A 57,671-nucleotide genomic window follows, 5' to 3' on the forward strand; every position below is an offset into this window, starting at 1 on the left:
AGAATGCTAATATGCCAAAAGGAAGAGGAATGGTAAAATGGCAACCGTTTGCTAGTATGCCAGAGCAGTTTGCCTGCATTAAAGAAATGATCCAGGAGCAAACGGAAGTCCCACGTCCAATCTTAACGCAAGATGCGAAAGAAATGATTGAAAATAAGCTGTTAATTTCATTTTTAAGTGAGGAAGAGGTTTTACTTACATATTATAAAAGTGGCTATCTATATAAAAATTACATAACAGTAATAAATATAAATCCATTAAATGAGACGATTATATGTACTGATGCTTTTTGTAATAAGAGAATGTTTAAGTTTGGTGATGTAATTGAAGTGAATTAGGGGGGGAGAAATAAAAATATTATCTCTTCCTAACTTAATTATACCACGTAAATAAAGTTCGAAATAGACTGTTTCTTCTCATTTACTACTGCTACAATCAAGAACACATGCATAGTAAGGAGAGATGTTAAATGAGTTCTTTCGTTCTCGATTTTCAGGAAATAGAAAAAACGCAGCTTTCGCTCGTTGGTGGAAAAGGATTGAATTTAGGAGAGTTATCTAACATTCAAGGTATACAAGTGCCAGAAGGTTTTTGTGTTACAACGGTAGGATATGAAAAGGCCATCGAACAAAATGAAGCGTTTCAAGCTTTGTTGAATCAATTAACAATGCTAAAAATTGAGGACCGAAATCAAATCGGTGAAATCAGTAAGAAGATTAGAGAAATCGTTATGGCAGTAGAAATTACTTCCGATGTTGAGAAAGCAGTTACTCATTATCTCTCATGTTTTGGAAATGAGCATGCTTATGCAGTGCGTTCTAGCGCTACTGCTGAAGATTTACCACATGCCTCGTTTGCAGGTCAACAAGATACGTATTTAAATATTATTGGAAAAGAAGCTATCTTGCAGCATATTAAAAAATGCTGGGCATCCTTATTTACAGATCGAGCGGTTATATACCGAATGCAAAACGGTTTTGAACATAGCCAAGTTTCTATATGTGTTGTCGTTCAAAGAATGGTTTTCCCGCAGGCTTCAGGAATTTTATTTACTGCTGATCCAATTACTTCTAATCGAAAGGTGTTATCAATCGATGCAAGTTTTGGGCTTGGTGAGGCGTTAGTATCAGGCTTAGTATCTGCTGATAATTATAAAGTAAAAGAAGGCGAAATTGCGGGAAAGATGATAGCAACTAAAAAATTAGCTATCTATGGACGAAAAGAAGGCGGAACAGAAACAAAACAAATTGCTCCTAATCAGCAAAAGGTTCAAACACTTACTGAACAACAAATATTACAGCTAGCACAGATAGGAAGACAAATCGAAGCTTATTTTGCTTGTCCGCAAGATATTGAATGGTGTTTAGTTGATGATACATTTTATATAGTTCAAAGTCGTCCGATTACGACTTTATATCCAATTCCAGAAGCAAATGATCAAGAAAATCATGTATATATATCGGTTGGTCACCAACAAATGATGACCGATGCGATGAAACCACTAGGGTTATCTTTTTTTCTGTTAACGACTAGTGCGCCTATGCGCAAAGCGGGAGGAAGGCTGTTTGTTGATGCTACACAAAAATTAGCTTCACCTGCTAGCAGAGATTACTTAATAAACACTTTAGGAAAATCAGATCCGCTCATACGAGATGCATTAACGACTGTAATCGAGCGAGAGAATTTTATCAAATTGTTACCGGATGATGAAAAAGAAAAAAGTGTTAGTAAAAGTGCGCCGCCTGCAAGTTCGCAACCAGAAACCGAAAACGATCCGGCAATCGTTACGGATTTAATAAAGAATAGTCAAGCATCGATCGAAGAGTTAAAACGAAACATACAAACGAAATCAGGATCAGATGTACTTAATTTTATTTTGGAAGATATTAAGCAATTAAGGAAAGTATTATTTAGCCCGCAAAGTATATCTGTCATTATGGCAGGTATGAATGCTTCCTCATGGGTCAATGAAAAGATGGAGCAATGGCTAGGGGAAAAGAATGCTGCAGACATACTTTCACAATCTGTACAACATAATGTTACGTCAGAAATGGGGCTAGCGTTATTGGATGTGGCAGATGTGATTCGGTCGTATCCAGAAGTTATTGCGTATTTACAACATGTAGAAGATGATAGCTTGTTAGATGAACTAATCCAGTTTAAAGGCGGGGAAAAAGTTCGGGATGCAATCCAAGCTTTTCTGAATAAATACGGAATGAGATGCAGCGGAGAAATCGACGTCACGAAAACGCGCTGGAGTGAACAGCCAGCTACAATTATCCCGATGATTTTAAATCATATAAGAGACTTTGAAGTTGGTGCGAGTAAGCGAAAGTTTGAAGAAGGGCTGCAGGAAGCTTTGAACAAAGAAGAAGAGTTATTACATCGATTGCAGCATTTGTCGGATGGGGAACAAAAAGTAGAAGAAACGAAGCGAATGATTCGTAACATCCGAAATTTCATCGGTTATCGTGAATACCCGAAATACGGCATGATTCATCGTTATTTCATATATAAGCAGGCGTTATTGAAAGAAGCAGAGCAACTTGTGCAGAGCGGTGTCATTCATGAAGTTGATGATATATACTACCTAACTTTTGAAGAGCTTCACGAAGTCGTTCGCACAAATAAACTAGATTATGAGGTTATTCATAAACAAAAAAATGATTACAAATTATATGAAAAACTAACGCCTCCGCGTGTTATTACGTCTGATGGAGAAATCATTACTGGGAAGTACAAACGAGAAAATCTCCCGGCTGAAGCAATCGTAGGTCTGCCTGTTTCTTCAGGAGTGATTGAGGGGAGAGCACGCGTTATTTTAAATATGGAAGATGCGAATTTAGAAGATGGAGATATATTAGTTACTGCCTTTACTGACCCTGGATGGACCCCATTGTTTGTGTCTATAAAAGGGTTAGTCACCGAAGTTGGCGGACTGATGACACATGGAGCAGTTATCGCACGTGAGTATGGATTACCAGCAGTCGTAGGGGTAGAGAATGCTACAAAACTAATAAAAGACGGGCAACGAATTCGGGTACATGGAACAGAGGGATATATTGAGATACTGTAGTTGCACTTTAAATGAAAGATCATCCGCTATAAGTAGTGGATGGTCTTTTTATTTTTTTAGCCAGTTGCTATCACCTGAAACATCGATGAATCAGAATGTATATCAATCTAAAAAAAAGAATATTTTCAAAAATATTACAAATCAAGACAATATATTGCGAATTATTAGAATGTTCTTTATTATATAAACGTTGGAACGTATTTAATATTGGGGAGGAATAGGGATGAAGAAAAAGCCTTTTAAAGTGCTGTCTACGCTTGCGGCAGCAGCTGTGCTTAGTTGCACATTTGGGTATGGGGGTCAATCTGTTTATGCGGCAACGCCGTCTAATGCAGGAACTTTAAGTCCAATTGATGAAAATTTAATTCAAGAGGAGCGTTTAGCAGATGCGCTCAAGAAACGCGGTGTAATTAGTGAATCTACGTCGAAAGAAGACACATTAAAAGCTGTTGAAAAATACGTAGAGAAGAAAAAAGGCGAAAATGCTGGAAAAGAACCCGCAGCGGGGGACAGTGTTACGAGAGAAGCTGCTGATTTTTTGAAAAAAGTTAAAGATGCAAAAGCAGATGAGAAAGAAAAAGTAAATCAACCTGCTAGTGGCCCGGTAGTTGGACAAGAGCCGGTTAAAGGCGGATTAAACGGTAAAGTACCAACTACTTCAGCGAAGCAAAAACAATATAACGGTGATGTTCGTAAAGATAAAGTTCTTGTATTGCTAGTAGAGTTTGATGACTTTAAGCATAACAATATTGATCAAGTACCAGGTTATATGTATTCAAACGATTTTAATCCAGAACATTATCAAAAAATGTTATTTGGTGATGAGCCGTTTACACTCTTTGATGGTTCAAAAATCCCAACATTTAAACAATATTATGAAGAGCAATCTGGTGGCAGCTATTCAGTCGATGGGACAGTGACAAAGTGGTTGACAGTTCCTGGTAAAGCAGCGGATTATGGTGCAGATGCTGGTGATGGCGGTCATGATAATAAAGGCCCAAAAGGACCTCGTGATTTTGTAAAAGAGGCATTAAATGCAGCTGTAGAAAGTGGTATTGATTTATCTGAATTTGACCAATACGATCAATATGACAATAATGGTGATGGTAATAAAAATGAACCAGATGGTCTGATTGATCACTTAATGGTCATTCACGCTGGAGTTGGGCAAGATGGAGGCGGCGGTAGACTAGGTGATGACGCAATTTGGTCACATCGCTGGAATCTTGGAGCACCATATCCAATTGAAGGAACAAAAGCAAAGGTTGATAACTGGGGCGGTAAAATGGCAGCATACGATTACACAATTGAGCCAGAAGACGGAGCAGTTGGTGTATTCGCGCATGAATTTGGTCATGATTTAGGTCTTCCAGATGAGTATGATACGAAGTACTCAGGAGCAGGTGAGCCAATTAACTCTTGGTCTGTTATGAGTGGCGGCAGCTGGGCTGGTAAAATTGCAGGAACAACGCCACCGAGTTTCTCTCCGCAAAACAAAGAGTTCTTTCAAAAGAACATGGGTGGAAACTGGGCAAATATTGTAGAGGCTGACTATGATAAATTAAACCGTGGTATCGGTCTTGCGACGTACTTAGATCAAAGTGTAACGAAATCAAATCGTCCTGGTCTGATTCGGGTTAACTTACCAGACAAAGATGTAAAAGGTATTCAGCCTGCATTTGGTAAGAAATATTACTATAGTACAAAAGGCGATGATCTTCATACAACATTAGAAACGCCAGTGTTTGATTTAACAAATGCAGCAAATGCGAAGTTCGATTACAAATCATTATATGAAATTGAAACAGGGTATGACTTCCTTGAAGTACATGCAGTGACAGAAGATGGTACGAAAACGTTAGTGGATCGAATTGGTGAAAAGAATGTGAAAAATGGTCTAGACACAACAGATGGTAAATGGGTAGATAAGTCATATGACTTAAGCAAATTTAAAGGTCAAAAAGTAAAATTAGTATTCGAATACATTACAGATGGTGGTTTAGCACCGAACGGCTTTACTTTTGATAATGCTACATTAACTGTAGATGGAAATGTTGTATTCTCTGATGATGCAGAAGGCGAAACGAAATTAAAATTAAATGGTTTCGTTGTAGCAAACGGTTTTGATAAGAAGAAGCATAACTACTATTTAGAGTGGAGAAACTATGCTGGTGCTGATCAAGCGTTAAAATATAGCAGTGGTGTACCGTATAATACAGGTCTTCTAGTATGGTATGCAGACTCTAGCTTTACAGATAATTGGGTTGGTATGCATCCAGGCGAAGGTTTCTTAGGAGTTGTTGACTCTCATCCAGAGGCAATTGTTGGAACGCTAAATGGCAAACCAACTGTTAAAAATAGTACAAGATTCCAAATCGCAGATGCTGCGTTCTCCTTTAACCAAACGCCAGCATGGAAAGTTGTATCTCCAACACGCGGAACATATGATTACAAAGGGTTACCAGGTGTAACGAAGTTTGATGATTCTAAATCGTATATGAATGATTTGATCCCAGATGCAGGACGTAAATTACCGAAGTTTGGATTGAAATTTGAAGTAGTTGGACAAGCAGATGATAATTCTGCAGGTGCAGTTCGTTTATATCGTTAATAATGGAGAAGCTGTTGAAGGGGATTCCTTTCAACAGCTTTTTTTTCATAGGAACATAAATTTCTAGCTATTAATAAATACACAGCTATAGGGTATTACTCTAATGAAAATTACATAATAGTAGTTGATATAAAACCATTAAATGAGATGATTACTTTTACAGAGACAGAGATGTTTTTCGTAATAAATGCATCTGTAAGGTTATTGATGTAATTGAGGTTGATAAAAACATAGTTCAATGCGACTGACTTATTTTTTTAAACCTGCTGCATAAAAAGGTCCATGAACTGCGATTGTTGATAAAATATGAGCAATTTCCTCCGGTGTTTCTTTTTGCCCATTATTTAACCATTGCTGAATGACACCTATATGAGCAGATGCCATATAAGAAGCTAAGTATTGGCTTGGGACAAGTAAATTCTCTTTCTTAATAAGAGCATCATTCGTATCTTCAAACAGTGTTTTCCACATAAAGTCTTTCAGTTTTGTTTGGAATGATAAATCTCCTTTTGGACTAAGTACAGCTTTTATAAAATCACTATTTTCATTTAGGAATTCAAGTATAGAAGCGATAAGTACAAATGGAGTCGTTGGGGAAGGATTTGATCCAAGATCCGCAATAACTTCTGGAAATTTCTTTTTGCAATGCTAGACATCTCGTACATAATTTCTTCTTGGCATCTCGTCATTAAATCAAATTTATCTAGATAATGTGTATAAAACGTGCCACGGTTTATGTTCGCTTTCGTTGTAATATCTTTTACTGTAATGGCGTCAAAGCCTTTTTCTTCAATTAATTCCACAAATGCATTTCGTATTGCCGTTTTCGTACGAATCACGCGTAAATCTAAATTACTATCTCGCAAAGTATGTCCCTCCTAAATTTTCTTCAACATATTTATCAAATGTGTCTTATAACCGACACATTTGCGTTTTTTGATTATTGTATAAGGTTCAATGCAAACATATAATTCAAAATATAAATAAACAACACGTTGTTCACTTATTGTAACTGAAATTAAAGGAGGGGAAAAGAACGTGTTTAAAAATAAACTTTTATTATTATCACCAGTCATTGCACTACTTATTGTCTTTATTTTTTCATTAACATTATTTCCAACTGTTCAACCAAAGCCAAAAAACATGCCAATAGCAATTGTAAATGAGGATCAAGGAGTAGAAATTCCGAATCAGCCTAAAATGAATATGGGGCAAACAATTGTTGATATGATGAAAAAATCATCGAAATCAGATGAAGAACCTGCGGTGAAGTGGGTAGAAGTAAAAAATAAAGAAGCCGTTCAAAAAGGTTTAAACAATCAAGAGTATTATGCAGCATTAGTTATTCCGAAAGAATTTAGCGCAAAACAAGCATCATTACGAACGCCACAACCATCTTCGCCAGAGGTAGAAATATTCATAAATCAAGGAATGAATACAGCGGCATCAACTATGGCAGGGCAAATATTAAATGGTGTAGTTGATAATATGAACAATACTGTTCGTACTGAGCTATTAGACGGATTGAAAGCAAAAGGAGCTACTTTAACAGCTGATCAAGCTTCAAATTTAGTAACACCTATTGCGAAGAAAGTAACAAATGTGAATGAAATTGGCAAAAATAGTGCGAACGGTAACTCACCAATATCATTATTCCAACCGCTATGGATTGCCAGTTTAGCGAGTGCAGCAATCATCTTTATTGCGATTAGTAAAATGCCAGTAGGTTCACGAAAAGAAAACTTTGTATTGAAAGTAAAACAAATAGTAACAGGGGCTATCGCCGCGCTTGTAATCGGATTTGGTCTTACATGGATTGTAGATGGAATGGTAGGATTAAATATTTCGAATGTAACGGATACGGCGTTGTTCTTATCTATTACAGCGTTTAGTTTCTTCTTAATGATTACAGCGGTGCTCTCATTAGTTGGACTAAATGGGATCGGATTATTCGCTTTATTGCTGTTCTTCGGAGCACCATTATTATCGCTAGCGCCTGAGATGTTGCCCTCGTTTTATCAAGACTGGGTTTACTCATGGTTACCAATGAAATTTATGATCGAAGGACTTAGAGAAATCTTCTTCTTCGGAAAAGGTTTAAGTTGGAGTACACCAGTTACTGTCCTCGTTTGGATTGGTGTAGTAAGTATGGTTACTATACTAGCAACTGCTTTCAAACGTAATGCAGTAAAAGGGCATAAAACAGAATTGAATGTTTAAAAAAAGCCGTTTCACTATTTAGTGAAACGGCTTTTTGTGGTGAAATCTATAAACTGAAGAATTCGTATTTGCTGTTGTAGCCTTGGAATAAATTTTGATAATTTTTGTGATTTTTTCTCAATTTAAACGCCTGATTGTTAAACAGTGTTTTGTTTGGAATTAAGGCGGGATCTCTAAAGATCACGTACGTTCCAAACAATCTCACCACGCTCGTCCTCCCATGTACTGTGATGCCGCTTAAATCCTATCTTTTCTAGCACCCGGAGGGAAGCAACATTCCAAGCGCCTACAGTCGACCAAAGTCTATGGCGCCCAGTAGCAATCGCAGCGTCCAGCACAACGGATGCTGCCTCAGTCGCATAGCCTTTACCATGAGTACTGCGGAACAACTCGTATGCAATCTCCGGCTCTTCAAGTGTGGAACGTCCGATAATCAGGCCGCAGTATCCGATGAAATCGCCTTCGTCTCTCCTTCGAATAGTGAGAAGGGAAATGCCATTTTCGTCTGCCTTCTTGCGCATCTCAATAAGCCGGCTACGAACGGAGTCGAGGGTCGGCATGTCCACACCACGTTCGCCAATTAATTTTCTCATCCAAACGGAATCGGATTCCTCCCACATACTCAGATCAAGTCGTTCGGTTTTTAGCTGGAACTCCATAGTTTTAAATAAAGATGGCATAGTGGAACCTCCTAGTTATGTCACTGAACTCATAATAGCTTCGCACCGCATCATGTTGAACCTCTCGTTGATTCGCGAATGTATTTTCCAACTCCCGCGAGAGTTATAGCAACAGTATACAAAAAATTAGTGTTATTGTATGCATAAGCAATTACCCTACAAAATAGACCTTGTTATCAAACTTTACTTTCAATTTAAAGCCGTCCCGTTATATACACATGCTCCTACTATTTCAAAATGCATAAAATGTTATGCGAAAGTATGGAGGGGATACGATGTATAATTCGAATTATTATGATTGGTATAGGCAAAATGATAAGTTAATTAGCGATATTGAAAAAGCAATTGATGGAGAGTTTACGGCTATAAATTGCTATGCAAAATTAGCTAATATGGCTCCAAATCAAGTAGAGAAAAAACAAATTCTTGAAATCCGTAATGATGAAATCAGACATTTTCATCACTTTGTACAAATCTATACGAATTTAACTGGTAGGCAACCTAAACCAAAGCTTAATGAAGGATGTCCTAATACGTACTTACAAGGATTAGAATTTGCTATACAAGATGAACAAAAGACAGTAGATTTTTATTTGGAAATTTCAGATGAGACATCAGATGCATCTATGAAAGATTTGTTGCGGAGAATAGCTGCAGATGAACAAAATCATGCGGTATGGTTTTTATATTACTTTGTGAAGTCGAAGTGAATTACTTAAAAATAAATAGAAGAAAAAGCACCTTAGTTATGTGTAACAATTGAGGTGCTTTTTTATATTTAATTTAAAACTGAAGCGAGCTATTGTGAAGTACTTGCTTTCCAAAGAATAATATGTTTGATTAGGTAATAATTACCGTTTTTAAAAAGGAATAGAGATGATTATTCATGGTCTATAAAGAAGGGATAAACAAATGAAAAGAGGAATTTTTGTAGATATTCCAAATGAATATGATAATTTACTTTGGAAAGTGTTAAAGCCGGTTAATATTTCTTCATTCGATTGGTGGGTGGGTAGTGAGGAGTCATACTTAGTAGCACGTGGTGGGTTGGATGAGGCATTATTTCCAGAAGAACCGAGTATAGTGGAAGGATCAGATTTGAAAAGATTATTTAAAGACAATATATATTATGTTATTTTTGCAGATTTAAAAGCGTATCCAAAAGGAGAGGAAGTAGTAGATATTGAAACATATGAAGAATTTAAAGAGAGTAAGTGTGGATTAGTTTTACTAGTTGCGGATTGTACATACGTCACAGTTTACGCTAAAGACCAAAAAGAAATTAAATTGATGTATGAAAACGCAATTGATCAAGGGTTTTATGTTGAGTATGTTACAGATGAAAATGATGGAAGAACTCGTTTATCCGTGTGATAGGTATATAAAGGGGGAAGTAAATGAATCATATTACTGCTGATTTAGTTAAAAAGTTAATAGGGGCACAATTTCCAGAATGGGCACATTTAGAAGTGAAGCCTGTAAAGCTTAGCGGGCATGATAATAGAACGTTTCATTTAGGAGATCAGATGAGTATGAGATTACCAAGTGATGCAGCATATGCACCGCAAGTAGAGAAAGAAAATATTTGGCTTCCTATATTAAGTAAGGGACTTTCTTTACAAATTTCTGCACCAATTGCGAAAGGAAAGCCATCTGAAGAATGTCCGTGGCCTTGGTCTATTAATAAGTGGATAGAAGGGGAGACCGTTACGAAAGAAAATGTTCGTGACTTAGATGAGTTTGCGGCGGACTTAGGTTCATTTCTAGTAGAATTACAATCAATTGATACGAGTAACGGACCAATAGCTGGAGCGCATAATTTTTACCGGGGCGGGCTTATATCTGTATACGATAAAGAGGCAAGGGTAGCCATTGTAAATAATAAGGATGTTTTTGATGAGACATTATTAAAGCACCTTTGAGATTTAGCACTTCGGTCAACATGGAACCGCAAACCAGTTTGGGTCCATGGAGATGTAGCGCCGGGTAACTTACTTGTTAAAGATAGAAAGCTTTGTGCTGTAATTGATTTTGGTATTTTAGGAGTAGGAGACCCTGCTTGTGATGCAGCGATGGCATGGATATTTTTTGATAAGAATAGTAGAAAGGTATTTAAAGAAGCGTTACGTATGGATGAAGAAACATGGAATAGAGCGAGAGGATGGGCGCTTTGGAAGGCGCTAATTACATATGATGCGAATAGGGATAGTAATGAGAAAGTAGCCGAAGAATCGTATCGTGTGATTCAAGTGATTGTGGATGATTATGAGAGGTAATAGAAAAAGCCTATTTTGAATCATACGATCAAATGATATTATCCCCTTTAAGTAGACAGTGTAAAAAGACCATGTACATACATGGTCTTTTTACACTATTACTTGGAGGGGATTTTTCATGACTAAAAAAGGTTCAACATTTATTACATATTCAGAAGAATTAAAGTTAGCGGCTGTTCAAAGTTATTTAAACGGAGAAGGAAGTTACAATATAATAAAGGAAAAATATCAGATTAGAAGCTCTACACAACTAAAAAATTGGGTAAAAAAATATAAAGAATTTGGTGAAATTACAGATACTCGTGGAAAAAATGGTGGAATGAACGGTATATCAAATCCTCTAAAAGGCAAACGCGTTCATTTTAAGACGATTGAAGAGAAACGTGATTACTATAAGGAACAGGTTGAATATTTAAAAAAGCAGTATCCGAATCTGTAAATGGAGGTGCACTAAAATATACGGTGAGATATCATATCATCGAATCATTAAAGGGGAAATATCCAGTTATATGGCTTACGAAATTTGCGGGTGTACATCGTTCAAGTTACTATAAGTGGATTCATACAAAAAGTATGAAAAACATGCGACTAGAATCCGAGAAACGATTAAAAAAAGTAATACAATCTATTCACGTAAGGCACAAGGAATATGGTTATCCACGTATGAAAATCGCTTTACAGGAAGAGGGATTTCGGTATCTTTCTGTTGTACAAGATATTTATAATAACGAAGTTGTTTCTTGGAAAATATCCAAGCGCAACGATAATGAACTTGTATTAGATACAATTGAAATGTTGGCACAAAAAAGAGATGTGCGTGGAACCATTCTCCATTCAAATCAGGGATTCCAGTACACATCTCACGCCTACAACAAACGACTTTTAGGTTTAGGTATCATTGGCAGCCACTCTCGCAAAGGAAACTGCCATGATAATGCCTGTATTGAGTCATTTTTCTCCCATTTTAAATCGGAAATGTTGTATTTGAATCATTTTAAAACAGAAGCAGATTTAATACAAGCAATTGAAGAGTATATTTATTTTTATAACTATAAACGGTTCCAAAAACGACTCAACCACCGAGCTCCGATAGAATATCGAATCTCGATGGCTGCTTAGTCTTTTTAATATTGTCTACTTGACAGGGATAAGACCAGGATAGGGCTTATTTGTATATAAGTCTTATGTAAGTAGTAGGTACAGTAAGTAAAATTTATTTCTTATAATGGATATCTAATTGCTGGTTACAGTGAACACAATTCCACTGATAATCAATTGGGTAATCAAGTTCCTTTTTCGTATTTGCCACAGTAACCCATAAGCTATTTTTACAATTAGGACAATTGAAGTAAGCTTTATAACTAATAATTGCATTTGGGCTATTTCGATCCCAAAGTAAACCTATTATAGTTGTTAAGATAACAGCAATGATAAAAGCCATTAGACCAAATATCATAAATATAATGCCATGTATACCACATATAACCCAATACGTTTTTTGATCACAAAAAGGTGTCCTAAGTGAATTTGAATTAAGCAATACTTGGCTCTTTGCTAATTCATCATTAAAAATTTTTTCTCTTTCTTCATCTGTCAAGGCGCCAAGTTTCACTTTCATTTCTTCTTCTTTTTTCATTTTTTCTTGTTCGAAGACCATTTTTCGTTCTTCTGGTGTAAGGTTCATGAAATCACCTCATATATTTTTGTTGGAATTAATAATATGACAGGGTAATTATACCATATAGATACAAGTAGTACTTAAATTATTACACCGCCCTTAAATCAAGTTTTGAATTTTTACGTGAATAGGAACCTTTACCTTTTTTAGCTTTGTCAGCTTTTGCTGGTGGTGGCATAGTTCCTCGGTTTTGTGTCATAACACCAATACGTTTATCCTTATTCTTTTTTTCTTCATAGCAAATTCCTTCTTTCTATTATAATGGTTAAAAGAAAAAGACAGCCGGGGATGGCTGCCTTAATCCTTTAGGGAGGAAATTAAATGATAATTAGGTAAAGTAGATAGGCTCTAACAAGTTCGGATTCATGGGAGGTGTGAAAGTATAATAGCTTGTGAGGTAACTTACTTTCTTAATACAACCTTTTCAACTGGCACTTTCATTATTTACAAAACGTTGTATTAGAGGGTGAGTGGGGGATAACCCCGCACTCATTCGTTTTACACACTAACATTATTGGCTTTTAAAAATGTTTTAAATTTCACTCCTAGATCCTCTAAATTATCAAGAACAAATGCAATTTCATTAATTGACCAAAAATAAACGTTTCCATCGATAAAAGGATTAAAAACAACAGGAGCGTTACCATCAGCATCTAATAATGGCTTTATGTTAGCAAAGAAGGCACCCAATAGTTTTGTTTCTTCTTCCACACTCGTTATTAGAAATTGCCAGTGACTATTCAAATCGCTTTTCGTATCTTCCGCTTCAAAGCTATGCGGATAAATTCTGCCAATAAGAAAGGATATTTGAAAGGCTAGTTGCACAAAAAGTGTTTTATATTCCTGCTTCACATATCTCGATTCATCTCCACCTGCTAATACGAAGGTATCAAGGAATAAAGAAGATAACTCTGCTGCCGTTAAGTCTTTATAAGAACTTGGGTTCATACGAGGAAGAAGATTTTTTCTGCCATTTGCAAAATCAGTGGCGACGATATTGCAGCGTCTAAATTGTTCCTTATCATTTTCTTCAAGATGGGACATGTGTTTCTGATTAAAAAATGTGTTGTAAGACATATAAAAACCTCCAATAATAGTCAGTATAGTGAAATTATACAGTATAAATAGATAAAGAGGGGGGAATGAATTTCTCACACCCTTAAAATAATATCAACTTTAACTCTTTCAACATAATACCAATTTAGTTGAAAGACCGCGCCTGAAAATAAAAACCAGGGAAAACCCCTGGCTTAACATATTAATAGTGGTTTCTAGTAATCATTTCAAAATCGTCAGCATTTAAAAATAAGCCTTTTGGAAAAGATGACCCTGAAGTGTAAACAGTTACTACGTTGTCTGCATCTTTAATTCCTTTTTTAATAGCAAAGGTTGTTGGTAGATGGCTGTTACCTAAGCCATGAACCATAATGTTTTTAATGATTTTTTCTTTGAAATCAAGAGCTTCATCATGTTGATTGAATAAAGAGTCCTTAAATGATACATACGGGTCGATTTGAATATAACAGTCTTGGTCATTGTATTTAAAATAAGCCTTATTGTTTTTTGTCTGTAAATCATATTCAATACGAGCAATTTCATATTTTGATAAATTTAATCCGAAATTCATATGTGATTTCCTCCTAAGCTTGAGTGTGCAGAACATAAATATATTCTACATAAAACAACAAAAACCCTTTTATTTTTTAATGGCCGACATCTCCTTTTCCATAATATTATTATGTTAACTCTCTCTACTAAATACTAATTTAGTTGAAAGAGGGCGCCTGAAAATAAAACCAGGGAGAACCACCCTGATTCTCATGCACAATATGGATTGTACCGTCCTCAAAACTTTCAATACTTTGAGGACTGCCTAAGTAATATACATGTGTTATATAAATGTAGGAACAGTTACTTCAAAGTTTTAAAAAGATAAAGCTAAACAAAAGAACCTTCCATAAAGGTTGGGTTCTTTTGTTTGTTATTTTTATTAAAAGCAGGATGTTCCCACATCGCTATCAAGCTAAGAAAGCAAATACCCCAAAACGAGAAAATTGACATCTCCAGGTGAAAATGTACAATTTTTTGTTTTTTTTGAACTTTTATTCATCTTTCGTATATGACTTAATACTTCTTAAGAAGATTCCTAACCCTGCAAAAAAGAATCCTAAGCATAATAAGCTGGCTGGCGTTCCCCAAGTGATTTGATCTAGCATTTTTATCCCCTCCCATTTATTATTATATAGTATATATTTGGGTTTATCCATATTTTCCCTTGAATAGGTACCGCAATTAATAATACTCGAAGGTAAGTACGAGCAGCACCCCAATGGAGCACTCTTTCAGGATTAGCAAGACCTACCACTAAAGCTACTATTTAAAGTTTCACTTTATCGTAAAACATAGGTTTGTGCGATGTTTCTAATCCATTTTTATTTTTAAGTAACGACTACGTTTTGTATCAATTTAGATTTAGAATATTCCTTGACAGGAATATTCCCATTTGGATATAATCAATTCAACAAGACGATAATATTAGTGATGATATTGATGTGTTATAACCGGAGACCATCACTTAACGAGGTGAGTGATATGTCGGAGGAAATTTCGGGCGTGAACGTGGCGACGCTGAATGCCTTATCTGAACCGAATCGTATGAATATCGTTGAACTGTTGCGTGACGGTCCTCTAACTGTTGGGGAAATTGCCGATCATCTGGGATTAAGGCAGCCACAAACTTCGAAACACTTAAAGGTGCTAAGTGATACTGGAATTGTGGAAGTGCAAGCTGAAGCTAATCGCCGGATTTATAAGTTACGACCTGAACCTTTCCAAGCGCTTGATTGTTGGGTACAGTCATTTAAGCATGTGATGGAAGAGAGATTCGATAATCTAGATAAGTATTTGAAGGAATTGCAAAACAAGGAAAAGTCATAAAATCAGTTCATATTTAAGGAGGAATTGAAATGTCAAACAATACAATGGTATCGAGAGTAGAGAATGAGCGAGTATTAGTGCTGGAGCGCGTTTTCGATGCGCCGCGCGATTTAGTATTCAGTATGTTTAAAGAACCAGAGCATTTGAAACAATGGTGGGGGCCAAGGGGCTGGGAAATTCCCGCATGCACTGTCGACTTCCGTCCGGGAGGCGTTTGGCACTACTGTATGAAGTGTGTCGATCAGAACCTGGGGCAATTCTTTGGTATGGAATCATGGGGCAAAGGAGTCTATAAAGAGATTATTGAGCCAGAGAAAATCGTCTATACCGATTATTTTTCAGATGCTGAAGGTAATGTAAATGATTCTATGCCGTCAACCGAGATGACATTGGAGTTTATCGATTTAGGTGGAAAGACAAAGCTAATAAACCGTGCTGAATATGTTTCCAAAGAGGCCCTTAAGACTGTTATGGATATGGGTATGCTACAAGGTATCACCGAAACTTGGAATCGTTTGAGTGAGCGATTGGAATCGCTGAAATAGATTTTTGAACAGTAACTTTATTTTCGGTGGTAAGTAGGTTTAAGCGCATTGAGTTTAATAAAAAAGTTTATAAGGGAGGGTTAAAATATATGATTAATAATGTTGGCCAAATTATGTTGTATGTGAATAACCAAGATGAAGTGAAGGAATTTTGGACAGAAAAATTAGGATTTAGTGTTATTTCGGAGGAAGATAACGGTCAAGGAATGCGATGGATTGAAATTGCTCCAACTAAAGAAGCTGAAACAAGTATTATTCTCCATAATAAAGAGTTAATTGCTAAAATGCAGCCTGAGTTAAATCTTGGCACACCTTCTTTAATGTTCTTCTCAAAAGAATTCGATCGTTTATATAGTGATTTAGTAAACAAAAAAGTTACAGTTGGGGAAATTGTAACTATGCCTACAGGTAGAATATTTAATTTTGCGGATAGCGAAAATAATTACTTTGCTGTAATGGAAAAGAAGTAAATTTCAATTCAAATTATGAGTGCGATGCTTGAATACAGGCATCGCATTTTTTATTTTTAAGATATATTATATTTCTGTGAGGGTGAATTTTATTTGTATATCATAATAAAATGATATACAATAATATGATATAGTAACAACAAAAGAAGGGGGCTTGCAAATGGAAATTATTCACGAAAGAGCAAAATTACGGTTAATGGATAGCAATGATGTCGAAAAAATGTTTTCAATCGTAGAAGGAAATCGAGATATTTGGGCGTATTTAATCTCTAAAATGGATACTGTTCAAGATATGCAGCAATATGTTCAAAAGGCGATAAAAGCTTATGGGGCAGGTAAGGATTTACCATTTGTAGTTGTTGATCAAAAAACAAATGAAATTGCAGGAAGTACACGCTTATATAACATTTCAGTTGAAGATAAGATAGTTGAATTAGGACAAACGTGGTATGACCCGAGTGTACAACGTACAAGTATAAATACAGAGTGTAAGTATATGTTACTTGAGTACGCTTTTGAAAAATTACATATGCTGAGGGTGCAAATTAAGACTGATGTAAGAAATGAAAAAGCACAAAGAGCAATTGAAAGACTTGGCGCAGTAAAAGAAGGTGTACTTAGAAACGAAAGAAAATTACCGAGCGGGCATGTTAGAGATGCAGTTGTATACAGTGTTATTGCAAGTGAATGGCCAGCTGTAAAGGAACGGTTATTAGAAAGATTAGAGTCGTATAAAGAAAAACGATAATTCATATTAAAAAAGGTGTATGGATCGTCTAGATGAAAAATATACCTTTTTTCTTACAAAACTGTTACTTCTTTTATTTACTTTTGTTTCATCATTCCATTATGAGAAAAAATTCGTTACAATGTAGTTGTATGGTAATAAACTTATAAATTACACAAACGTAATGAAAACCGCAAACGAAAAATGAATTGATAATCCTCAATTTTAAATGAAAACCCTTTAATACATATATATAACAAGAAAAATTCCTTCTTTTAAACAAATTCAAACAAAATGATTTGATATATACGTTTTTATATAGAAGTATGGATGATGTACGGAGGCAGTTATAAATGAAAGAAAATAAGAAAAGTAAGAAAAGAAGAATCTTGCAAGTATTCTTGCTTATGATTTGTTCTATTATTTTATATGTAAGTTATGCAGCTTACGATATTTGGAGTTATCGCTTTAAAACAGATGATGGAGTGAAGACAGATGCTGGTATCGTACTTGGAGCAGCATCATGGAACGGAAAACCATCTCCCGTATTTAAAGAAAGAATTAATCATGCAATTTCTTTATATAAGAACGGTAATATTAAAAAAATTATTTTCACAGGTGGTACAAAGTTTGAGGCAGAGCTTGAAGAAGCGCGTACTGCTAGAGTGTATGCACTGAAACATGGTGTAAAAGAAGAGGATATTTTAATTGAAACAAAATCCCTTTTCACTGAAGAAAATTTAAAGAATGCGAAGCAAGTGGGATTAGAGAATGGAATACGCACCTATACAATCGTAAGTGATCCACTTCATATGAAACGTGCGATGAGAATAGCAAAACATATTAAGATTGAAGCATATGCATCACCAACTCCAACGTCGGCATATAAAACATTAGATACAGAAATCCCATTCTTTTTTAAAGAATTATTCTCGTATATCGGATATGTAACTTCCTTGCCGTTAAAGGCATTGAAAGGAGATTAATATAAGAAAAGAACCTATCTTTATATAGGAACTTCTCTTATTGTTCGAAAACATTGTATTTTTATCGGAATAGTGAAACAATAGAGAGGTAACTTCATATAATCATAATGACAAAATGAACGGTTTATGAATCGAACATAAAGGAGATTATAGTATGGCACTCTCATTTGTTGAAACAGAAGAACAAACTTTAGTTATTGAGCAAATAAATAAGTTGATTCCGAAGTTCGTGGAAAGGGAGCATCAACTAAGTGAATTAGGTTCTTTTCCATATGAAAATATTAATGATTTGAAAGATATCGGATATACGAAATTAACGTTGCCAAAAGAATTAGGAGGCAATGCGATTTCTTTATATGATTTTGTTTTATTTCAAGAGAAAATAGCAGAAGGCTGTGGAGCTACTGCGTTATCCATTGGATGGCATATTGGTATTGTGAAAGAGCTAGCGGAAAATCGTTCTTGGAATGCAGAGATGTTCCAATGGTTTTGTGAGGAAGTACGTAATGGTGCGCTCTTTAATAGGGCAGCGACAGAACCGAGAACAGGGAGTCCGACGCGAGGCGGAAAACCAGAGACATTAGCAGTTCAAAAAGGTGATAAATGGATTATAAATGGAAGGAAAACTTTTACGACGATGGCACCAGTACTTGATTATTTTATCATTTCAGCAAGTATTGAGGGCAGGGAAGAAATCGGGGAGTTTGTCATTCCAAAGAATACGCTAGGTGTATCAATTGAAGAAACTTGGGATAGCGTTTCAATGCGAGGAACTGCTAGCCACGATCTTATTTTACAAAATGTAGAGATAGAGAATCGCCTTTTTACTGATGTAAAAGGTTCGAAAGTGAAACAAAAGGGGATTGGCTGGTTATTGCATATACCAGCGTGTTATTTAGGGATTGCACAATCGGCAAGAAATTATGCAGTTCAGTTTGCGGAATCATACAAGCCAAATAGTTTAAATCATTCAATTAGTTTATTACCGAATGTTAGAAGGTTAGTCGGAGAATTAGAACTTGAGCTTATGCAAGCTCGCGTCTTTTTATATCAAATTGCGAAAAAGTACGATGAAGCAGAAGATAAGCTTTCACTACAAGCAGAGCTAGCAGCAGTGAAATACGCCGTAACAAATGCGGCGATAGCCATTGTAGATAAAGCAATGCGTATCGTAGGGGCAAAAAGTTTATCAGAAAAAAATCCGCTTCATCGTTACTATTTAAACGTCAGAGCAGGATTACACAATCCGCCGATGGATGATGCAACACTATCTATGCTGGCGGATGCGGCGTTTCGGTCGTAATGAAGAAATATAAAGTCTGTTCCATTCTGGAGCAGACTTTTTGTTGTCGGTGAATTGGTATGCTATGTTGAATCGTTGATATAATTCCGTGTATTATGTCATTGTTCAAAGGAGAGGAAGTTCTCGTTTTACAAATTAAAAAGGCTATCCTTTTGATGAGAGGATAGCCTTTTTAATTTGTTCTATTGTGGCTGTACTTCAAGACTCATACTACTTTCAGAACCGTCTTGATTATGTGCAAATAATGAATAATACCCTGGTAAAGGGTTGGCGATGAGTGAACGTAAAGTGAAGGATTTACTTTCACTTGGCTGTAACGTGTGTTTGACTAAACGATCTTCTTTGAATTTAATTGAATAAGTAAAACTGTTTGTACTAGTGTTTTTAATCGTAATATTTAAGTCACCTAGGCCGCTAAATTCAAATCCTGTGCCTGTGTCACCTTTGAATATATGTGAATTATTAAATGAAGATGAATGAAATGTTCGGATTTCTTCTTTATTGCTTGAAGAAAGGGTAATAGTTTCTGATTCTATACTTGAAGTCGAGGAATCTAGTTTTGTATTTGGTTTTGTTAAAAAAGTAATCGCGCAAAGTAATGCAATTACAATAAATGAACTAGAGATAACGAACCGTTTTTTTGTAAGAAGTAAATATTTATTTTTTTTATAAGGATGTAATAATGTATAGTTACGAGCAAAACATAACATATATGAAAATTATTATCAATTCAAAAAATCTTTCTTTTCATTCTTCTTTTTGTAGTTTTATAGTGGAATGCTATGTTTCTTATTTCACCTACTGTATAATAAGAAAAAAGCACGAAAAGAGGGTAACTCATGCTAGAGGTTATTGCAACTTGTTTAGAAGATGTGAAGCGAATTGAAAAGGCTGGTGGAAATCGAATTGAACTCATTTCATCGTATACAGAAGGTGGTTTAACACCGAGTTATGCTTTTATAAAAAAAGCAGTAGAAGCAGTGCAAATACCAGTTCATGTTATGATTCGTCCGCATGCAAAGTCTTTTATATATACGGAAGAAGAAATTGAAATGATGAAAGAAGATATTATAGTTGCTCAAAATCTAGGGGCTGCTGGTGTTGTATTAGGTGTGTTAAATGAACAAAATGAAGTTGATGAAGAGGAACTAGCAGATTTATTATCTGTTGTAGATGGAATAAATGTAACGTATCATCGTGCGATAGATGATACAGAAAATCCAGTAGAAGCGATGAAAGTTTTGAAGAAATTCAATAAAGTTTCTCACGTGTTAACTTCAGGTGGACAAGGAAATATAGTTGATAATATTCCGGTGCTTACAGATATGCAAAAGGTAAGCGATGGTCAAATTCAGCTTGTAGCTGGAGCTGGCGTGACGAAAGAAAATATAAAGCAGTTACTAGATGAAACTGGAATCACGCAAGCCCATGTCGGTACAGCGGTAAGAGAAGGAAAATCATGTTTTTCTGAAATTGATCTTAATTTAGTACAAGAATTGGTTCAAATCATAAAATAAACACTTAAGAAAGAGGAGAAACGATGAAGGAAAATACGAAGAAAGAATTATTCTCATGGGCTAAAACGATAGGATTTACCCTTGTATTAATCGCTATTATTCGCGGTGTTTTATTTACACCTTCATTAGTACAAGGTGAATCGATGATGCCCACTTTAGAAAATAACGAACGAGTTCTTGTGAATAAGATCGGTTATAGTATAAGTGGATTAGATCGCTTTGATATTATCGTCTTCCACGGAAAAGAAGGGTACGATTTAGTAAAACGAGTAATTGGTTTACCAGGTGATACAGTTGAGTATAAAGATGATATTTTATATGTAAACGGAAAAGCGATGGAAGAACCGTATTTAAAAGAATTTAAAGAAAAGGCGTCTGGTCGTGTATTAACTCCTGATTTTACGTTAGAACAAATCACAGGGAAAACAAAAGTACCAGAAGGCCAAGTATTTGTTTTAGGAGATAATCGTGAAGTGTCTAAAGACGGTCGTATGTTTGGATTTATTTCAGAAGATGAAATTGTCGGAAAAGGACAAGCTGTTTTCTGGCCGTTGAAACAAGTAAGAGCGTTATAAAGCAAAAAGTATGGGAGAAATATTCTTCCATACTTTTTTTGTTTGTGAAAAATATATTGATAGAATTGAAAGAATATTTTATAATTTTAAATTATATGTTTGTTTCGAAAAACGGAATTGAAGTTCCGAAATTCGGAACGAAAAGGAGATAGGATGAGTATAAATAAAACGGCAGTTAAGACAATGGATATTTTAGAGTTGTTTTATGAGCATGAGGAGCTAAGTTTGACAGAGATGGTTCAGCTTACGAACATGCCGAAAACATCTGTTTATCGTTTAATTGGTTCGTTAGAAGAAATGGACTTTTTACAAAAAACAGAAAAGGGAAAGTATCGTCTCGGAGTCGTTTTTTTACGATTTGGTCAACTTGTTTCACAAAGGTTATCCGTAAGAAATATTGCGATTCCTTATATGAAAGAGCTTAGAGATAGTTTAGGGCAGGCAGTAAATTTAATTATTCAAGATGGTAATGATGCAATTTACGTTGAGAAGATGGAAGGAGTTCAGCCAGTACGTGTTTATACGGCGGTTGGAAGAAGAGCACCGCTTTATGCGGGTGCATGTCCGAGAATTTTACTATCGTATTTTTCTGAGGAAGAGAAAAGAAAGTACGTAGAAGAAACGGATTTAAAGCAGTTTGCAGATGGAACGATTGTGAATAAGGAACATTTACTAGAAGTGTTACATATGGCAAAACAAGCTGGATATACAATTAGTTATTCTGAATTAGAAAATCATACAGCGGCTATAGCGGCTCCAATTTTTGCAAGTGATGGAACGGTTGTAGCAGGCATTAGTATTTCGGGATTGGCAATTGAGTATAGCGAAAGTAACATTGCGTATTTTACTGCGAAAGTGAAAGAAACAGCGAACCGCATTTCGAAAGAACTCGGCTGTTTGGCATAGAAAGAGGGAGTGGGATGAAATTTTCTGCGTTAGGGGATCAAGCAATTATTGTTACATTTGGTGAAGAAATTGGGATGGATATATACGAAAAAGTACAACGATTATTTCAAGCACTGCAGCAATATCCGTTTGCAGGAATAGTTGAATGCGTTCCGTCGTTTACTTCATTAGCGGTTTATTACAATTTGTACGAAGTATGGAAGGAAAATGATAGAAATATAAGACCATATGATTACGTTTGCCAGTATATACGGGAGCTGTCTGATTCTTATAAAGAAGAAGTGAACCGAGATGTGAAACATATTTCTATACCAGTGTGTTACGGGGGAGAATATGGACCTGATTTAGAAGAAGTTGCACATTATCAAGGATTACAAGTAGAGGATGTTATTCGAATACATAGTGAAACAACATATTTCGTGTATATGTTAGGCTTTACGCCTGGATTCCCTTATTTAGGGGGATTATCAAAAGAACTAGAAACACCTAGAAAAGAAACACCACGGTTACAAATCGCTCCTGGCTCAGTAGGGATTGGCGGAAATCAAACGGGTATTTATCCGCTTGAAACACCAGGAGGCTGGAATATTATCGGTCGAACACCTATTTCTCTATTTAATCCAAAAGAAGAAACACCAACATATATTCAAAGTGGTATGTATTTGCGATTTAAACCAATAACAAAGGAAGAGTACGTATCGCTTGAGGGGGCTAAAGAATGGATGTAGAGGTTTTGCATGCGGGAATGTTTACAACAGTCCAAGATTTAGGAAGATTTCATTATCAGCAATACGGTGTGCCTGTTGGCGGTGCTATGGATAAAAGTGCGCTCAGGATGATTAATATGTTAGTAGGTAATGAGGAGAATGAGGCTGGACTCGAAATTACAATAATGGGACCTAAATTGTTAATCAAGAAAACGACATTGCTTGCGATTGGTGGAGCAGATATGGAACCGTTATTAAATGGAGAGCGCATTCCATTATGGCGCCCTATATTAGCTGAAGAAGGAAGCATGCTTTGCCTCGGAAAAGCGAAAAGCGGTTGCAGAGCATATGTGACTTTTGCGGGCGGTATAAATATTGATCGTACGATGGGAAGTAAAAGTACTTACATACGTGCTGCTCTTGGCGGTATTGAAGGGAGAATGCTGAAAAAAGGAGATTATTTTCAAATTGGTACAGGGGCAGAAGTTGGGAGTCGTTTCATTCGAAATTTACAAGAAGAAGAGCGCATAAAAACGAAGTGGGCAATTTGTAACAATACTTTACCAAAATATAAGAAGCAGCCTATTCTTCGCGTCATAACAGACTTTGAATATGATCAATTTACAGAAGAAAGTATAAAGTCGTTTTTTTCGAAAGAGTATAAAGTATCCAATTATGCTGATCGCATGGGATATAGGCTTGACGGAGATGTTTTAAATAGAGTGGAAGAGGTAGAAATTTTATCGAGTCCCGTTACATTCGGAACAATTCAAGTACCGAATGGTGGACAGCCTATTATATTAATGGCGGATAGACAAACGACAGGTGGTTATCCGAGAATTGGAAATGTAGTTTCAGTAGATTTACCTCTTCTAGCGCAGCTGAAACCAGGAGACTATGTAACTTTTGAAAAAATAACTATGGAAGAAGCTGCGCAATTATATATAAAGCAGGAAACAAGTATGAGTCTATTAAAGAAATTCATCGCTTTACGAAGCTGAGATTAGGAGGAAAACATCGTGACTACAATCGATTTAAACTGTGATTTAGGAGAAAGTTTTGGAGCTTATAAAATGGGAAATGATGATGAAATTCTTCCGTTCGTTTCCTCTATAAACGTTGCTTGTGGTTTTCATGCTGGTGATCCGTCTGTTATGCGGCAAACGGTTGAAAAAGCTCTGCAGCAAAACGTAGCAATAGGGGCACACCCTGGATTTCCTGATTTAATTGGATTTGGAAGAAGGAACATGCATGTTTCAGCAAGTGAAGTATACGATTATGTTTTATATCAAATTGGCGCATTAGACGGATTTGTTAAAGCGGCAGGCGGGAAAATGCAACATGTAAAACCGCACGGTGCCTTATATAATATGGCGGCAACTGATTCGGAAATTGCAGATGCAATCGCAAAGGCAATTTATCATATTAATCCAAATCTATTACTTTACGGATTAGCAAATAGTGAGGCTTTTATAAGGGCAACAGAAAAATATAATATAACGCTCGTACAAGAAGCTTTTGCAGATCGTACGTATAAGCAAGATGGAACGTTAACAAGCCGGACAGAAGAAAATGCACTTATAAAAAATGAAGACGAAGCGATAAAGCAAGTGCTTCAAATGGTGAAAGAAGGCTATGTAAACGCGGTGAGCGGAGAGAAAGTAACAGTTCAGGCGAAAACGATCTGTTTACACGGTGATGGGGAGAAAGCAGTCCAATTTGCGAAAAAAATATACAGAACATTCGAACTTAATGGTGTTTCTATTTGTGCACCGAAATAAAAAATGGGGGAAGTGCTGGAATGATTAAATTAATCGGGATACTACTTGTTGCAGTTGGTTTTTTATTTAGATTAAATACACTTTTAGTAGTTATGGTTGCAGGTATTGTTACTGGTATGGTTTCAGGATTAAGCTTTTATGATGTCATCAGCATGTTCGGTAAATTTTTCATAGAAAATAGATATATGTCTATGCCTATTATACTAACTTTACCGGTAATCGGAATTTTAGAGCGTTACGGTTTAAAAGAAAGAGCAGAAGCACTTATAACGAAATCAAAAGGCGCTACAACTGGAAAAGTATTAATGTCATATTTTACGATAAGAGAATCATCAGCAGCACTTGGACTAAATATTGGTGGTCATGCGCAAACAGTAAGACCGCTTGTTGCGCCAATGGCAGAAGGAGCTGCGCAGGGTAAATACGGTAAACTCCCTGAAAAATTAAGAGAAAAGATTAAAGCAAACGCAGCAGCTGCGGAAAATACAGCTTGGTTTTTCGGAGAGGATATTTTCATCGCAACTGGTGCCATTTTATTAATGAAAGGGTTCTTCGATTCAGTAGGTATGCATGTCGGTGTATGGGATATGGCGCTTTGGGGTATTCCAACTGCGATATCTGCCCTTATTGTGAGCTGGATTAGGTTTAGAAGGTTTGATAAGTATATAGAGAAAACAATGAAGGCAGAAGAAAAACAAGAGAAGGAGGCTATATAAGATGAACATCATAACAATGGATACAATTTATTATGTATTAGGAATAATCGTTGCATTTATCGCTGTTCGTATTGCATTTGATCGTGAACATCCAAACCGATTCGGTTCTAGCTTATTTTGGGCATTGTTTGCAGTTACATTCCTATTCGGAAATGTAATACCTTCATTTTATGTTGGCTGTATTGTGCTCGCTATGGTCGTTTTAGCTTCATTAAATAAAGTAACAAAATCTGAGGAGAAAGAAGTACCAGTGCAAGAACGTGTGAAACATGCTGAGAAATTAAAGAATAAAATTTTCATGCCTGCACTATTAATACCTATTTTTACAATTATCGGTACATTAACGTTAGGAAAAATCAAATGGGGAAATGTCGCACTTGTTGATCCAGATAAAGTAACATTAGTTGCATTAGCGTTAGGAGCACTACTCGCATTCATTGCGGCAATGCGTATTACAAAATCAAAAATAACAACGCCTGTTCAAGAAGGGAGTAGGTTATTACAAGCTGTTGGTTGGGCAGTTATTTTACCACAAATGTTAGCAGCGCTTGGTGGTATTTTCGCGAAGTCTGGCGTTGGCCAAGTCGTTTCCGATTTAGTCGGACAAGTGTTACCGACAGAGTATCCATTCGTTGCTGTTATGGCGTACTGTTTAGGAATGATGCTATTCACAGTCGTAATGGGAAATGCTTTCGCTGCGTTTGCGGTTATTACTGGCGGAATTGGCTTGCCTTTAATTGTTCAAATGCACGGCGGGAACCCAGCAATTATGGCAGCACTCGGTATGTTTGCTGGATATTGCGGAACGCTCATTACGCCAATGGCAGCAAACTTTAATATTGTTCCAGCGATGCTTTTAGAATTGAAAGATAAGAATGCTGTTATTAAGGCGCAAGTACCAATTGCTCTGTCCATTTTCATTATCAATATGTTTATCATGTACGGCCTTGTATATCGTTTCTAATTAGGAGAGTGAAACTATGAAAACAGTATTAGTAACAGGATTTGATCCGTTTGGTGGAGAAAGAATCAACCCAGCTTGGGAAGTCGCAAAAAGTTTACATGAAAAAACAATTGGAGAATACAAGATTATAAGTAAACAAGTTCCAACGATATTTCATAAATCGATACAAGTATTAAAAGCGTATATAGAAGAGTTGTCGCCTGACATTATTATATGTATTGGACAAGCTGGGGGCAGACCAGATGTTACGATAGAGCGAATAGCAATTAATGTTGATGATGCAAGAATTGCTGATAATGAAGGAAATCAGCCAGTGGATATGCCGGTTGTAGAAGAGGGTCCTATTGCGTATTGGTCTACACTTCCGATGAAAGCAATCGTGAAAAAACTTCACGAAGAAGGTATACCAGCTTCTGTTTCACAAACGGCAGGTACATTTGTTTGTAATCACTTATTCTATGGTCTCATGCATGAACTGCGGAAGCATGATCAAAAAATAAAAGGCGGATTTGTTCATATTCCGTTCTTACCAGAACAAGCTACTAACTATCCAGGTCAACCGAGTATGTCACTTTCTACAATTAGTAAAGGGATAGAATTGGCAATTGAGGTAACGACGGAAGTGGAAGTAGATATTGTAGCGTGCGGCGGTGCGACGCATTAAGTAAAAAGCATGTTAATTAAAGAGGGCTGATGCAGCCCTCTTTGTGTGTTTGTATTTTGTAATTGAAGATGCAGTATAGAATATAAAGGGAAAGGTTGCAATGGGAGTATTCTAACAAATATGGAATTGTTCCAAATAAAAGGAAACTTTTTAAATAGTTTCTTAATGATGTAGAATTTTCGTCTATATGAATGGATAAAAAGTTAAGTTCTGATAAACTCAAAGACATACAAAGTAAAGGGATTCCAACTTAGATGAAATTATTAGAATAATTGGATATATAGTATTTCAGTAGCCCTCTACATGACTTCATTTACTGCAACAACAAAAAAACTATTTCTTTTATTGAAATCCTCCAAAAGAAATAGTTTTTTCACATATAGCCCTTTAGTAATCTTTATTTTATTTGTATATATAGCAATAAGAAAACTCCAGCTCATCAGTATTTTAAACCATGAATGAGTTGGAGTTTTGGTCTTTTATTCGCAAATTTCCCGTTCATCGAGTAAATCGATGACGCAGTCTTTATGTTTAAGAAGCTTCTCTTTAGATAAATAGTCAGCTCTCTTACAAAGTTGCATTAGTCTATTAGGTATGTTTTGTTTTCCTATAAATATCATTGCTCCAGCATACATTATATTGCGTTTGTGTGGAGATTGCTATGGTTATACAAAAAAAGAGTAACCCGTTTGGCTACTCTTCACATAGAAACTTGTATTTGTTCATTTCAATAAGAGACCGTTATTGAAGTCCCTTCATGAAATTTTGGATTTTTGATGATAATGCAAACAGCAGGATGCTAACTAAAATAGAGATAGCGCCAATAACACCAAAGTAAATTGCTTCTGTTGCAGGATTATACAGTTTAACAACTTGGGCATTTATTGCTTGCGCAGACGCAGTTGATAAGAACCATAAGCTCATGGTTTGCGAAGAGAAAGCAGCTGGAGCCAGCTTCGTCGTTATTGATAACCCTGAAGGAGATAAACAAACTTCTCCAATTACAATTAAAAAGAAACTAAGGACTAACCACATAGGATTCACTAAAGAGTGAGTACCGTTGATTAAAGCCGGAATAATCATAACTAAGAATGAGAAACCTGCAAATAGCAATCCAATAGCGAATTTTTTTGCCGTTGAAGGCTGCTTCTTGCCTAACTTTATCCAAACCCATGCAAAAATCGGGGCAAGCGTTACGATAAAGATTGGACTTAATGATTGGAACCAAGCGGAATGCAATGTAATTCCATTGAACTGTAATTGAGTTCGTTGATCCGCGTATGTCGCTAAGATAATAGCACCTTGTTCTTGTATAGACCAAAATATTGTAGCTGCAATAAAGAGTGGTATATACGCAAGAAGACGAGATTGCTCTACTTTTGTTGTTTTAGGACTACGATACATATAAATAAAATAATAGGCTGGAATAACAATCCCTAAGATACTAATCAGGAATGTAAAACGATTTATAGTTAACAACCCAGTTGGAATTGTAACCACACCTAGCAATGCTAATACAACCAGACCAACACTGAAATACTTAATAGTCTTTTTTCTTTCCGAATCTGATAATGGATTAGGTACTTGTGTACCGACTAGACCAAGGTTTTTCTGTTTTGTTCCAACAAATACCCCTAACCCAATTGCCATACCAATTGCCGCAACTCCAAAACCAAGGTGGAAATTATATTGCTGACCTAATGTTCCGACAACTAAAGGTGCAAGTAAGGCACCTAAGTTAATACCCATGTAGAATATACTGAACCCTGAGTCACGACGCGCATCTGTTTCACTGTATAAACTTCCTACGATGTTCGATATGTTAGGCTTTAACAACCCTGTTCCTAGAACTAAGAAGACCATAGAGATAAATAACGCACTTTTACTACCCGGTAAAGCTAAAATAAGATGGCCAATCATAATTAAAACGCCACCAAAGAATACGGTTTTACTTGGACCAAATAAACGATCCGATATCCATCCACCGATAATACTAGACATGAACAGTAAGGAACCGTAAATTGCCATTATCGAGGTTGCGGTAGATTGATCGATTCCTAATCCACCTTTTGCGACCGAATAGTACATATAATACAGTAAAATAGCTCTCATTCCGTAATGAGAGAACCTTTCCCAAAACTCAGTGAAGAATAAAGAGAATAATCCTTTTGGATGCCCAAAAAATCCCGTTTGAGGAATACTTTGAACAAGTTCGTTTTTTTCTTTCATAATGTTAATATTACCCCTTATTAATTTTTAATATTATACAAGTATAACTTAAGAGGCTCCCAGTAGTCCATAACTATCTAAGCCCATCGATGAAGAAAAGCAGCCTTCTGGCTGCTTTCTAAATGAATTGAAAAATCGTCATTTGCTCATTAGACACACCTTTCACTGAATCTACCTCTAAACAATCCAGAATTGATTGTGAGAGTGCTTTAGTTACTAAGAATGCTACGCCATTACCAACAAGTGTATCTTTGTGTTTCCTAGCAAGGCCGACTACATTCTCCATAACATAATCAGTTGTGAATTCATAAGATAAACAATTATTCTTAAAGCTGGTTTGAATTTTCGAAAGGTTTTATGCCAGTTTGCGGAATTAAAATTAAATAACTGTATTTTAATTGAACAGTAGTTATCTTGGAGACTTTAATTACGCCCAAAAAAGTTTGGGTTTAGATAATGCAACGTAGTAAGTAAACCGAATTGTACAACACCTACTGTAAACAACTGGTATAATAAGTATAGGAATATACATAGAGGTGATTTTTGTGCAGCAATATGAGGAAGTACGTTCAATATTAGAAAAGGCGAAGAAAATTACAGTGTTAACAGGTGCTGGTGCAAGCACAGAAAGTGGTATCCCTGATTTTCGTTCAGCAAATGGATTGTATGCTGATGCGAATGTAGAGATGTACTTGTCGAGAGGCTATTATAATAGAAATCCGAAAGAGTTTTGGAAGCATTATAAAGAAATCTTTCAAATTAATACGTTTCATCAATATAAACCAAATCGTGGGCATCGTTTTTTAGCTGAGCTAGAAGAACGAGGGAAAGACATAAAGATTTTAACGCAAAATATTGATGGTTTGCATCAAGTAGGTGGTAGTAAGCGTGTCATTGATTTACATGGAACACTTCAAACAGCGCATTGTCCGAAGTGTAAAGCGGGATATGATTTACAATATATGATTGATCATGAAGTACCGCGCTGCGGGAAGTGTAATTTCATTTTAAATCCAGATGTTGTTTTATATGGAGATACGTTACCTCAATATCAAAATGCGATAAAACGTTTATATGAAACAGATGTACTTCTCGTAATGGGAACGTCATTAAAAGTACAGCCTGTCGCTTCATTCCCAGAAATCGCAAAGAGAGAAGTGGGCGCAACAACAATTTTAGTAAATGAAGAATTAACGGGACAAGAATACAATTTTGATTTTATTTTTCAAAATAAGATTGGTGAATTTGCCCAAGGGTTATCTTCGATTAAATAAGTTTTTGTTTTCGTAAAGAAACTGAGGTGAATGATGTCCACCTCAGTTTTTTTGTATGCATTATGTTCATGTTATTACGTATTAAGGGGAATGGTAATAAATAGGGTGTAAAATACAAAAACTGAAAATTAAATCTTTTCTTTCTTTTGTAACTAATATAAAATTCTATATATATCATATAAATAAATTTAATACATAATGATTTTTGCACAGAAATGTTAAAAGAATGAAGCGAGGGAGCAAAATGAGACAAAAAAAGGAGAAGCAGAAACAGTCGAAAAAGAAAAAGACTCATATTCCGTTTCGGTTAAATGTACTATTTTTTATCGTTTTTCTTTTATTTTCAGCTATTATTATTCAATTAGGTAAAGTACAAATTATTGACGGAGAAACGTATCGAAATGAAGTGAATAAAAAGGAAGATGTAACGGTGAGTACTCCAGTTCCGAGAGGGAAGATGTTTGACCGGGAAGGAAAAGTTATTGTAAATAATAAACCGTTACGAACTGTTACATATACGAAAATGAAAGGAGTGGACTCAAAAGAGGTTTTAATAGTGGCAAGAAATTTAGCAAAGCTAATTGAAATGCCGCAAGAAGATATGGACAAGTTAACAGAGACAGATAAAAAAGATTTTTGGATGCAGTTAAACGAAAAGCGTGCAGCAACAAAAGTAACGAAAGAAGATGAGAGTAAATTTAGGAAACAGGAGATTGAAGGAAAAGAATTAGATAAAAAAGTAGAAGAGTTGAGACGAGAAAGAATTACACAAGAAGAACTAAACGAGCTTTCGAAAGAGGATATAGAAGTACTAGCAATTAAAAGCAAAATGAATGCGGGATATAAAATGACGCCACAAATTGTCAAAAAAGATGTAAGTCAAAATGAATATGCAGTAGTGAGTGAAAGACTATCGATTTTGCCAGGCGTAGATACGACTGTGGATTGGGAGCGCGAATACCCAAATGACAAAATACTACGTTCTGTACTTGGTAGTGTTTCTAGTGAGAATGAAGGATTACCAAGGGAACAATTAGACTACTATTTAGTACGAGATTATAACCGAAATGATCGTATTGGTAAGAGTTACATCGAAAAACAATACGAAGATGTGTTACATGGAACGAAAGAACAGTCTAAAAATATTACTGATAGGGCTGGAAATATTATTCGGACTGAAAAAGTGACACAAGGAAAAAGTGGAAATAATTTAATGTTAACAGTTGATATGGATTTACAGAAAAAGGTGGAGGAAAGTCTTGAAAGGAATTTAAGGGCATTCCATTCTTCTGAACCGATGATGGATCGTGCATTCGTCGTTATGATGAATCCGAAAAATGGTCAAATTCTATCATTAGCAGGAAAGAAAATTGTAAATAAAGATGGCGGTATGCAAATAGAAGACTACGCTTTAGGAACGATGACAAGTTCTTATGAATTAGGATCTACTGTGAAAGGCGCTACGTTATTAACCGGATACCAAACAGAGGCGATTAAACCGTTTACGCATTTCTTTGATGCACCAATGTACTTTAAAGGTAGCCCTAAGCCGAAAAAATCGTGGAAAGACTTTGGTGATATTGATGATTTAAGAGCTTTACAAGTTTCATCTAACGTGTATATGTTTAATACCGCATTGAAAATAGCAGGGATAAATTACGTGCCAAATAGTCCATTAGACATTAAACAAGAAACTTTTAATAAAATGCGTTATTATTTTAGACAATTTGGTTTAGGAGTGCCGACGGGGATTGATTTACCAAATGAATCGCGTGGCCAAGTTGGTAGAAATGATGGTAAGCCTGGTTTGTTACTCGATTATGCGATTGGACAATACGATACATATACGCCGCTTCAACTGGCTCAATATATTTCAACGATCGCAAATGGCGGTTACCGAATGAAACCACAAATTGTGCAAGAAATTAGAGAACAACCAAATAAACCAGAGGATGTAGGAAAGGTCATTCAGTCGATTGAACCGGTTGTTTTAAATCGAGTGGATATGGACACTTCATACATTAATCATGTAAAAGAAGGATTTAGAAGAGTTTTTCAAGAAGGTGATGGAACAGGTACTGCAACATTTAAAGGATTACCGTATAAACCGGCTGGAAAAACGGGAACAGCTGAAGCATTTTATGGTGGAGAAAGTGATGTTGGAAAAGATGAAAACAACTATCGAAAAAAATGTTATAATTTAACTCTCGCCGGGTATGCGCCATATGACGCTGATCCGGAAGTCGCTTTTTCTGTTGTTGTGCCATGGGTGAATAATGATAAATCAGGTATTAATTCTGCAATTGGTAAAGAGATTTTGGATGCGTATTTTGATTTGAAAGCGCAGCGATCGGGTGTAAGTCTAGTCCCAGTAACACAACAGCCGAGTATGGCACAGTAAAATGAAATTCAAAAATATATCACTGCGCAAATGAACAGGTGCAGTGATATATTTTTGAATTGAAAAGTGTTTTGATAAGGTGGGAATAGATATGAAAGAGGAGATTAAGAGAGGTTGGGGAAAATACATACTATTTATATTTGTCATGGTAGTAACGTACCAGTCTTTTACTTTATGTAAGGTGGAAGGAAAATCGATGCAGCCGACTTTACATGAAGAAGACTACGTATTTGTAAATAAAGCTGCTGTACATTTTTCTAGCTTACAGCACGGAGAAATTGTCATTATTAAGGAAGAGGATGAGTCAAAATATTATGTGAAACGCATAATAGGACTTCCTGGTGACATAATTAACATAACGAATGGAACTGTATACGTAAATGACAAAAAGCAAGATGAACCTTATATAAATAAAGATTTATATAACAATACACAAGTGTTTTACAATTTTCAAAAGACAAAGATTCCGCCAAATAAGTTATTTGTAATGGGAGACAATCGTGAACAAAGTAAGGATAGTCGAAATGGTTTAGGTTATATTGAAGAAGATAATATAATAGGAAAAGTGGAATTTGTGTACTATCCTTTTTCAAAAATGAAAATCATAAAATAAGTGGGGATTCACAAAACCCCACTGATTAAAGTTTCACTTTATCTTCTTTAAAAAACCTTTTGGATTAAATGATATGAAAAACTTATGTTTAGATTCATCGATTATGAAATTGCTATTTTTAGTTAAAAATTCTTCCACAGCTTCCATTGGGCCAGGTCCCCAATTAGGAAGGAGAGGATTTCCGTTAATACTTGTATCTTCTACAATAATGTAACTTCCAGTGGTTACAATAGATTTATAAAGTAAGAGTTCTTTCGATACATGTTCTTTACTATGATCCGAATCTAAAATAACTAAAACCACATCATCAGGTTTGCGCATACTTAATATTGATTGGACGGCCTGTACAGAAATAGATGAAGCTGTTAAATACGTAATTCGATTATGGGATGGCCGATTTGGTTGCGGAGTTATATCGATAGTAAGTACGTGACCTTTTCCAATTAAATCTAACATAGAAGCTAAATACAGTGCACTACCACCGTAAAAAGTTCCGCATTCAATAATTAAATCAGGCTTTAATTCGTATAGTATTTCTTGATACAAAAAGAGATCAGAAGGAAGTTTGCAGATTGGAACCCCGAGCCAGTGTGTACCATGTAACCAAACGTTGCTGTCGTAATATTGTTTTAGAAATTCGCTACTAATGTTATCGATTTTGAATTCTCCTTTCTAAAAAGGATTCTTTCATACGTAAAGAGTTTACGTATGAAAGTTGTACTATATATTATGTGGTAAGGGATTATAAGGCGAGTGTTTTCACGTGAAAATAAGCCAAATAACACATGTGGAAATTGAATTGCTTACAAAAGAAGATGTAAATGAAAGGAAATGATCGTATGTATAAGTACACAATTTGCTTCATTAGAAAAGGAGATAATATACTGCTATTAAATAGAAACAAAAAGCCGACAATGGGAATGTGGAATGGCGTCGGAGGGAAAATAGAAGAGTATGAAACGCCATACGAAGGAGTCATTAGAGAAACGTTTGAGGAAACGGGAATAGAGCTTCCAAGTGTAACGTATAAAGGAAATGTTATGTTTCAAGTTAAAGACGAACCTTTGGGTAGTGAGGGAATGTATGTATTCCTTGCTGATTTACCGGATGGAGTACATATTGATACGCCAGTAAGCACAGATGAAGGTATATTAGAATGGAAGTCAATTGATTGGATATTAGATGGTGATAATAGAGGTGTAGTTAGCAATTTGCAAAGATATTTACCAAGAGTATTAAAAGAAGAAAACAATTTAGAGCATACATTCACATATGATAATCGGAATATTATTGATTACACAACTACACTTTTGACAGAAGATGATACGAAAAAACGAAATGAAAAATATCTCGTTTCTCAATAAGAGAAGAAACGTTAAAATACGAAAAGAAAGCCAAATTCTTTATGGGAATTTGGCTTTTTACAAGGAATGCTAATTCCAATTTCACTCTTCATAATTTGTTTTAATAATAAAGCGGTGTTGCTTCACATCGAAATATCCCTTTTGTAAGATAATTTCATGTATGCGATACAATTCCTCGGTATAGCTATCTACTATAAAATCAGGAATTTGCCACGGAATTGCTTTTAAGTAATAAACAACAGCACCGACATCATAAAAACGCTGAAGAGGGAACTCTTCCTTCGCATCTAAAATAGTAAATCCATTATCCCTTAGTTCATTACATGCCATTTTGAGTGACCAACTTGAAAATTCGCTATTCAGCGGTGTGCCAAACTGCTCATTAAGTTCCGCACAATCAAGACCACCGACTTGTTGAGTAAGGAATATCCCATTTGAAGAAAGAATTCTTTTCACCTCAGAAGCAGAATAGGATTCATGTTGATTGACAATTAAATCAAACTGACTATCTTGAAATGGTAAAGTAGTATCATCAGTAACTTCTACGATTGTAACTCCTAAAGGTTCTAATTTCTTTCGAGCAATTGGTACATTTGGTGCGTAGCCTTCAGTCGCATAAATAGTTGACGGGAACGGTTGTAACATAGATAAAAACTCTCCGCCACCAGTTCCCATATCTAGCATTGATTTTGCACGTTGTATAAGCTGGAAGGCGGTGCTACCGTACGACCAGGATAAAGGCTCGCTATTCATACGGCCAGTTTCTGAAATGAAAGAAAAATCCCAGCCACTAAAGTTTGTCTTTGCACTTTCTAATAATGCCGAAAATAATGAATCACGTTTCATATTATGTCCTCCTATTTCGTTAATGAATGATATAGTAAGAAAAGAGAAAGGGAGGACCTCTTATTAAAATGAAGCGGTTTTACGTTTCGTGTTCAAATAGATTCATACAAATTCGCTCCTTGCGAGAATAGTTATTTATATATTCGAGATAACCAAGAGGAAATCCTTTGAAATTATAAGGGAAGGCAGTTGTTTAATGAAAAATTGGATGGATTTTACAGACAAAGAGTATGACCAAATATGGGATAGGATATATAGTGAGCTTGAGTTTTTACCAAGTGTTTCTATATTCCCATCATTTAAGGTGCCAAGTCCTTTTATAACATATGATATTTCTCATTACTTTGGAGAATCGATAGATTTAAATGTATATGACGATCTGGAAGAAAAAGCATTACTAGTTTTAAAAGAGAATACAGTATCGAATGAATATATAATGGCACTTGATTGGCAACATGAGTGTTACTGGGTAAATCCACATTTAAAGTTCGATAGAAATGAATTTGATGAGTGGACAATCCCGATTTTTCCAAATGGAGATTACTACTTCTTTATTCAGAAGGACTTTAAGTGGGGGTATTTAGGTCATCCTTGGGAGAAGAGTATAACGATATTTGGAAAAGAATTAATAGCGAGCTTTGAACAAAGTAAGCCGGAAATGTTTCAAAATATTTTAAGGCAGGGATAATGTTTTAAAGAGAAAAAACACTTATACTTCATTTTTGAAGCATAAGTGTTTTTGTTTAAAATACTTAAAAAGAAAAATCATTTGGTAAAGTACCATTTTTTATCACCGTTCTTAACCCATGTTTTATAATCCAAGGGTTAACAGGAAGTTTGTTATCGCGTAATTGTTGTAACCATTGAAAAACGAGTTCTTTATCTTCTTTTGTAATATCGTTAATATGATTGGCTACTGATTTTTGGACATATTTAGAAGTGTCATTCATTAATAGCTCAAGAAGTTTTAAATTATTTCTAAAGTCACCTTTCAGAGCTCCAATTTTTTTAGCCCAAGGAAGTCTCGGTCTTGTACCTTCGGAAACTAATCTCCTAATGTGGCTGTTTTCGTCATGAATCCACTGTTGTAATATGTCTAGTGTGTCTTCATGGTATTTTTCAAGAAAAGGCCGAATGGCATATTCAGCAGTATTCCTTTTTGTTATTTCATACATTGCGTTGAAAGAGGATTCAAAATCGTTAAGCCCATATTTTTCAACGTATTTTGCAATAGGCATGTACATATAACCATTTGTAAATGTGCCTACTCCTGTTGTGTTTTCTGGCCCCAATGTTTTCAGTAATATATGTATTGCTTCATTAAAATCTTTTTGTAATGCATAGTGTAATTCATCTGCTATTACTTCTATACGTTGTTTCAACTCTAAATTTTCAACTTTATTTGTTACAGAATCTACAAAGTTTTTCTTAGAGAAATTAGAATCATGTTTAGAAATAGAATCAGCCATTTTTTCTGCTAATTCTTTGTTGAATAAAAATTTTAACGGAACATATTTACCCATTTTTTCACCCCATTGGTCAGATAAAAACAATGTTTATTTTTTAATCGACAATCCATACACCAAAGTCTCACTAGGAGTCGTAATACTAAAACCTGTCGTTTTATAATCAAGTTTCACAGTATCACCAGTGTAATCTGTCGTGAATGAATCCATTTGTACGATAAGATGTGCATCTTCATATACAACATCATCCGCATTATATGTATCCCAAATTAAATCGACATCAACGAAAATGCTACAAGAGTTTGTCATCGTCCCTCTAATGCGAATAATTTTTTTGTCTTCACGTTCTAATCTATGTATAGCAGCTTTTGCTTCATCAGTAATACGAATGTTCATGTAATCCCAACCTTTATGTATATTTCCTCTATTATCGCAAAAACAGTGGCAATAGGGAAGGGAGATGAATTGCAATAAAAAACGAGCAAACAAATTTGTTTGCTCGTTTTATTTTATTTTATTTTATTTTAGTTCACATTTATCAAGTGGAATTACTTTCGTTTTCTTAGTAAATTTATATCCTAACCATAGTACTAAGAAGAGTGGTAAACCGATGTAAGAAACGAGTACACCGTTCCAATCGATAGATGCTCCCATAAATGCTCCGTAGTTTTGTCCTAAAATAACGATAACACAAAGTGTAAATGCAAAGATTGGACCGAACGGGAACCATTTTGCTCTATACGGTAAATCTTTTAAATCTTTCCCTTGTGCAACATAAGCTTTTCGGAAACGGTAATGACTAATAGCAATTCCTACCCAAGCAATAAATCCTGACATCCCAGAAGCATTTAATAACCAAATGTATACAACACCGTCACCGTATAAAGAAGCGATGAAAGCAACGCTACCAACAACTGATGTTGCGATTAATGCGTTAACAGGTACACCACGGCTATCTAATTTGCCTAAGAACTTTGGTGCTTTTCCTTGACGAGCTAAATCCCAAAGCATACGAGTTGATGCATACATTCCAGAGTTACCAGCAGAAAGTACTGCAGTTAAAATAACAGCGTTCATAACAGAAGCAGCGAAGGCAACGCCCGCTTTTTCAAATACTAGTGTAAATGGACTTACTGTTACATCACTTGCTGCAAGGCTATCAGTCGTATAAGGAATTAATAAACCGATAACGAGAATTGCTAAAATATAGAATAATATAATGCGCCAAAAGATAGAACGAATTGCTTTTGGAATATTGCGTTCTGGATCAGCAGTTTCACCAGCAGCCACTCCTAATAATTCAGTTCCTTGGAATGAGAAACCAGCAGCCATAAATACACCGATAATTGCCATGATACCGCCATTAAATGGTGCATCTGCAACAGTGAAGTTTTTAAAACCGACAGCTTCGCCGCCCATAATTCCAAAGATCATCATAAAGCCGACAATTAAAAAGATAATAATAGTAACTACTTTAATAAGTGCGAACCAATATTCAGATTCACCAAAACCTTTAACAGATAAATAGTTTAAGAGAAAAATAATAGCTAAGCAAAGTCCACTCCAAATAAGAGAAGGGGTATCTGGGAACCAAAATTTCATAATTAAGGTTACGGCCGCTAGTTCAGCAGCGATCGTAATCGCCCAGTTATACCAATAGTTCCATCCAAGTGCAAAACCAAGTGATGGATCAACAAATTTTGTTGCATAAGTGCTAAAAGAGCCAGTAACAGGCATGTAAGCTGCGAGTTCTGCTAAGCTTGTCATTAAAAAATAAACCATAATTCCAATTGCGGCATATGCGACTAATGCACCGCCAGGACCAGCTGAATGGATAACACCACCACTGGCAAGAAATAATCCGGTACCGATTGTACCACCGAGAGAAATCATAGTAAGGTGACGAGATTTTAATCCGCGTTTTAATTCACCTTGTCCTTGTGTAGTTTGCTTTTTAGAGGTAGCTTGATTCGTTGCGCTATTCATGTTCAACACTCCTTTTCTAGTAAGATAGGAAGGAGCGGGGGAGAAAAATACAAAAAACCGCCAAAAGAATTAGGCGGAACGTTTCACAAATAACCACCCCCATCATACCCTTCCGTTAAGATAGCACCCCACGTCTACACGGTAATTTTGTAAACGTGACAGTTCTGTTCCTTTCGGAGACAGCCCCAGCTCATATTTCCAGAGATGAAATATAAACTTCGGCAACTTTTCCTTTCCAACGGAGTCGGTGACATTCTCTGTGTCTCGGCCGTTCTACTCTTAAAAGTTGCAACCTCTACCTCATCGGATTGATGAGGATTTATTCATTGCTATGATTTTTAATATATGGCAATTGTAATGATTTTCTGAATATATTGCAAGGAATTTTGTTAGGAAAAGTCAAAAAATATCGGTTATTGTATAGGAAACGCTCGCAAAACTCCACCCGAACCTACTGTTATGTAACAATAAATAAAGAAAAAAATTGTTATACAAATGTTTCGCAAAAAATAATGAAAAATCCTTTAAAAAATGAAAGAAAATTCAGAAAATATAATTCGACATAACTATTAAAGGAGATCACTTCATTTATTTTGTTTCAAAGAAAAAACATATGTGCAAATTAAAAGAGTGAATATTCTTTCTTTTTGTGGTAAAATCGAAGTACTGTTTAATTAAAAAGGGGACATCGTTATGAAATTAGAAACGGAAAGATTACATATTATCCCGTGTACGGAAGAATGGGTTCAAATTGCGAAGAATCAAGGATACAATAGCGGCCCGCATATTTCAGGGCATGTAGAAAGTGTAAAACAAGACGAAGCTTTATTACCTTGGGGCGCGTGGTATGTCATTCGGAAAGAAGATAAAATCGTACTAGGGGATATAGGATTTAAAGGGAAACCAAACGAGGAACATACGGTAGAAATTGGTTACGGATTTATTGAGAAATATTGGAATAAAGGGTATGCAACAGAAGCTGTTAGTGAATTAATGAAGTGGGCTTTTCAAACAGGAGAAGTGGAAACGATTATAGCTGAAACACTCTTTGAAAACTATAGCTCCATTCGTGTATTAGAGAAATTACATATGAAAAGAGTGAATAGTACTGAAACGATGATAAATTGGAAGATTGAAAAATAAAAAATACCGCTCGAAGTAAATCGGGCGGTATTTTTATTAATTATGGTAGCATTTGTTTTTGATCTTTCGGATAGCCGGCTGTCGATACGTTAGAACGATTGGAATGATTACGGACAGCAATGAAAAGTGAAATAATAACGACTAGACCAACTGCAACGTAAGAAAGTGAAATAATAGTTGGATCTACTTTAAAAGTAGTAAGCAGTGTACGTATATTTGTAAAGATTATAAGGCCACCAACTAGTACGCCAAGTAAATGTGCTGGAACGATGCGAACTAACCATGCGGCGATTGGTGCAGCGACAATACCACCGAGCATGAGAGCAAATACCCAAACCCAGCTTACTTGTTCCCAACCAAGTGAGATGAAGAAGCCAATTGTTGCAGCGAGTGAAACAGGAAATTCACTCGTATCTACAGATCCAATAACCTTTCTAGCTTCATTTCCTCTTGCCAGAAGAACAGGTGTCGTAATCGGTCCCCAGCCACCGCCGCCAGTTGAATCGACGAATCCAGCGAATAAGCCAAGTGGAATAAGTTGTTTTGTAGACATACGTTTATTTGAAGAAACAATTTGTTTTTGAATGATGAATCGTAATAAAATATAAACTCCTAAAGTAAATAAGAATACGGAAATATACGGTTTAATAACATCGCCAGGTAAATTACTTAAAAAACATGCTCCGACAAATGCGCCAATTGCTCCTGGTAATGTAAGCCTGGAAACTGTATATTTATCAACATTTCCAAATCGTATATGAGATGCACCGGAAGCCGCAGTTGTAACGACTTCAGCTAGATGAACAGATGCAGATGCAACGGCTGGTGCGATACCAAACATTAATAATAATGAGGAAGACGTAACCCCATACGCCATTCCGAGTGCTCCATCAATCAATTGAGCGAAAAATCCAATAATAGCAAAGACAATTAATTTCTGCATAAATAATCCCCCTGTAATAATAAATGAAAAAGGCACTTTTCCCGTATGAGAAAAGTGCCTTTGGTTTTTCCAATCGGCAATAATTAAATTTGTTTTATTATAATACATATTAATCGTATAAATCAACTAGGTTTTAAAGTTTTTTGAATTGAATGAAAGAAAAAGAAAATATACAATAAAAGGATGGAGAGAAAGGGGAGAAAGAATATGTTAGCATTTGATCATCTCGTTCACGCAGTACATGGCACACCGGAGGAAGCGGCAAAACAAATGCAGGCACTAGGTTTTCATACTGCATTAGGTGGTGAGCATATGACTTGGGGTACTTGGAATAGTGTATGTTATTTTTGATTTATCATATATAGAATTTTTAGCAGTTCAGCATGAAGAAAAAGCGAAAGAAGCAGAAAATCCATTAGTACAAGAAACAGTGGTGAAATTACAAAATGGAGAAGGGATGCTGCAAATCGCAATTCGAACAAATGAAATTGAAAAACTAGCAGTTAACTTAAGCAAACATGGCTTACAAATGATTGGGCCATTTGAAGGGAAACGGATGAGAAAAGATGGCCGGCTTTTAGAATGGAAAATGTTATTTGTAAAGCAAGAAGAAAGCGGACCGAAATTACCTTTCTTTATACAGTGGAATGAAACGGATGAAGAAAGAAGAAACGATTTACGTAAAACAGGAACGATCACTGAACATAAAAATAAAGTACAACAAATTGAAACGATTCATTATGCGGTGAAAAATGTTAGAGAAACAGTTCGGAAATGGAAAGAAGTAATGGGACTAACTGCAAACTCAGTCGTGAAAAATGAAGAATGGAATGCTGATTGTCAAAGTGTATCGTTTGGGGACATTCATGTGCAGTTTTGTGAACCAATTGGGGAAGGTCTAGTTCAAGATCGTCTGAAGAACCAGGGCGAATATCCATTTGCTGTGGAGTTTAAAGAGGAAAATAAACGAGAGCATGAAGTGTTGGGTAGTTTGTACGTATATTGATAGAGGTGAACGTTGTGGAAGAAATGTTAAGAGAGATAGAGAGAAAATTAGGATGGCCTCGTATTGCAAAGTGTACAGCTATCTCAAAAGGTTTTTCACATGAAGAGAAATATAAAATAGAATTAGAGAACAGAGTAACGTATTTTGTAAAAGTATGTGATGCTGTTCATTTTGAACGAAAACAAGAAGAATATATGTATATGAAACAATTAGAGTCATTACATATTCCAACACCTAAGTTAATTCATTTCATAAAACTTGAACAAATAAATAAATGTGTTCAAGTATTTGAATGGACCCAAGGTGTAAATGGTGAAGAAGGTTTAGGGAAGCTATCGGTGGAAGAACAGTATAATGCAGGAAGAAAAGCAGGAGAAGTGTTAAAGAGGATTCACTCAATTGAAAGAGAAAGTGCAAGTAATAAATGGGAAACAACTAGATGGAACAAATACGAAAGATATATAGAGGTGTTAGCTGGTTATGAGGTGAACTTTCTGGATTTGAAGTCCGTATTAACCTTTGTAGAAAATCATAAGAATTTATTAAAAAATCGTCCCATCACATTTTTACACGATGACTTCCATCCAGCAAATAGTATGATTCATAATAAGGAGTTTATCGTTATCGATTTTGGTGGATATGATTTTGGCGATCCAATACACGATTTTTATAATGTAGCGATTTTTACTACAAGAATAAGCAAACCATTTGCGGTTGGACAAGTTCATGGTTATTGCGGAGGTGGACCATCGCTTCATTTTTGGCAACTGTATTCATTATATGCAGCAATGACATTTCCAGCGGATATTGTATGGGCAAACCGAAGTACGCCACATTTAGTAGATGATATGAAAGAGAGATTAAACCGAATTATAGAAGATCATAATCATTTTTCATCCTATATTCCAAAATGGTATCAATCACAATATGAGGATATAATAAACAATAAGTAATGGAGGGATTTATGTGGATAAAATAGCGATAATTTCAGATATACATGGTAATATTCCGGCGTTAGAATCTGTACTGCAAGATATTAAATTAAGAGGAATCGAACGCATTATTTGTCTTGGAGATCTAGTCGGAAAAGGTCCTCATTCTAGCGAAGTAATTGAAATCATTCGTAAAGAATGTGAAGGAGTTGTGATGGGGAACTGGGATGATTTCATTACAAAACCGACTGAATTTGAAGCGTTAAAATGGCATCAAAAACAATTATCAGAAGAACAAAATGAGTATTTAAGAAGCTTACCATTTTCAATCGAATTTTTTATGAGCGGAAAACTCATTCGAATGTTCCATGCATCGCCAAGAAGTTTATATGAAAGAATTCAACCACACGCTTCAAGAGAAGAACGTGTTAGTATGTTCGAAAACAGTGATCTGACGGAAAATATAGAAGGGGAAAGAAAACCAGATGTCGTTTGCTACGGTGATGTTCACCAAGCGTTCGTTCAAAATTTTAGAGGCAAAACGTTATGTAATGCTGGTAGCGTAGGAAATCCACTTGAAATTACACAAGCTTCCTATTTAATTTTTGAAGGAACATACAATGAAAAAGAAGCAGCGAGCTTTTCCATTCAACTCGTACGAGTACCGTATGATATTGAATTAGCTATCAGATTAGCAGAAGAACTCGAAATGCCAGAAATTGAAGAATACAAACAAGAATTACGGACTGCTTTATATCGAGGGTTTAAGGGGAAGTAAGGATTATGTAAAGCAATAAAAATAAATCAACGTTTTGACAAATAATATCGACTTACCTATAAATAGTGACCAAACAAATTTACTATAATTGTATTATGTGAACTGGATTAGGGAGGGAATATAATGAGTCGCCAAAAACGAATGAAAGAAATCGCTGATCATATTTTAACGTTAAATTTAACGCATCCAATAAGAGTTGGAGTAAGCGGTATTACAGCTTCAGGAAAAACAACATTTGCAAACGAACTAGCGGAAGAAATAAAAAAACGAGGATTACCAGTAACACGCGCCAGCATTGACGATTTTCATAATCCAAGAGTGATTCGCTATACACAAGGCAAAGAATCAGCAAGAGGGTATTACGAAGATGCACATGATTATACAGCTTTTAAAGAAAGGTTATTAAAGCCTTTAGGACCTAACGGGAATTTACAGTATGAAATGGTTTCTCATAACTTAATAACGGATATGCGTGTACATAATGAGCCGCTAGTGGCGCCGCCAAATATGGTGCTAATAGTAGATGGAACATTTCTATTGAAAAAAGACGTTGAGCATTTATTTGATTACAAAATCTTTGTAGATACAGATTTTGAGATTGCGAAAAAACGTGGTGCAAAGCGAGAGACTAAGGCTTTTGGAAGTTATGAAGAAGCAGAGAAAATGTTTATAAACAGATATCATGCGGCTTGTAAGATGTATATAGATGAGCATAATCCGAAAGAATGTGCGAATGTTATATTTCAGAATAGTAATTTTGATGATTCGGTAGTTGTATTTAAAGGAATTTAAAATCGTTTATATAGCAAAAAGTTGGTGAAAGGGGATGTGTTGGGTGGATAAAAAAGATAATCCGAACGATTGGCCTGTATGGGCGAATGAGTTAGTAGAGATAGTTAATGCAAATCCTGGTTGGCAAGATAAAGGCCGATATGAAGAACAGCAACTTGATGAACTGCTTACTCCTCTCGGTATAAGCAAAGTAATACATATAGGCAGTACATCCATACCTGGTTTACCTGCAAAACCTATCATTGATCTAATGGCTGAAACAGAATCATTTGATAGAGTGCTCGATATTTCAGCAAAATTGGCTATATATGATTGGCATTATGTAGGCCCGGAATTAGATGAAAGACCTTGGAGAAGGTTCTTTGTGAAAGTTAAGAATAATAGGCGTGTAGCTCATCTGCATTTGATGGTTAAAGGAACTGAACGATGGGAGCAACAACTTTTATTTCGTAACCGCTTACGAGAAAATCCACAATTAGTTTATGATTATTCAAATTTAAAGCAAGAGTTGGCTAGAAGGTTTAACCAAGATAGAGAAGCATACACAAAAGCTAAAACAGAATTTATTAAACAAGTTCTAAAATGATTCGAATTTTGATTGTAACTACGTTTGAATACAAATGAAAAAAATACTTTATTTTATAACTTAAACTTACACGAAATGCATGTAAACAAAGTGAGAAGCTTTGGTGTTCCAATGTATTTCCTTTTATTTCTCGGGAGAAATTTTATATAATTGAATCAAGTTCATAGAAAGATAGGGACTAAAACTATATTAAAAGTCAACTTGATTTTATGAGGAAAATTACAGGGGATAAGGCGAAAATAAGTTAAAAAACGTAAAAAGGGGACAGGAAATATAATGACAGAAGTACTAGAACTAAAAGAAGAATTACAACAAATTCAAAATAATAATTATGCTGTGCCAGAAGACGTAGACGCATATCCATATGCACAGTGGATGTTAGATTATATCGGATCACCTGATGCTGAATTACGTGATGATTTGATTTATAGTACGCTTCACACATGGATTACAAATGATGTATTTAGACAAAAAGAATTACGAGGATTAATGTTACAAGCAATTAGTCCTGATTATTTATTTTATAAAATTGGTGAAAAGGGCACAGATTCTGTTTTTAAACGTGCGTTCTCTGTTTTAATTCCACCACTTATTTTATCTGTTCATGAAAGAGAACCATTGTTATCTGAAGAACAACTGTACAGTGTAGCAGAACAAGTTCTGGAATATGTCTATTTAGAAGAAGATGTAAGAGGTTACGTAGAAGGAAAAGGTTGGGCACACTCAACTGCACATGCGGCAGATGCGCTAGATGCTTTAGCACGTACAATACAAAATCGTGAGTTTTCATATGCAATACTAGCTGCTGTTCGTCAAAAAGTTCGTATGAATGACTACGTATACATACACTTTGAGGATGAGAGATTAGTAACGCCAATTATGTCGTTACGTAATCAAAATCTTTTAACTGAAGAAGAGTGGAGCAACTGGCTACATAGTATAGCAATTGTTGAAGACATCCGACATCCTCAGCATGCTATTTTAGTACAAAATATTAGAGCTTTCTTAAGAAGTTTATATTTTACAGCTTTAGAGAATGAGTGTGCTACTGCCTTTACAGATGATATATTGGAGACTTTGAAGGATTTGCGTAGGTATTAAAAAAGGTTTTCGAATTAGAATATATGATTCAAAACTCAATGCAATAATAAATGAACATACATTTTGTTATGCACAAAGTACATAAAACAACCATCTTCCAACCATACTAATAAAATGCTTTGGAGGTGAGTTTTATGGATAAAAAAGACTTTCAAAAAGTTTATAATGAATACTTACATCAAGAGGAAGAACAAGCTCAATTTGAAGTAGCTCAGGAAGGCGATTCAGGAGTAGAACAAATAGTTGCAGTTCGTAAAAATGATGAAGGTGATTTAATTGCTTTTAAAACATGTAGCGGAAGAGAGTTAGATTATATTACTGCTCTTGATGAAGCGAAATCAGGGAAGTTAGCTCATGTGGACGTATTTCATAAGTATGGTAGGGATATTATACGTAGTGAACCGGATGGTATAAAGGAAAATAACTTAGATAATTTACCGTCTTTTTAAACGGGTAAACCTCAAGAAGAGAATGTTCATTTGGATATTCTCTTCTTTTCTTTGCTAAGCTTTCCCTACAAATAGAAGGTTTATTTCTAAAGTGTAATCATACTTATAAAGAGTTCCCTAAATTTCTCTTTGTCTTCTGCTGTAAATGGTTTTGGTCCCTTTGTACGCTTACCGCTTTTTCGAACCATTGCACTTAAATACCGTGTTTGTAATAGTTGGTCAATGTTTTCATTCGTATACTTATAGCCTTTATGATGAAGGACGATACAGCCTTTTGCTAAAGCGAGCGAAGCAAGACCGTAATCTTGCGTTACGATTAAATCTTCTTTTTTTGCTAACTGCATAATCCGGTAATCCGCAGCATCTGCTCCGGAATCAACATAAATTGTTTCCACACCTGCTGGCTGCTTAGCATTAGAATAATGAGAAAAGCTAGTAACGAGGGTAACAGGGATTTCAGCATTCGTAGCTTCAAAAATAATCACATCTTTTACAGGACAAGCATCTGCATCAACATAAATTTTCATTTTTATCACTCCTATAAAGTGAAACTTTAATCAGTGGGGGGTTCATCCCCACTGATTATTAGTTGAACCAATCGGGCGTTTATGGGCAGTTGATCCCTCACCTAACTTCTTTGCTTTTGCTGAATTTTGAGGTAGGGGTCTTATTGCCCGTTAATGCGGGATAAATAGGTTCGAGTTGATAATAATGGTAGATTTGACTTTTGTCAAACGAGGAAGCTCTATCTAAAGCTATTTTTCACAAACTAAAATAGCCTCACGCAAACGAGAAATCCCTTCCTCAATTTGATCAATATTCACCTTTCCATAAGATAAACGAATATAACCATCTTTCGCGCCAAAAATACTGCCGGGCATAAAGGCGATTTCTTGTTTTAAGCTTTGCATAATAAGTTGTTTTTCGTTTATCGGTTCTTTTAATTTTCCCCATATGTATATACCACCAGTAGGATTGGAAAAAGAGATTTTGTCGCGAAGTTGCTCGTTTAAAGCACGGACGATGATGTCTCTTTTTTCTGCTAGTTGTTTTCGCAGCGGTACGATATGCGACTGAAATGGTACGGTTTCAAAAAATTGCTGCATAAGCCACTGCGGGAATATACTCATTCCTAATTCCATTTGATGCCGTGCATCGGACAATCGTTCGACTACAGACTGCGGAGCGACAAGCCAGCCAACTCGTAACCCTGGGGCGATCATTTTTGATAAAGAATGTACATAAATGACTGTTCCGTTTTCATCAATCGATTTTAAAGTAGGGCAAGGTTGTTTATTTTCTAGCGTAAGTAAACTGGATGGATCATCTTCAACGATCGCAATTCGTAAGTCAGCACAAAGTGATAACAGTTTTTTTCTACGATTTGGATGCAGCATCGTTCCCGTAGGATTTTGGAAATTTGGATTTAAAAAGATCATTTTAATACGGTGCTTTCTATATAACTCTTGTACATCGTCTGGATTAATACCGTGTTCATCAACAGGTAATGGGAAAATACGAATACCCGCTGATTGGAATAACGGTAATGAATAACAGTGCGATGGACTTTCGAAAGCGACTGCATCACCTGGATTTAATAAACATTGTACGATAAGATGAAGTGCTTGTTGGGCGCCAGATGTAATCATAATCGATTGTTCGGTCGCTTCAACTTTTAAATATTCCTTCATATATGTTACGACCGCTCGTCTTAGCGGGAGGTACCCTTGCGGATGATCGTAACTTAATGACTGCGTTAACGGTTGTTCTCGTAAAATCGTTTGAAGTTGATCGTGAGGATAGAGGTTACAACCGAGCTCTCCGTTTGCGAAGTCAATGATGTTTTCATTTTGTTGTACTTCTGCCCGAATATGACGAAGTAACGGTAAGTTTGGTAAAAAAGTACCACCTTCTACGAAACCTCTCCAGTTGGGTGTTAATGTCGGAGAAACGCCCCACATATGTGTACTAACACGTGTACCTTTACCAGTCGTACTTTCTACAATTCCCATTGCGCGAAGTTCATTATAAGCAGTTGTTACCGTACTTCGGTTTACATTTAACTGCGTAGCTAATTTTCGTTCTGAAGGGAGGAAGCTACCTGGGGGAAGCTCTCCGTATGTAATACGTCTTTCAATAAAGTCAACAACTTGCTGGTAAATTGGGATTTTACTGTCGTTATCTAGCTTCCATTCCATACAAACGCCTCCGCAAATCTTATATGTATCAAGTATAACAAATTGGCTGGGTAAAAAAACAGCCAATTGGACGGTGTTATATCCAGCCAATTTTACTATGCTAAATAGGGAAGGGGAGATTCGGATGAAACGATGGCAAATGGAGTGGCTCCTAGTATCAGTTGCTTTAGTATGGGGAGCAAATTATACAATTGGAAAGTATGGTGTGGCATTTATGTCATCCATTCAATTTAATAGTTTACGATTTTTAGTAGCATCACCGGTATTATTACTTATTACATTTTTAATGGAACGCTCATTACGTATTGAAAGAAAAGATTGGTTACGATTAGTAGCAGTCGGTATCGTTGGTACGACAATGTATCAAACGATGTTTATGCTATCTGTGAAATATACTTCAGCAACGAACGCCTCATTATTAATTGCGATGTCACCTATTTTTACAGGAATATTAGCAGTATTACACAAACAAGAACGTTTTTCGATGAAAGTACAAATTGGCTCAATAGTAGCATTTATTGGTGCAGCATTCGTTTTATTAACAGGGCATACGGGAGGAGCTACATACGAGTATGCGTGGCTCGGAAATGTAATTGGATTAGTCGCAGCAATTGCGTGGGGATGGTATCCAATTTTAGCGCAACCACTTATTACAAAATACTCCGCAATGAGAGTTACATCATGGTCTACTTTAATTGGAATTGTACCGCTTGTTGTATATTGTTTATTCAACGTAAATACGTTAACGTGGCCAGTAGATATGCCAAGCTGGGGATCACTAGCATATTCAATCGTCTTTGCGACAATCTTCGGACTTGCCATGTGGTATGTCGGTATTAGTAAAATAGGATCAACGAAAGTGATGGTTTATATGTATCTTGTACCATTATTCGCAGTTATCTTTGCAGCTGTAACAATTGGAGAGCAAATTAATATGATGCAACTCGTTGGTGGACTTATTATCTTCATCGGTTTATATGTTGTAAAAAAGGGCGGAATCAAAAAGCCAGCTCTCAATTTGAAAAAAGTAAGTTAGTAGTAAAAATGATCTCTTTCATATAGAAGGAGATCATTTTTTATTTCGTAATAAAAGCGCTTGTTCAACGGCCCATTTTTGATGATCGTGAATGAGAAGCTTTACAGCATGTAATGGAGACATCCACCGTAAAACATGATCCTCCTCACAGTTTTCAGTTTGTTTTTGCACCATGTTCGCAATATAAAAGAACCCATCATTTAAATAATGTGTATCTTCCTTTTCTGCATAAAAATATCGTGCTGCATTACCGAAATATTGATCAATTTCAATTGCCCATCCTAATTCCTCGAGCAATTCACGATGTAAACATTCTTCTTTGGTTTCTTGACCTTCCATACCGCCACCAGGTAAAAAGAAGCGCTCTCCTTTTTGGATAATAACTATGTTTGAAGCAGATGAATTAAAAATAACTGCATAGCAACTAGGCCGTAATACATAATGAACGGTAGGTTTTTTCGAGCCGAATGTTAGTTTTGAAATCATAAAACACGACCTTTCTCTATAAAATACATAAAAGGAATATTAAGGTAAATGTAGAATTATATAAGTATAATCTTATTAGATTGGAGTGGTACGAAAATGATAAACCGAAAGTGTTCCCGATGTAAAGAAATAACAGGTACATTGCATGGTGGTAAAAAAATTAAGGAAGAATTTTTATGCGAAGATTGTCTACAAAAAGGAATTGCGAGTGGCGAAATCGAATTATCACAAGTGGAGAAAGAACAAACTTCGTATCTTTCTATAAAAATATTAAAAATAATGAGTGTTATTTATTTAATAGTATCTATTATAACTGCTTTTTCTGCTGGAGCACTTATACAGGATCCAGGGCTTGGTGGAATATCATTTTCAATAACAGGTGCAGTTGGTGTTATGGTAATTGGATCGATATTCCAGTCTGTGCTTGTATTTTCAGGTATTTGGGTATTCATTCTGTTAGTCGAAACGGTTATTAAAATTTATGAGAAAATGAAGTGAGTGAGAGGGAGAAATACATGCGAGTAAGAAACATTCAAGGGGAAGATTATGTAAAGATTCAATCGGTTTTAAATGATTGGTGGGGCGGGAGAGACATGGTTAGTATGTTGCCAAAATTGTTTTTCGTGCACTTTCAAGATACGAGTTTTATCATTGAAGAAGAGGGAGAAACGTTAGGTTTCTTATGCGGATTTTTTTCACAAACTTATAAAGATGAAGCATATGTTCATTTTATCGGTGTAAATCCGAAGTTTAGAAGAAGAGGAATCGCGTCGACATTGTATTCTTATTTCTTTGATGTCGCTCGTGCAAGCAACCGTAAAGTTGTAAAAGCAATCACGTCACCAGTTAATAAAAAATCGATACAATTTCATCAAGAAATCGGCTTTCAAATTGAAGCTGGAGATGATGAAATAGAAGGTGTATCCGTACATACAAATTATGATGGTAATGGCGGGAGTAGAGTTTTATTTTTAAAAAATGTATAAAGTAGGCTAACGTGAAGTTAGCCTTTTTGTTGTGAGGAGGCAAGGATATGGAGAGTTCTCAAAGTAGAAATGAGTACATAAGACGCATATATAAAGTTCAAGATTATATAGAATCAAACATAAATGATTCACTTTCAATTGAAGAATTAGCCAATGTAGCAGGATTTTCAAAGTTTCATTTTCATAGAATTTTTAAAGGGATAGTAGATGAGCCTTTATCTCAGTATGTAAACCGATTGAAACTAGAAAGGGCAACTCACCTTATTACATATCGTCCGGATATGACGATTACAGACATTGCGTATCACTTCGGGTTCACAGATTCAGCAGTTTTCTCCCGAACATTTAAAAGTTATTATGGAGTAAGTCCATCTCAATATCGAAGCCACAATAGCAAGAATTGCAAAGACGTAAGTGAACCTTCTCAATACAATGAATGTAAGAAGGTTCGAGGAAATGTTGAAATTGTAACAGCGGACGATATAAACGTCGCATACATAAGACATATAGGTACATATAAAGAGTTAGCTATAGCTTTTCCAAAAATGATAGAGAAACTATTTCATTACGCAATTGAGCAAAACTATCATGTATTTGAGGATACGAAAGTATTAACCATTTACCACGATCATCATGAATTTACTGAGGACTATCGTTTAAGAACAAGTTTATGTATAACAATTCCGGATGGGTCCGCAGTAGGAACGAGCGATATCGGAATAATGGTAATACCTTCAGGCAAGTATACGGTAGGTCATTTTGAAATACACCAAGATGAATATAGAGGAGCATGGGATTCCTTATACGGTGAATGGCTGCCAAATAGCGGATATAAACCGAGAGATTCATATCCTTTTGAAGTGTATAAAAATGACCCAAGGCAGCACCCGGAAAATAAACATATAGTTGATATATATGTACCAATCGAACCTTTTTAATCATTGATTAAGGGGGAAGAATAATGAAAACTGCTGAAAAGTTAGATTGTATGATAAAAGAAGAATACAAAAATATAAATGGTATGTTAGTAATGCAGAAAGGTAATGTTGTTTTTGAAAACTATTATAATGGTTACGGTCCAGGTGATGCATTTCATGTAGCGTCAGTCACAAAAACGATAATCTCTGCGTTAGTTGGGATATGTGTAGATAAAGGGTATATAAAAAACGTTGATCAAAAAGTAATGGACTTCTTTCCTGAATATAATATTAAAACATCTGAAATAACAGTACGACACCTTCTTACAATGACAGCGCCATATCCTTATGTGGACTGGCAGGAACCGTTAGAAGAACTATGTACACAAGAGGATTGGGTGCAGTATACGCTAAATAGAATCGGACAAGGCGGAGAAATCGGATCTTTTAAATATTCATCTGCAGGGGCTCATCTACTATCAGCAATTATTGCGAGTGCAACAGGGAAAAGTGCACGTGAATTTGCGAACGAACACTTATTTCAGCTTATTGGTATGAGAGAAATTCCAAACTACAATATGAAAGCATTTGGATTCGATGACTTATTCGGAAAAGATGTGAAAGGGTGGATTCATGATCCAAATGGTATTTCAACTGGCGGTTGGGGACTTACGTTAACAGTTAGAGATATGGCTAAGTTTGGACAGATGTATTTGAATGAAGGTATTCATAATGAAAAGCAAATTCTTTCAAAGTCATGGATAAAAAAATCAACGGCAATGAATCCGAATCAATATGGTTACTTATGGTGGCTACGAGAAGAAGACGGGGTCTATTCATACTGTGCAATGGGCGATGGCGGGAATGTGATTTGTTGTGTACCAGAGATGAAATTATTGGTGGTCATAGCGTCCGGAATTATACCAGAAGCGGGGGATAGATGGAATTTAATTGAAGGCTGCATACTTCCTTATTTAAAAGTTTAAAATGTGTATTTTTATGAAAATGAGAATAAAAGGTTTAGTTAAACTTGTTTTGTTCTCCATTATAGAAATACGTATTGTGAGAACAAAGTTGTGCAACTAAGATGATAAAACTTCAACACCTATACGATTATTGAATAGGTGTTGAAGTACTTATGAGTTAATTAAGGTACATTCAACTGCAAGCTGAAACACCTTTTTCTGTTAGTGTAAATTAACCGTCTACTCCCATATTTAAAAATTGAACAAGTTGATCATTTAAATAACTTGTACTATAAGAAAAGTCATTTTGATACCATTCAATAATGATGCCAATAATCGCATTTGCTTGGTAGGAACAATAAAGTGAATGGTTCACTCCTTCTTTAAGCAAAGCCTCTTTATCTTGAAGTAACAAATGCTTTATTTCCTCAAAAAATAAATAATAGTACATTAAAGGAACCTTTTTGGAAAAAACAATTCTGTAGAATGATTTGTATTTTTCGATATGATGAAAAATCCGAATTGTAGAAGGATCTAGTTTACTAGTTTTCAATACTGATACGTAGCGATAAGGTTCTTGATAAGAACGTGACAAATCTGCTGTAATTTCTTTAAAATACTCCTCAAATAAATCTTCTACTTGTTTATAATGCAAGTAAAATGTACCACGATTTATTTTTGCCTTTCTGCAAATTTCTGAGATGGAGATGACTTCTAAAGTTTTTTCGTTTAATAATTCTAACAATGCGTTATGTAACGCCTCTTTTGTTTTCACAATACGCATATCTGTACGCATCATTTTTTTCACCTCTTATTGAACACATTTCTTACGATGTGTTAATTATTGAACATTTATCACTTTTTTGCTCATTGTAAGCGCTCTTTTATATTATTATAATTTTTATTGAACAACTGTGCAATAAAAGATAAAGGGGGCCGTTTCAGATGAGATTAAAAGGTAAAGTAGCAATTGTCACTGGTGCTGCGTCAGGCATGGGGAAAGCAATTGCAGAAGGTTATGCAAAAGAAGGAGCAAAAGTCGTTGTATCAGACTTAAACTTAGAAGGGGCTCAACATGTAGTGCAAGGAATTAAAGCTACAGGTGCAGAGGCCATTGCTGTTCAAACAAACGTTACCTCTGATGAAGATATTCAACGTCTTTTCGATGAAACAAAACAAGCTTACGGGAAATTAGATATTCTTGTTAATAATGCAGGTATCATGGATGGAATGGAGCCTGTTGGTGAAATTTCAGACGAACGCTGGGAGAAGGTTTTTTCTGTGAATACAGTATCTGTAATGAAAACAATGCGTATTGCAGTGAATCTATTCTTGGAACAAGGACACGGTACAATCGTCAATAATATTTCTGCAGGTGGATTATACGGTGCACGTGCTGGTGCTGTTTACACAGCATCTAAACATGCAGTCGTTGGCCTAACAAAAAACACGGCCTTTATGTATGCGAACAACAACATCCGTTGTAACGGTATTGCTCCTGGAGCAGTCATAACAAACATTGCTTCTACAATGACGAATGTGAGCGAATTTGGTGCAAGCCGCCAAGCATTAGGTATGGCAATTAATCCACGTGCTGGACAACCAGAAGAAGTTGCACAACTGGCTATCTTCTTAGGCTCAGACGAAGCTAGTTTCGTAAATGGACAAGTGATTTCTGTAGACGGCGGCTGGACTTCATATTAATTTTAATTCAAGTATATAAAAGTAAATAAGTTTTGAAAAAAGCAATGCTCCTGTCAATTTGGCAGGAGCATTGTCCGTATAAATAAGCATATTCATAGATTGGATGACTTTACGCTATAGAGGTTTGTTATTAATTGAATGTAAATTATGTTTAGGTAATGTGAAATTTTCCATTACCTAATTTTATGGCGTGTTTTTCTAAGTATAATGAAAATACTAAATGTCTGTGTGCATATGTAAACACCAATTCAAACATTATTAGTTAATTTCCTCAATTTAATTTCCCCTGATGAATTAGGTCCACTCAGTAGTTGCATAGTAAAAAGAAAAGTTTATTCAAGTCTAATAAAAATCAATAAAAACGGAGGGAATATGAAGCTACTATTAAAAGAAATAGCGGTGAACAAAAAATATTTATTATGTTATTTATTGGATTTGTTTTTCAATATTTTGCGTTGTTAAAAGAACATACTGTACTTGATAATGTAGTACTACCGCTAACGTATAGAAAATTAAAACATCGCGAAAGAGAAGAAAAGTCGAAATTATATTTAGAAAAAGTATGTTTAAAAGAACAAATGTATAAAACGTCGGACGAGCTATCAGGTGGGCAGCAGCAACGAGTCGCAATTGCGAGGGCGTTAGTAGGCGAACCAGAATTAATTTTGGCCGATGAGCCAACAGGGAATTTAGATAGGAAAACAGGAGCAGAAATTATGAATTTACTATTACAACAAAATGAAGAAGGAAGAACAATTATTATCGTAACGCATGATATTGAAGTGGCGAATAAGTGTAATAGAATTATTGAGTTAGTTGATGGGGAAATTGTGCGGAGTTGAAAAATTAATGAGCAAAAATAGAGCTAAGATACAAGTGAAAAACAATTGTTTTTACTTAAGAATCCGTTTTGATTAATTTTTCAAGGATGTGTAGTGTTTGCAAAGATGTAAAAAAGCCTATTCGTATTTTAGACGAACAGGCAGAGATATAATGTGCACCTTTATTGTTCAATGATTATTAATAAGACCAAGTGACTCCTGAATATATTCCATCAGCTTCACCATAGTATGTTTTAGCTGGAGAATAACCAGTAATGTAACTGTTAGATAATAAGCCTCCCCATCCACTGTACTTCTGTAGATAGCCTGATGTTTTGTTATAACGTGGTGAGAATTGTACATACCCTTGATAACCAGGTTTTAGGTTTAGTGTATAACTGCTTGTATCAGAAAGTGCTCTACTCCAAGAGAAACTCGCGCCTGCTTTGACTGCTATTTTTGCATCGGAATTTAAAGAGAGTGAATAACTCTCTGTAACTGTAGTAGAATAAGTTTTCGTAATACCGCAACTTAAACCATTTCTAGGGCAACGGAAATCTGCTGATAATTTTCTAGAACTTCCTGTAACTTTACTATTGCTCGATTGCTTGTAAATATAGTATGTGTAATACCCTTCATATTGAGGCCCATCTTTATCAACAGGAGGAAGAGTAATTTCAGGATTCTCGGCTTCAGGAATGACTTCTGTTTTAGATTCATCTAAGTAAGCCCAAAATTCTGAACTTGTTAAAGGTCTTAGTCCACCATCTTCAGTTGTAGTCATTGGGTTTATGTAAGTGAGACTGGAAGAGGGGTCATAATATTTGACAGGTTCTGGCCCTTGTTCAGTTTGAGGTGTCAGCTCCTCAATTTGTGTAGGGATGGGAACTGTTTCTGCATAAGTAGGGCCAAGAGTAATTGCCGATACGGATGTGGTAATCAATACAGACAGCAGGACTCGTTTAGCTTTTTTCATCTAGTTTCCTCCTAATTCAATGATTGGAATACTAGATAATAATAACTATTTACTTAATATTTGTAAATATCTGAAAAATATTTTTTTTCGACATCTACTGTTCCTTTTTTATCAGATTTTATATAATAAAATATTCTAGATTTTTTATCGACAGGTACGATTGAACGATTCATATTTTCGGTTACAACTACTTCTTTCGTTGAATTATCATTTATTTTCCCAACGATTATCTGATATTTCTTTTTATCTTGTGTTTCTATTGTTCCTTCTAAAAAGGGGGATGAATTTCCGTTGTTTTCAATGTTCATATATTGTTGACCTCTATACCACATAT

Annotated in this window: 59 protein-coding genes, 4 pseudogenes and 1 riboswitch (1 of these 64 running past the window's edge); of the genes and pseudogenes, 44 read left to right on the plus strand and 19 right to left on the minus strand. The window is 35.6% G+C overall.

Features of this window, described 5'->3' with window-relative positions:
- The 3 genes from CDB3_RS08740 to CDB3_RS08750 all read left to right on the plus strand — a co-directional run.
- On the plus strand, nt 1–338 hold a 338-nt coding region (locus CDB3_RS08740), incomplete at its 5' end, for a YolD-like family protein (RefSeq protein ID WP_256869703.1).
- 131 nt (nt 339–469) lie between these two features.
- Nucleotides 470–3,076, plus strand: coding sequence for a phosphoenolpyruvate synthase (ppsA, locus tag CDB3_RS08745; protein WP_128854152.1), 2,607 nt, complete (start codon nt 470–472; stop codon nt 3,074–3,076).
- A gap of 223 nt (nt 3,077–3,299) precedes the next feature.
- Nucleotides 3,300–5,687, plus strand: a complete 2,388-nt coding sequence (locus CDB3_RS08750) for an immune inhibitor A domain-containing protein (RefSeq protein ID WP_128854153.1) — start codon at nt 3,300–3,302, stop codon at nt 5,685–5,687.
- A 249-nt stretch (nt 5,688–5,936) separates the two neighbouring features.
- Here CDB3_RS08750 and CDB3_RS08755 read toward each other — a convergent pair.
- Nucleotides 5,937–6,553 (minus strand): annotated as a pseudogene (locus tag CDB3_RS08755) (TetR/AcrR family transcriptional regulator).
- Nucleotides 6,554–6,725: 172 nt separating this feature from the next.
- Here CDB3_RS08755 and CDB3_RS08760 point away from each other — a divergent pair.
- Nucleotides 6,726–7,907, plus strand: a complete 1,182-nt coding sequence (locus tag CDB3_RS08760) for a YhgE/Pip domain-containing protein (RefSeq protein ID WP_128854154.1) — start codon at nt 6,726–6,728, stop codon at nt 7,905–7,907.
- A 173-nt stretch (nt 7,908–8,080) separates the two neighbouring features.
- Here CDB3_RS08760 and CDB3_RS08765 read toward each other — a convergent pair whose 3' ends face one another.
- Nucleotides 8,081–8,587, minus strand: a complete 507-nt coding sequence (locus tag CDB3_RS08765) for a GNAT family N-acetyltransferase (RefSeq protein WP_128854155.1) — start codon at nt 8,585–8,587, stop codon at nt 8,081–8,083.
- Nucleotides 8,588–8,862: 275 nt separating this feature from the next.
- Between CDB3_RS08765 and CDB3_RS08770 the strand changes: the two genes are divergently transcribed.
- The 5 genes and pseudogenes from CDB3_RS08770 to CDB3_RS08790 all read left to right on the plus strand — a co-directional run bounded on the left by CDB3_RS08770 (nt 8,863) and on the right by CDB3_RS08790 (nt 11,982).
- The gene (locus tag CDB3_RS08770) at nt 8,863–9,297 is read left to right on the plus strand and encodes a ferritin-like domain-containing protein (protein WP_128854156.1); all 435 of its coding nucleotides are present in this window, start codon (nt 8,863–8,865) and stop codon (nt 9,295–9,297) included.
- A gap of 202 nt (nt 9,298–9,499) precedes the next feature.
- Nucleotides 9,500–9,961, plus strand: a complete 462-nt coding sequence (locus tag CDB3_RS08775; protein WP_128854157.1) for a DUF2691 family protein — start codon at nt 9,500–9,502, stop codon at nt 9,959–9,961.
- Between the two features lie 23 nt (nt 9,962–9,984).
- Nucleotides 9,985–10,863: pseudogene (locus CDB3_RS08780) on the plus strand (aminoglycoside phosphotransferase family protein).
- A gap of 118 nt (nt 10,864–10,981) precedes the next feature.
- Entirely contained in the window at nt 10,982–11,302 is a 321-nt protein-coding gene (locus tag CDB3_RS08785; protein WP_128854158.1) for a helix-turn-helix domain-containing protein, read from the plus strand.
- Nucleotides 11,303–11,325: 23 nt separating this feature from the next.
- On the plus strand, nt 11,326–11,982 hold the full coding sequence (locus CDB3_RS08790) for an IS3 family transposase (RefSeq protein WP_128854159.1): 657 nt from the start codon (nt 11,326–11,328) through the stop codon (nt 11,980–11,982).
- 94 nt (nt 11,983–12,076) lie between these two features.
- On the opposite strand, the gene CDB3_RS08795 is transcribed toward CDB3_RS08790, so the two are convergent.
- The 3 genes from CDB3_RS08795 to CDB3_RS08805 all read right to left on the minus strand — a co-directional run bounded on the left by CDB3_RS08795 (nt 12,077) and on the right by CDB3_RS08805 (nt 14,168).
- The gene (locus CDB3_RS08795) at nt 12,077–12,547 is read right to left on the minus strand and encodes a hypothetical protein (RefSeq protein ID WP_128854160.1); all 471 of its coding nucleotides are present in this window, start codon (nt 12,545–12,547) and stop codon (nt 12,077–12,079) included.
- Between the two features lie 492 nt (nt 12,548–13,039).
- Entirely contained in the window at nt 13,040–13,618 is a 579-nt protein-coding gene (locus CDB3_RS08800) for a hypothetical protein (protein WP_128854161.1), read from the minus strand.
- Between the two features lie 181 nt (nt 13,619–13,799).
- On the minus strand, nt 13,800–14,168 hold the full coding sequence (locus CDB3_RS08805; protein WP_128854162.1) for a hypothetical protein: 369 nt from the start codon (nt 14,166–14,168) through the stop codon (nt 13,800–13,802).
- A 965-nt stretch (nt 14,169–15,133) separates the two neighbouring features.
- Here CDB3_RS08805 and CDB3_RS08810 point away from each other — a divergent pair.
- The 6 genes from CDB3_RS08810 (at nt 15,134) to CDB3_RS08835 (ending at nt 19,509) form a co-directional block, all read left to right on the plus strand.
- On the plus strand, nt 15,134–15,478 hold the full coding sequence (locus tag CDB3_RS08810) for an ArsR/SmtB family transcription factor (RefSeq protein ID WP_128854163.1): 345 nt from the start codon (nt 15,134–15,136) through the stop codon (nt 15,476–15,478).
- Between the two features lie 29 nt (nt 15,479–15,507).
- Nucleotides 15,508–16,023 carry an SRPBCC domain-containing protein gene (locus CDB3_RS08815; RefSeq protein ID WP_128854164.1) on the plus strand — a complete coding sequence of 172 codons (516 nt, stop codon included), beginning with the start codon at nt 15,508–15,510 and terminating at the stop codon, nt 16,021–16,023.
- An 89-nt stretch (nt 16,024–16,112) separates the two neighbouring features.
- A complete protein-coding gene (locus CDB3_RS08820; RefSeq protein ID WP_128280472.1) occupies nt 16,113–16,493 on the plus strand; it encodes a VOC family protein in 381 nt (126 codons plus the stop codon).
- Between the two features lie 160 nt (nt 16,494–16,653).
- A complete protein-coding gene (locus CDB3_RS08825) occupies nt 16,654–17,241 on the plus strand; it encodes a GNAT family N-acetyltransferase (RefSeq protein WP_128854165.1) in 588 nt (195 codons plus the stop codon).
- A 332-nt stretch (nt 17,242–17,573) separates the two neighbouring features.
- Nucleotides 17,574–18,206, plus strand: coding sequence for a YdcF family protein (locus tag CDB3_RS08830; RefSeq protein ID WP_097830244.1), 633 nt, complete (start codon nt 17,574–17,576; stop codon nt 18,204–18,206).
- 154 nt (nt 18,207–18,360) lie between these two features.
- The gene (locus CDB3_RS08835) at nt 18,361–19,509 is read left to right on the plus strand and encodes an acyl-CoA dehydrogenase family protein (RefSeq protein ID WP_128854166.1); all 1,149 of its coding nucleotides are present in this window, start codon (nt 18,361–18,363) and stop codon (nt 19,507–19,509) included.
- 182 nt (nt 19,510–19,691) lie between these two features.
- On the opposite strand, the gene CDB3_RS08840 is transcribed toward CDB3_RS08835, so the two are convergent.
- The gene (locus tag CDB3_RS08840; RefSeq protein ID WP_128854167.1) at nt 19,692–20,219 is read right to left on the minus strand and encodes a hypothetical protein; all 528 of its coding nucleotides are present in this window, start codon (nt 20,217–20,219) and stop codon (nt 19,692–19,694) included.
- Between the two features lie 129 nt (nt 20,220–20,348).
- On the opposite strand from CDB3_RS08840, the gene CDB3_RS08845 reads away from it, so the two are divergent.
- The 9 genes from CDB3_RS08845 to pcp all read left to right on the plus strand — a co-directional run bounded on the left by CDB3_RS08845 (nt 20,349) and on the right by pcp (nt 27,339).
- On the plus strand, nt 20,349–21,026 hold the full coding sequence (locus tag CDB3_RS08845) for a copper homeostasis protein CutC (protein ID WP_128854168.1): 678 nt from the start codon (nt 20,349–20,351) through the stop codon (nt 21,024–21,026).
- A 23-nt stretch (nt 21,027–21,049) separates the two neighbouring features.
- On the plus strand, nt 21,050–21,601 hold the full coding sequence (gene lepB, locus CDB3_RS08850; RefSeq protein WP_128854169.1) for a signal peptidase I: 552 nt from the start codon (nt 21,050–21,052) through the stop codon (nt 21,599–21,601).
- Nucleotides 21,602–21,754: 153 nt separating this feature from the next.
- Nucleotides 21,755–22,507 (plus strand): IclR family transcriptional regulator, encoded by a 753-nt coding sequence (locus CDB3_RS08855; RefSeq protein WP_128854170.1) that lies wholly within the window; start codon nt 21,755–21,757, stop codon nt 22,505–22,507.
- A 14-nt stretch (nt 22,508–22,521) separates the two neighbouring features.
- Entirely contained in the window at nt 22,522–23,235 is a 714-nt protein-coding gene (pxpB, locus tag CDB3_RS08860) for a 5-oxoprolinase subunit PxpB (protein WP_128854171.1), read from the plus strand.
- Nucleotides 23,226–24,215, plus strand: a complete 990-nt coding sequence (locus CDB3_RS08865) for a 5-oxoprolinase subunit C family protein (protein WP_128854172.1) — start codon at nt 23,226–23,228, stop codon at nt 24,213–24,215. The genes pxpB and CDB3_RS08865 overlap by 10 nt, the downstream gene beginning before the upstream one ends.
- Before the next feature lie 18 nt (nt 24,216–24,233).
- The gene (gene pxpA, locus CDB3_RS08870) at nt 24,234–24,995 is read left to right on the plus strand and encodes a 5-oxoprolinase subunit PxpA (RefSeq protein WP_128854173.1); all 762 of its coding nucleotides are present in this window, start codon (nt 24,234–24,236) and stop codon (nt 24,993–24,995) included.
- A gap of 20 nt (nt 24,996–25,015) precedes the next feature.
- Nucleotides 25,016–25,711: a DUF969 domain-containing protein gene (locus CDB3_RS08875; protein ID WP_128854174.1), complete on the plus strand. Its 696-nt coding sequence runs from the start codon at nt 25,016–25,018 to the stop codon at nt 25,709–25,711.
- A gap of 1 nt (nt 25,712) precedes the next feature.
- A complete protein-coding gene (locus tag CDB3_RS08880; protein WP_128854175.1) occupies nt 25,713–26,675 on the plus strand; it encodes a DUF979 domain-containing protein in 963 nt (320 codons plus the stop codon).
- A 16-nt stretch (nt 26,676–26,691) separates the two neighbouring features.
- Nucleotides 26,692–27,339 (plus strand): pyroglutamyl-peptidase I, encoded by a 648-nt coding sequence (gene pcp / locus CDB3_RS08885; RefSeq protein ID WP_128854176.1) that lies wholly within the window; start codon nt 26,692–26,694, stop codon nt 27,337–27,339.
- A 741-nt stretch (nt 27,340–28,080) separates the two neighbouring features.
- Here pcp and CDB3_RS08890 read toward each other — a convergent pair.
- Nucleotides 28,081–29,568: a peptide MFS transporter gene (locus tag CDB3_RS08890; RefSeq protein ID WP_002161268.1), complete on the minus strand. Its 1,488-nt coding sequence runs from the start codon at nt 29,566–29,568 to the stop codon at nt 28,081–28,083.
- Between the two features lie 545 nt (nt 29,569–30,113).
- Between CDB3_RS08890 and CDB3_RS08900 the strand changes: the two genes are divergently transcribed.
- From CDB3_RS08900 to lepB (CDB3_RS08910), 3 genes are all read left to right on the plus strand, one after another.
- Complete coding sequence (locus CDB3_RS08900; protein WP_128854177.1) at nt 30,114–30,842, plus strand: NAD-dependent protein deacylase; 729 nt, start codon at nt 30,114–30,116, stop codon at nt 30,840–30,842.
- A 226-nt stretch (nt 30,843–31,068) separates the two neighbouring features.
- Nucleotides 31,069–33,243, plus strand: a complete 2,175-nt coding sequence (locus CDB3_RS08905) for a peptidoglycan D,D-transpeptidase FtsI family protein (RefSeq protein ID WP_179139684.1) — start codon at nt 31,069–31,071, stop codon at nt 33,241–33,243.
- Nucleotides 33,244–33,334: 91 nt separating this feature from the next.
- Nucleotides 33,335–33,856 (plus strand): signal peptidase I, encoded by a 522-nt coding sequence (lepB, locus tag CDB3_RS08910; protein ID WP_128854179.1) that lies wholly within the window; start codon nt 33,335–33,337, stop codon nt 33,854–33,856.
- A 33-nt stretch (nt 33,857–33,889) separates the two neighbouring features.
- Here lepB (CDB3_RS08910) and CDB3_RS08915 read toward each other — a convergent pair whose 3' ends face one another.
- Complete coding sequence (locus CDB3_RS08915) at nt 33,890–34,513, minus strand: cephalosporin hydroxylase family protein (RefSeq protein WP_128854180.1); 624 nt, start codon at nt 34,511–34,513, stop codon at nt 33,890–33,892.
- A 182-nt stretch (nt 34,514–34,695) separates the two neighbouring features.
- Between CDB3_RS08915 and CDB3_RS08925 the strand changes: the two genes are divergently transcribed.
- Nucleotides 34,696–35,220: an NUDIX hydrolase gene (locus CDB3_RS08925; RefSeq protein WP_128854182.1), complete on the plus strand. Its 525-nt coding sequence runs from the start codon at nt 34,696–34,698 to the stop codon at nt 35,218–35,220.
- A gap of 81 nt (nt 35,221–35,301) precedes the next feature.
- On the opposite strand, the gene CDB3_RS08930 is transcribed toward CDB3_RS08925, so the two are convergent.
- The gene (locus CDB3_RS08930) at nt 35,302–36,066 is read right to left on the minus strand and encodes a class I SAM-dependent methyltransferase (RefSeq protein WP_128854183.1); all 765 of its coding nucleotides are present in this window, start codon (nt 36,064–36,066) and stop codon (nt 35,302–35,304) included.
- A gap of 196 nt (nt 36,067–36,262) precedes the next feature.
- Between CDB3_RS08930 and CDB3_RS08935 the strand changes: the two genes are divergently transcribed.
- Nucleotides 36,263–36,754 carry a DUF2716 domain-containing protein gene (locus CDB3_RS08935; RefSeq protein ID WP_128854184.1) on the plus strand — a complete coding sequence of 164 codons (492 nt, stop codon included), beginning with the start codon at nt 36,263–36,265 and terminating at the stop codon, nt 36,752–36,754.
- A gap of 64 nt (nt 36,755–36,818) precedes the next feature.
- Here CDB3_RS08935 and CDB3_RS08940 read toward each other — a convergent pair whose 3' ends face one another.
- From CDB3_RS08940 to CDB3_RS08950, 3 genes are all read right to left on the minus strand, one after another.
- Nucleotides 36,819–37,589, minus strand: a complete 771-nt coding sequence (locus tag CDB3_RS08940; protein ID WP_128854185.1) for a DNA alkylation repair protein — start codon at nt 37,587–37,589, stop codon at nt 36,819–36,821.
- A 33-nt stretch (nt 37,590–37,622) separates the two neighbouring features.
- A complete protein-coding gene (locus tag CDB3_RS08945) occupies nt 37,623–37,928 on the minus strand; it encodes an iron-sulfur cluster biosynthesis family protein (RefSeq protein ID WP_071746442.1) in 306 nt (101 codons plus the stop codon).
- A gap of 123 nt (nt 37,929–38,051) precedes the next feature.
- On the minus strand, nt 38,052–39,518 hold the full coding sequence (locus CDB3_RS08950; protein ID WP_098889298.1) for an amino acid permease: 1,467 nt from the start codon (nt 39,516–39,518) through the stop codon (nt 38,052–38,054).
- 113 nt (nt 39,519–39,631) lie between these two features.
- A riboswitch (Lysine riboswitch) is annotated at nt 39,632–39,824 on the minus strand.
- 387 nt (nt 39,825–40,211) lie between these two features.
- On the opposite strand from CDB3_RS08950, the gene CDB3_RS08955 reads away from it, so the two are divergent.
- Nucleotides 40,212–40,661 (plus strand): GNAT family N-acetyltransferase, encoded by a 450-nt coding sequence (locus tag CDB3_RS08955; protein WP_128854186.1) that lies wholly within the window; start codon nt 40,212–40,214, stop codon nt 40,659–40,661.
- A gap of 40 nt (nt 40,662–40,701) precedes the next feature.
- On the opposite strand, the gene CDB3_RS08960 is transcribed toward CDB3_RS08955, so the two are convergent.
- Nucleotides 40,702–41,712 (minus strand): sulfite exporter TauE/SafE family protein, encoded by a 1,011-nt coding sequence (locus CDB3_RS08960; RefSeq protein WP_128854187.1) that lies wholly within the window; start codon nt 41,710–41,712, stop codon nt 40,702–40,704.
- Nucleotides 41,713–41,811: 99 nt separating this feature from the next.
- Here CDB3_RS08960 and CDB3_RS08965 point away from each other — a divergent pair.
- The 7 genes and pseudogenes from CDB3_RS08965 (at nt 41,812) to CDB3_RS08995 (ending at nt 47,248) form a co-directional block, all read left to right on the plus strand.
- Nucleotides 41,812–42,610 (plus strand): annotated as a pseudogene (locus CDB3_RS08965) (VOC family protein).
- A 14-nt stretch (nt 42,611–42,624) separates the two neighbouring features.
- On the plus strand, nt 42,625–43,563 hold the full coding sequence (locus CDB3_RS08970) for an aminoglycoside phosphotransferase family protein (RefSeq protein ID WP_128854188.1): 939 nt from the start codon (nt 42,625–42,627) through the stop codon (nt 43,561–43,563).
- A gap of 13 nt (nt 43,564–43,576) precedes the next feature.
- Nucleotides 43,577–44,320 carry a metallophosphoesterase family protein gene (locus CDB3_RS08975; protein ID WP_128854189.1) on the plus strand — a complete coding sequence of 248 codons (744 nt, stop codon included), beginning with the start codon at nt 43,577–43,579 and terminating at the stop codon, nt 44,318–44,320.
- Nucleotides 44,321–44,443: 123 nt separating this feature from the next.
- Entirely contained in the window at nt 44,444–45,112 is a 669-nt protein-coding gene (locus tag CDB3_RS08980; RefSeq protein ID WP_128854190.1) for a nucleoside/nucleotide kinase family protein, read from the plus strand.
- 43 nt (nt 45,113–45,155) lie between these two features.
- Nucleotides 45,156–45,698, plus strand: a complete 543-nt coding sequence (locus tag CDB3_RS08985; protein WP_128854191.1) for a GrpB family protein — start codon at nt 45,156–45,158, stop codon at nt 45,696–45,698.
- Nucleotides 45,699–45,974: 276 nt separating this feature from the next.
- Entirely contained in the window at nt 45,975–46,799 is an 825-nt protein-coding gene (locus CDB3_RS08990; protein WP_128854192.1) for a DUF2785 domain-containing protein, read from the plus strand.
- Between the two features lie 134 nt (nt 46,800–46,933).
- Complete coding sequence (locus tag CDB3_RS08995) at nt 46,934–47,248, plus strand: DUF3892 domain-containing protein (protein ID WP_128854193.1); 315 nt, start codon at nt 46,934–46,936, stop codon at nt 47,246–47,248.
- An 86-nt stretch (nt 47,249–47,334) separates the two neighbouring features.
- On the opposite strand, the gene CDB3_RS09000 is transcribed toward CDB3_RS08995, so the two are convergent.
- Nucleotides 47,335–47,775: a YaiI/YqxD family protein gene (locus CDB3_RS09000; RefSeq protein WP_128854194.1), complete on the minus strand. Its 441-nt coding sequence runs from the start codon at nt 47,773–47,775 to the stop codon at nt 47,335–47,337.
- Between the two features lie 228 nt (nt 47,776–48,003).
- Nucleotides 48,004–49,446 carry a MocR-like pyridoxine biosynthesis transcription factor PdxR gene (gene pdxR, locus CDB3_RS09005; protein WP_128854195.1) on the minus strand — a complete coding sequence of 481 codons (1,443 nt, stop codon included), beginning with the start codon at nt 49,444–49,446 and terminating at the stop codon, nt 48,004–48,006.
- Between the two features lie 124 nt (nt 49,447–49,570).
- Between pdxR and CDB3_RS09010 the strand changes: the two genes are divergently transcribed.
- Nucleotides 49,571–50,482, plus strand: coding sequence for a DMT family transporter (locus CDB3_RS09010; RefSeq protein ID WP_097830213.1), 912 nt, complete (start codon nt 49,571–49,573; stop codon nt 50,480–50,482).
- A gap of 33 nt (nt 50,483–50,515) precedes the next feature.
- On the opposite strand, the gene CDB3_RS09015 is transcribed toward CDB3_RS09010, so the two are convergent.
- Complete coding sequence (locus CDB3_RS09015) at nt 50,516–50,968, minus strand: NUDIX hydrolase (RefSeq protein WP_128854196.1); 453 nt, start codon at nt 50,966–50,968, stop codon at nt 50,516–50,518.
- 96 nt (nt 50,969–51,064) lie between these two features.
- Here CDB3_RS09015 and CDB3_RS09020 point away from each other — a divergent pair, with 96 nt between their 5' ends.
- Genes CDB3_RS09020 through CDB3_RS09035 form a run of 4 tightly spaced genes read left to right on the plus strand, consistent with a single transcriptional unit; the run spans nt 51,065 to nt 53,857 of the window.
- Entirely contained in the window at nt 51,065–51,466 is a 402-nt protein-coding gene (locus CDB3_RS09020; protein WP_097830211.1) for a DUF3980 domain-containing protein, read from the plus strand.
- Between the two features lie 17 nt (nt 51,467–51,483).
- Nucleotides 51,484–51,954, plus strand: coding sequence for a GNAT family N-acetyltransferase (locus CDB3_RS09025; RefSeq protein WP_128854197.1), 471 nt, complete (start codon nt 51,484–51,486; stop codon nt 51,952–51,954).
- Nucleotides 51,955–52,001: 47 nt separating this feature from the next.
- Nucleotides 52,002–52,892 carry an AraC family transcriptional regulator gene (locus tag CDB3_RS09030; RefSeq protein ID WP_128854198.1) on the plus strand — a complete coding sequence of 297 codons (891 nt, stop codon included), beginning with the start codon at nt 52,002–52,004 and terminating at the stop codon, nt 52,890–52,892.
- Between the two features lie 23 nt (nt 52,893–52,915).
- Nucleotides 52,916–53,857: a serine hydrolase domain-containing protein gene (locus tag CDB3_RS09035; RefSeq protein WP_128854199.1), complete on the plus strand. Its 942-nt coding sequence runs from the start codon at nt 52,916–52,918 to the stop codon at nt 53,855–53,857.
- Between the two features lie 211 nt (nt 53,858–54,068).
- On the opposite strand, the gene CDB3_RS09040 is transcribed toward CDB3_RS09035, so the two are convergent.
- Nucleotides 54,069–54,635, minus strand: coding sequence for a TetR/AcrR family transcriptional regulator (locus CDB3_RS09040; protein ID WP_128854200.1), 567 nt, complete (start codon nt 54,633–54,635; stop codon nt 54,069–54,071).
- A gap of 146 nt (nt 54,636–54,781) precedes the next feature.
- Between CDB3_RS09040 and CDB3_RS09045 the strand changes: the two genes are divergently transcribed.
- Together CDB3_RS09045 and CDB3_RS09050 are read left to right on the plus strand one after the other, a co-directional pair.
- Entirely contained in the window at nt 54,782–55,540 is a 759-nt protein-coding gene (locus CDB3_RS09045; protein WP_128854201.1) for an SDR family oxidoreductase, read from the plus strand.
- Between the two features lie 428 nt (nt 55,541–55,968).
- Nucleotides 55,969–56,382, plus strand: a pseudogene (locus CDB3_RS09050) (ABC transporter ATP-binding protein); the annotation flags it as partial.
- Between the two features lie 178 nt (nt 56,383–56,560).
- Here the strand turns inward: CDB3_RS09050 and CDB3_RS09055 are convergent.
- Nucleotides 56,561–57,337 (minus strand): DUF6060 domain-containing protein, encoded by a 777-nt coding sequence (locus CDB3_RS09055; protein WP_128854202.1) that lies wholly within the window; start codon nt 57,335–57,337, stop codon nt 56,561–56,563.
- A 53-nt stretch (nt 57,338–57,390) separates the two neighbouring features.
- On the minus strand, nt 57,391–57,671 hold the 3' portion of the coding sequence (locus tag CDB3_RS09060) for a hypothetical protein (protein WP_128854203.1). The gene runs 244 nt beyond the window's last position; the window shows 281 of its 525 coding nt (coding positions 245–525); its start codon lies off the right edge, out of view; its stop codon occupies nt 57,391–57,393.

Origin of the sequence: Bacillus sp. CDB3 (assembly GCF_002081505.1) — a bacterium.
GTDB classification, from domain to species: Bacteria; Bacillota; Bacilli; order Bacillales; family Bacillaceae_G; genus Bacillus_A; species Bacillus_A cereus_AT.

Coding starts and splice junctions, on each gene's coding strand:
- ppsA (WP_128854152.1), top strand. CDS start 470: ATGAGTTCTTTCGTTCTCGATTTTCAGGAAATAGAAAAAACGCAGCTT.
- CDB3_RS08750 (WP_128854153.1), top strand. CDS start 3,300: ATGAAGAAAAAGCCTTTTAAAGTGCTGTCTACGCTTGCGGCAGCAGCT.
- CDB3_RS08765 (WP_128854155.1), bottom strand. CDS start 8,587: ATGCCATCTTTATTTAAAACTATGGAGTTCCAGCTAAAAACCGAACGA.
- CDB3_RS08770 (WP_128854156.1), top strand. CDS start 8,863: ATGTATAATTCGAATTATTATGATTGGTATAGGCAAAATGATAAGTTA.
- CDB3_RS08775 (WP_128854157.1), top strand. CDS start 9,500: ATGAAAAGAGGAATTTTTGTAGATATTCCAAATGAATATGATAATTTA.
- CDB3_RS08785 (WP_128854158.1), top strand. CDS start 10,982: ATGACTAAAAAAGGTTCAACATTTATTACATATTCAGAAGAATTAAAG.
- CDB3_RS08795 (WP_128854160.1), bottom strand. CDS start 12,547: ATGAACCTTACACCAGAAGAACGAAAAATGGTCTTCGAACAAGAAAAA.
- CDB3_RS08800 (WP_128854161.1), bottom strand. CDS start 13,618: ATGTCTTACAACACATTTTTTAATCAGAAACACATGTCCCATCTTGAA.
- CDB3_RS08805 (WP_128854162.1), bottom strand. CDS start 14,168: ATGAATTTCGGATTAAATTTATCAAAATATGAAATTGCTCGTATTGAA.
- CDB3_RS08810 (WP_128854163.1), top strand. CDS start 15,134: ATGTCGGAGGAAATTTCGGGCGTGAACGTGGCGACGCTGAATGCCTTA.
- CDB3_RS08815 (WP_128854164.1), top strand. CDS start 15,508: ATGTCAAACAATACAATGGTATCGAGAGTAGAGAATGAGCGAGTATTA.
- CDB3_RS08820 (WP_128280472.1), top strand. CDS start 16,113: ATGATTAATAATGTTGGCCAAATTATGTTGTATGTGAATAACCAAGAT.
- CDB3_RS08825 (WP_128854165.1), top strand. CDS start 16,654: ATGGAAATTATTCACGAAAGAGCAAAATTACGGTTAATGGATAGCAAT.
- CDB3_RS08830 (WP_097830244.1), top strand. CDS start 17,574: ATGAAAGAAAATAAGAAAAGTAAGAAAAGAAGAATCTTGCAAGTATTC.
- CDB3_RS08835 (WP_128854166.1), top strand. CDS start 18,361: ATGGCACTCTCATTTGTTGAAACAGAAGAACAAACTTTAGTTATTGAG.
- CDB3_RS08840 (WP_128854167.1), bottom strand. CDS start 20,219: ATGTTATGTTTTGCTCGTAACTATACATTATTACATCCTTATAAAAAA.
- CDB3_RS08845 (WP_128854168.1), top strand. CDS start 20,349: ATGCTAGAGGTTATTGCAACTTGTTTAGAAGATGTGAAGCGAATTGAA.
- lepB (WP_128854169.1), top strand. CDS start 21,050: ATGAAGGAAAATACGAAGAAAGAATTATTCTCATGGGCTAAAACGATA.
- CDB3_RS08855 (WP_128854170.1), top strand. CDS start 21,755: ATGAGTATAAATAAAACGGCAGTTAAGACAATGGATATTTTAGAGTTG.
- pxpB (WP_128854171.1), top strand. CDS start 22,522: ATGAAATTTTCTGCGTTAGGGGATCAAGCAATTATTGTTACATTTGGT.
- CDB3_RS08865 (WP_128854172.1), top strand. CDS start 23,226: ATGGATGTAGAGGTTTTGCATGCGGGAATGTTTACAACAGTCCAAGAT.
- CDB3_RS08875 (WP_128854174.1), top strand. CDS start 25,016: ATGATTAAATTAATCGGGATACTACTTGTTGCAGTTGGTTTTTTATTT.
- CDB3_RS08880 (WP_128854175.1), top strand. CDS start 25,713: ATGAACATCATAACAATGGATACAATTTATTATGTATTAGGAATAATC.
- pcp (WP_128854176.1), top strand. CDS start 26,692: ATGAAAACAGTATTAGTAACAGGATTTGATCCGTTTGGTGGAGAAAGA.
- CDB3_RS08890 (WP_002161268.1), bottom strand. CDS start 29,568: ATGAAAGAAAAAAACGAACTTGTTCAAAGTATTCCTCAAACGGGATTT.
- CDB3_RS08905 (WP_179139684.1), top strand. CDS start 31,069: ATGAAGCGAGGGAGCAAAATGAGACAAAAAAAGGAGAAGCAGAAACAG.
- lepB (WP_128854179.1), top strand. CDS start 33,335: ATGAAAGAGGAGATTAAGAGAGGTTGGGGAAAATACATACTATTTATA.
- CDB3_RS08925 (WP_128854182.1), top strand. CDS start 34,696: ATGTATAAGTACACAATTTGCTTCATTAGAAAAGGAGATAATATACTG.
- CDB3_RS08930 (WP_128854183.1), bottom strand. CDS start 36,066: ATGAAACGTGATTCATTATTTTCGGCATTATTAGAAAGTGCAAAGACA.
- CDB3_RS08935 (WP_128854184.1), top strand. CDS start 36,263: ATGAAAAATTGGATGGATTTTACAGACAAAGAGTATGACCAAATATGG.
- CDB3_RS08940 (WP_128854185.1), bottom strand. CDS start 37,589: ATGGGTAAATATGTTCCGTTAAAATTTTTATTCAACAAAGAATTAGCA.
- CDB3_RS08945 (WP_071746442.1), bottom strand. CDS start 37,928: ATGAACATTCGTATTACTGATGAAGCAAAAGCTGCTATACATAGATTA.
- CDB3_RS08950 (WP_098889298.1), bottom strand. CDS start 39,518: ATGAATAGCGCAACGAATCAAGCTACCTCTAAAAAGCAAACTACACAA.
- CDB3_RS08955 (WP_128854186.1), top strand. CDS start 40,212: ATGAAATTAGAAACGGAAAGATTACATATTATCCCGTGTACGGAAGAA.
- CDB3_RS08960 (WP_128854187.1), bottom strand. CDS start 41,712: ATGTATTATAATAAAACAAATTTAATTATTGCCGATTGGAAAAACCAA.
- CDB3_RS08980 (WP_128854190.1), top strand. CDS start 44,444: ATGAGTCGCCAAAAACGAATGAAAGAAATCGCTGATCATATTTTAACG.
- CDB3_RS08990 (WP_128854192.1), top strand. CDS start 45,975: ATGACAGAAGTACTAGAACTAAAAGAAGAATTACAACAAATTCAAAAT.
- CDB3_RS08995 (WP_128854193.1), top strand. CDS start 46,934: ATGGATAAAAAAGACTTTCAAAAAGTTTATAATGAATACTTACATCAA.
- CDB3_RS09000 (WP_128854194.1), bottom strand. CDS start 47,775: ATGAAAATTTATGTTGATGCAGATGCTTGTCCTGTAAAAGATGTGATT.
- pdxR (WP_128854195.1), bottom strand. CDS start 49,446: ATGGAATGGAAGCTAGATAACGACAGTAAAATCCCAATTTACCAGCAA.
- CDB3_RS09010 (WP_097830213.1), top strand. CDS start 49,571: ATGAAACGATGGCAAATGGAGTGGCTCCTAGTATCAGTTGCTTTAGTA.
- CDB3_RS09015 (WP_128854196.1), bottom strand. CDS start 50,968: ATGATTTCAAAACTAACATTCGGCTCGAAAAAACCTACCGTTCATTAT.
- CDB3_RS09020 (WP_097830211.1), top strand. CDS start 51,065: ATGATAAACCGAAAGTGTTCCCGATGTAAAGAAATAACAGGTACATTG.
- CDB3_RS09025 (WP_128854197.1), top strand. CDS start 51,484: ATGCGAGTAAGAAACATTCAAGGGGAAGATTATGTAAAGATTCAATCG.
- CDB3_RS09030 (WP_128854198.1), top strand. CDS start 52,002: ATGGAGAGTTCTCAAAGTAGAAATGAGTACATAAGACGCATATATAAA.
- CDB3_RS09035 (WP_128854199.1), top strand. CDS start 52,916: ATGAAAACTGCTGAAAAGTTAGATTGTATGATAAAAGAAGAATACAAA.
- CDB3_RS09040 (WP_128854200.1), bottom strand. CDS start 54,635: ATGATGCGTACAGATATGCGTATTGTGAAAACAAAAGAGGCGTTACAT.
- CDB3_RS09045 (WP_128854201.1), top strand. CDS start 54,782: ATGAGATTAAAAGGTAAAGTAGCAATTGTCACTGGTGCTGCGTCAGGC.
- CDB3_RS09055 (WP_128854202.1), bottom strand. CDS start 57,337: ATGAAAAAAGCTAAACGAGTCCTGCTGTCTGTATTGATTACCACATCC.